Source organism: Pseudomonas sp. 14A (genome assembly GCF_018132745.1).
Classification (GTDB): Bacteria; Pseudomonadota; Gammaproteobacteria; order Pseudomonadales; family Pseudomonadaceae; genus Aquipseudomonas; species Aquipseudomonas mercuritolerans.
Genome location: NZ_JAGRQJ010000003.1, coordinates 57,672 through 115,342, shown reverse-complemented (window position 1 = coordinate 115,342; position 57,671 = coordinate 57,672). Strand labels below are relative to the sequence as shown.

At 57.6% G+C, this 57,671-nt stretch carries 44 protein-coding genes, 2 tRNA genes, 1 other RNA gene and 2 pseudogenes (1 of these 49 only partly in view); 18 read left to right on the top strand and 31 right to left on the bottom strand.

Features of this window, described 5'->3' with window-relative positions; all coding sequences use genetic code 11:
• Positions 1-8: 8 nt before the first annotated feature.
• The 15 genes from pnp to rlmE form a co-directional block, all read right to left on the bottom strand.
• Positions 9-2,114: a polyribonucleotide nucleotidyltransferase gene (pnp, locus tag PS14A_RS03190; RefSeq protein ID WP_024011572.1), complete on the bottom strand. Its 2,106-nt coding sequence runs from the start codon at positions 2,112-2,114 to the stop codon at positions 9-11.
• Between the two features lie 204 nt (positions 2,115-2,318).
• A complete protein-coding gene (gene rpsO, locus PS14A_RS03185; protein ID WP_016771751.1) occupies positions 2,319-2,588 on the bottom strand; it encodes a 30S ribosomal protein S15 in 270 nt (89 codons plus the stop codon).
• Positions 2,589-2,731: 143 nt separating this feature from the next.
• Complete coding sequence (gene truB / locus PS14A_RS03180; RefSeq protein WP_024011571.1) at positions 2,732-3,649, bottom strand: tRNA pseudouridine(55) synthase TruB; 918 nt, start codon at positions 3,647-3,649, stop codon at positions 2,732-2,734.
• 4 nt (positions 3,650-3,653) lie between these two features.
• Positions 3,654-4,055, bottom strand: a complete 402-nt coding sequence (gene rbfA, locus PS14A_RS03175) for a 30S ribosome-binding factor RbfA (RefSeq protein ID WP_016771753.1) — start codon at positions 4,053-4,055, stop codon at positions 3,654-3,656.
• Positions 4,056-4,214: 159 nt separating this feature from the next.
• Entirely contained in the window at positions 4,215-6,743 is a 2,529-nt protein-coding gene (infB, locus tag PS14A_RS03170) for a translation initiation factor IF-2 (RefSeq protein ID WP_024011570.1), read from the bottom strand.
• A gap of 27 nt (positions 6,744-6,770) precedes the next feature.
• The gene (nusA, locus tag PS14A_RS03165) at positions 6,771-8,252 is read right to left on the bottom strand and encodes a transcription termination factor NusA (protein ID WP_024011569.1); all 1,482 of its coding nucleotides are present in this window, start codon (positions 8,250-8,252) and stop codon (positions 6,771-6,773) included.
• Positions 8,253-8,299: 47 nt separating this feature from the next.
• A complete protein-coding gene (gene rimP / locus PS14A_RS03160; RefSeq protein ID WP_007973115.1) occupies positions 8,300-8,758 on the bottom strand; it encodes a ribosome maturation factor RimP in 459 nt (152 codons plus the stop codon).
• Positions 8,759-8,897: 139 nt separating this feature from the next.
• Positions 8,898-8,974: transfer RNA gene (locus PS14A_RS03155), tRNA-Met, on the bottom strand.
• A 97-nt stretch (positions 8,975-9,071) separates the two neighbouring features.
• A tRNA-Leu gene (locus tag PS14A_RS03150) sits at positions 9,072-9,157 on the bottom strand.
• A gap of 22 nt (positions 9,158-9,179) precedes the next feature.
• Positions 9,180-9,563 (bottom strand): preprotein translocase subunit SecG, encoded by a 384-nt coding sequence (gene secG, locus PS14A_RS03145; RefSeq protein WP_016771756.1) that lies wholly within the window; start codon positions 9,561-9,563, stop codon positions 9,180-9,182.
• Between the two features lie 4 nt (positions 9,564-9,567).
• Entirely contained in the window at positions 9,568-10,323 is a 756-nt protein-coding gene (gene tpiA / locus PS14A_RS03140) for a triose-phosphate isomerase (RefSeq protein ID WP_007915248.1), read from the bottom strand.
• Positions 10,324-10,388: 65 nt separating this feature from the next.
• On the bottom strand, positions 10,389-11,726 hold the full coding sequence (gene glmM, locus PS14A_RS03135; RefSeq protein WP_212615294.1) for a phosphoglucosamine mutase: 1,338 nt from the start codon (positions 11,724-11,726) through the stop codon (positions 10,389-10,391).
• A gap of 16 nt (positions 11,727-11,742) precedes the next feature.
• A complete protein-coding gene (gene folP, locus PS14A_RS03130; RefSeq protein WP_137215531.1) occupies positions 11,743-12,594 on the bottom strand; it encodes a dihydropteroate synthase in 852 nt (283 codons plus the stop codon).
• 8 nt (positions 12,595-12,602) lie between these two features.
• Positions 12,603-14,510, bottom strand: a complete 1,908-nt coding sequence (gene ftsH, locus PS14A_RS03125) for an ATP-dependent zinc metalloprotease FtsH (RefSeq protein WP_016771759.1) — start codon at positions 14,508-14,510, stop codon at positions 12,603-12,605.
• Between the two features lie 202 nt (positions 14,511-14,712).
• A complete protein-coding gene (rlmE, locus tag PS14A_RS03120) occupies positions 14,713-15,342 on the bottom strand; it encodes a 23S rRNA (uridine(2552)-2'-O)-methyltransferase RlmE (protein WP_016771760.1) in 630 nt (209 codons plus the stop codon).
• A gap of 101 nt (positions 15,343-15,443) precedes the next feature.
• Between rlmE and PS14A_RS03115 the strand changes: the two genes are divergently transcribed.
• The gene (locus tag PS14A_RS03115; RefSeq protein WP_003221534.1) at positions 15,444-15,752 is read left to right on the top strand and encodes a YhbY family RNA-binding protein; all 309 of its coding nucleotides are present in this window, start codon (positions 15,444-15,446) and stop codon (positions 15,750-15,752) included.
• A gap of 9 nt (positions 15,753-15,761) precedes the next feature.
• Here PS14A_RS03115 and PS14A_RS03110 read toward each other — a convergent pair whose 3' ends face one another.
• The 8 genes from PS14A_RS03110 to grpE form a co-directional block, all read right to left on the bottom strand.
• The gene (locus PS14A_RS03110; RefSeq protein ID WP_130927366.1) at positions 15,762-16,166 is read right to left on the bottom strand and encodes an MFS transporter; all 405 of its coding nucleotides are present in this window, start codon (positions 16,164-16,166) and stop codon (positions 15,762-15,764) included.
• 28 nt (positions 16,167-16,194) lie between these two features.
• On the bottom strand, positions 16,195-16,671 hold the full coding sequence (gene greA / locus PS14A_RS03105) for a transcription elongation factor GreA (protein WP_038861135.1): 477 nt from the start codon (positions 16,669-16,671) through the stop codon (positions 16,195-16,197).
• 2 nt (positions 16,672-16,673) lie between these two features.
• Complete coding sequence (gene carB / locus PS14A_RS03100) at positions 16,674-19,895, bottom strand: carbamoyl-phosphate synthase large subunit (protein ID WP_016771764.1); 3,222 nt, start codon at positions 19,893-19,895, stop codon at positions 16,674-16,676.
• Between the two features lie 124 nt (positions 19,896-20,019).
• On the bottom strand, positions 20,020-21,156 hold the full coding sequence (gene carA / locus PS14A_RS03095) for a glutamine-hydrolyzing carbamoyl-phosphate synthase small subunit (protein WP_016771765.1): 1,137 nt from the start codon (positions 21,154-21,156) through the stop codon (positions 20,020-20,022).
• 258 nt (positions 21,157-21,414) lie between these two features.
• On the bottom strand, positions 21,415-22,218 hold the full coding sequence (gene dapB / locus PS14A_RS03090) for a 4-hydroxy-tetrahydrodipicolinate reductase (protein ID WP_137215532.1): 804 nt from the start codon (positions 22,216-22,218) through the stop codon (positions 21,415-21,417).
• A 9-nt stretch (positions 22,219-22,227) separates the two neighbouring features.
• Positions 22,228-23,352 (bottom strand): molecular chaperone DnaJ, encoded by a 1,125-nt coding sequence (dnaJ, locus tag PS14A_RS03085; protein WP_016771767.1) that lies wholly within the window; start codon positions 23,350-23,352, stop codon positions 22,228-22,230.
• A gap of 297 nt (positions 23,353-23,649) precedes the next feature.
• Positions 23,650-25,566 carry a molecular chaperone DnaK gene (dnaK, locus tag PS14A_RS03080; RefSeq protein WP_024011565.1) on the bottom strand — a complete coding sequence of 639 codons (1,917 nt, stop codon included), beginning with the start codon at positions 25,564-25,566 and terminating at the stop codon, positions 23,650-23,652.
• A 102-nt stretch (positions 25,567-25,668) separates the two neighbouring features.
• A complete protein-coding gene (gene grpE / locus PS14A_RS03075; protein ID WP_016771768.1) occupies positions 25,669-26,235 on the bottom strand; it encodes a nucleotide exchange factor GrpE in 567 nt (188 codons plus the stop codon).
• 240 nt (positions 26,236-26,475) lie between these two features.
• Here grpE and recN point away from each other — a divergent pair, with 240 nt between their 5' ends.
• Positions 26,476-28,149: a DNA repair protein RecN gene (gene recN, locus PS14A_RS03070; protein WP_137215533.1), complete on the top strand. Its 1,674-nt coding sequence runs from the start codon at positions 26,476-26,478 to the stop codon at positions 28,147-28,149.
• Between the two features lie 76 nt (positions 28,150-28,225).
• Here recN and fur read toward each other — a convergent pair whose 3' ends face one another.
• On the bottom strand, positions 28,226-28,630 hold the full coding sequence (gene fur / locus PS14A_RS03065; RefSeq protein ID WP_016771770.1) for a ferric iron uptake transcriptional regulator: 405 nt from the start codon (positions 28,628-28,630) through the stop codon (positions 28,226-28,228).
• A gap of 97 nt (positions 28,631-28,727) precedes the next feature.
• Between fur and PS14A_RS03060 the strand changes: the two genes are divergently transcribed.
• Positions 28,728-29,255: an outer membrane protein assembly factor BamE gene (locus PS14A_RS03060; RefSeq protein ID WP_016771771.1), complete on the top strand. Its 528-nt coding sequence runs from the start codon at positions 28,728-28,730 to the stop codon at positions 29,253-29,255.
• 61 nt (positions 29,256-29,316) lie between these two features.
• Here the strand turns inward: PS14A_RS03060 and PS14A_RS03055 are convergent, their stop codons facing one another.
• From PS14A_RS03055 to PS14A_RS03045, 3 genes are read right to left on the bottom strand one after another with little or no spacing between them, the layout of a single operon-like run.
• Positions 29,317-29,631, bottom strand: a complete 315-nt coding sequence (locus PS14A_RS03055; RefSeq protein ID WP_212615293.1) for an RnfH family protein — start codon at positions 29,629-29,631, stop codon at positions 29,317-29,319.
• Positions 29,624-30,058, bottom strand: coding sequence for a type II toxin-antitoxin system RatA family toxin (locus tag PS14A_RS03050; protein WP_016771773.1), 435 nt, complete (start codon positions 30,056-30,058; stop codon positions 29,624-29,626). Before PS14A_RS03050 ends, PS14A_RS03055 begins: the two co-directional genes overlap by 8 nt.
• A 7-nt stretch (positions 30,059-30,065) precedes the next feature.
• Positions 30,066-31,469: a sodium-dependent transporter gene (locus tag PS14A_RS03045; protein ID WP_212615292.1), complete on the bottom strand. Its 1,404-nt coding sequence runs from the start codon at positions 31,467-31,469 to the stop codon at positions 30,066-30,068.
• 119 nt (positions 31,470-31,588) lie between these two features.
• On the opposite strand from PS14A_RS03045, the gene smpB reads away from it, so the two are divergent.
• Positions 31,589-32,071 (top strand): SsrA-binding protein SmpB, encoded by a 483-nt coding sequence (gene smpB / locus PS14A_RS03040; protein ID WP_007953781.1) that lies wholly within the window; start codon positions 31,589-31,591, stop codon positions 32,069-32,071.
• A 117-nt stretch (positions 32,072-32,188) separates the two neighbouring features.
• Here smpB and PS14A_RS03035 read toward each other — a convergent pair whose 3' ends face one another.
• Positions 32,189-32,956 (bottom strand): FCD domain-containing protein, encoded by a 768-nt coding sequence (locus tag PS14A_RS03035; protein WP_212615291.1) that lies wholly within the window; start codon positions 32,954-32,956, stop codon positions 32,189-32,191.
• 263 nt (positions 32,957-33,219) lie between these two features.
• Between PS14A_RS03035 and PS14A_RS03030 the strand changes: the two genes are divergently transcribed.
• The 13 genes and pseudogenes from PS14A_RS03030 to PS14A_RS26560 form a co-directional block, all read left to right on the top strand.
• Positions 33,220-34,914 (top strand): lactate permease LctP family transporter, encoded by a 1,695-nt coding sequence (locus PS14A_RS03030; protein WP_016771776.1) that lies wholly within the window; start codon positions 33,220-33,222, stop codon positions 34,912-34,914.
• A gap of 160 nt (positions 34,915-35,074) precedes the next feature.
• On the top strand, positions 35,075-35,899 hold the full coding sequence (locus tag PS14A_RS03025; RefSeq protein ID WP_212615290.1) for a (Fe-S)-binding protein: 825 nt from the start codon (positions 35,075-35,077) through the stop codon (positions 35,897-35,899).
• Positions 35,896-37,353, top strand: a complete 1,458-nt coding sequence (locus tag PS14A_RS03020; RefSeq protein ID WP_212615289.1) for a LutB/LldF family L-lactate oxidation iron-sulfur protein — start codon at positions 35,896-35,898, stop codon at positions 37,351-37,353. Before PS14A_RS03025 ends, PS14A_RS03020 begins: the two co-directional genes overlap by 4 nt.
• A complete protein-coding gene (locus tag PS14A_RS03015) occupies positions 37,350-38,021 on the top strand; it encodes a lactate utilization protein (RefSeq protein ID WP_212615288.1) in 672 nt (223 codons plus the stop codon). Before PS14A_RS03020 ends, PS14A_RS03015 begins: the two co-directional genes overlap by 4 nt.
• Complete coding sequence (locus PS14A_RS03010; protein ID WP_212615287.1) at positions 38,018-40,828, top strand: FAD-binding and (Fe-S)-binding domain-containing protein; 2,811 nt, start codon at positions 38,018-38,020, stop codon at positions 40,826-40,828. Before PS14A_RS03015 ends, PS14A_RS03010 begins: the two co-directional genes overlap by 4 nt.
• Positions 40,829-40,957: 129 nt before the next feature.
• A complete protein-coding gene (locus tag PS14A_RS03005) occupies positions 40,958-41,236 on the top strand; it encodes a hypothetical protein (protein WP_130910771.1) in 279 nt (92 codons plus the stop codon).
• Between the two features lie 98 nt (positions 41,237-41,334).
• Positions 41,335-41,723, top strand: a transfer-messenger RNA (tmRNA) gene (ssrA, locus tag PS14A_RS03000).
• A gap of 187 nt (positions 41,724-41,910) precedes the next feature.
• A complete protein-coding gene (locus PS14A_RS02995; protein ID WP_212615286.1) occupies positions 41,911-43,143 on the top strand; it encodes an integrase domain-containing protein in 1,233 nt (410 codons plus the stop codon).
• A gap of 208 nt (positions 43,144-43,351) precedes the next feature.
• On the top strand, positions 43,352-44,536 hold the full coding sequence (locus tag PS14A_RS02990) for a hypothetical protein (protein ID WP_212615285.1): 1,185 nt from the start codon (positions 43,352-43,354) through the stop codon (positions 44,534-44,536).
• A complete protein-coding gene (locus PS14A_RS02985; RefSeq protein ID WP_212615284.1) occupies positions 44,533-45,024 on the top strand; it encodes a hypothetical protein in 492 nt (163 codons plus the stop codon). Before PS14A_RS02990 ends, PS14A_RS02985 begins: the two co-directional genes overlap by 4 nt.
• A 1,000-nt stretch (positions 45,025-46,024) precedes the next feature.
• The gene (locus PS14A_RS02980) at positions 46,025-47,005 is read left to right on the top strand and encodes an integrase domain-containing protein (RefSeq protein ID WP_212615283.1); all 981 of its coding nucleotides are present in this window, start codon (positions 46,025-46,027) and stop codon (positions 47,003-47,005) included.
• The gene (locus PS14A_RS02975; RefSeq protein WP_212615282.1) at positions 47,002-47,277 is read left to right on the top strand and encodes a hypothetical protein; all 276 of its coding nucleotides are present in this window, start codon (positions 47,002-47,004) and stop codon (positions 47,275-47,277) included. The genes PS14A_RS02980 and PS14A_RS02975 overlap by 4 nt, the downstream gene beginning before the upstream one ends.
• Positions 47,268-47,653: pseudogene (locus tag PS14A_RS26560) on the top strand (integrase); the annotation flags it as partial. The gene PS14A_RS02975 and the pseudogene PS14A_RS26560, both read left to right, overlap by 10 nt.
• A gap of 75 nt (positions 47,654-47,728) precedes the next feature.
• On the opposite strand, the gene PS14A_RS02970 reads toward PS14A_RS26560, so the two are convergent.
• Both PS14A_RS02970 and PS14A_RS02965 read right to left on the bottom strand, forming a co-directional pair.
• Positions 47,729-50,866: a hypothetical protein gene (locus tag PS14A_RS02970; RefSeq protein WP_212615281.1), complete on the bottom strand. Its 3,138-nt coding sequence runs from the start codon at positions 50,864-50,866 to the stop codon at positions 47,729-47,731.
• A complete protein-coding gene (locus PS14A_RS02965; protein WP_212615280.1) occupies positions 50,863-54,441 on the bottom strand; it encodes a helicase-related protein in 3,579 nt (1,192 codons plus the stop codon). Before PS14A_RS02965 ends, PS14A_RS02970 begins: the two co-directional genes overlap by 4 nt.
• A gap of 475 nt (positions 54,442-54,916) precedes the next feature.
• On the opposite strand from PS14A_RS02965, the pseudogene PS14A_RS26555 reads away from it, so the two are divergent.
• Positions 54,917-55,433 (top strand): annotated as a pseudogene (locus tag PS14A_RS26555) (IS21 family transposase); the annotation flags it as partial.
• A gap of 208 nt (positions 55,434-55,641) precedes the next feature.
• Here PS14A_RS26555 and PS14A_RS02950 read toward each other — a convergent pair.
• A protein-coding gene (locus PS14A_RS02950; protein ID WP_212615277.1) for a type I restriction endonuclease subunit R crosses the window boundary here: on the bottom strand, positions 55,642-57,671 show its 3' portion. The gene runs 1,009 nt beyond the window's last position; 2,030 of the gene's 3,039 nt are visible here — the last part of the coding sequence; its start codon lies beyond the right edge, outside the window — the gene reads right to left on this strand; it ends in the stop codon at positions 55,642-55,644.

Sequence of the window (57,671 nt, the reverse complement as noted above, 5' to 3'; positions counted from 1 at the left end):
TGGGCTGATTAAACGCCCGAAGCCTTGGCAGCTGCCACGTCTTTGATGGACAGCTTGATACGGCCGCGGTTGTCCACGTCCAGTACCAGCACTTCCACTTCCTGGCCTTCTTTCAGGATGTCGGTGACTTTCTCTACGCGAGCGTCGCTCAGCATCGAGATGTGCACCAGACCGTCCTTGCCCGGCAGGATGTTGACGAACGCGCCGAAGTCGACGATGCGCTCAACCTTGCCGACGTAGATCTTGCCGATCTCGGCTTCTGCAGTGATGCTCAGAACGCGCTGACGAGCTGCTTCTGCGGCATCCTTGGTTTCGCCGAAGATCTTGATCGAACCGTCGTCTTCGATGTCGATCGAAGCCTTGGTTTCCTCGCAGATCGCACGGATGGTCGCACCACCCTTACCGATAACGTCACGGATCTTGTCGGTGTCGATCTTCATCGCGATCATGGTCGGAGCGTTGGCCGACAGTTCGGTACGCGACTGGCCAATGATCTGGTTCATCTGGCCGAGGATGTTCAGGCGCGCTTCAAGGGCCTGGCCCAGAGCGATTTCCATGATCTCTTCGGTGATGCCCTTGATCTTGATGTCCATCTGCAGCGCAGTCACGCCTTTGGCGGTACCGGCTACCTTGAAGTCCATGTCGCCCAGGTGATCTTCGTCGCCGAGGATGTCGGTCAGAACGGCGAACTTCTCGCCTTCTTTAACCAGACCCATAGCGATACCGGCCACCGGTGCCTTCATCGGTACACCAGCGTCCATCAGTGCCAGGGAAGCACCGCACACGGAAGCCATCGAGCTCGAACCGTTGGATTCGGTGATTTCCGACACCACGCGGATGGTGTACGGGAACACGTCAGCGGCTGGCAGCATGGCCGAAACCGAACGACGGGCCAGACGGCCGTGACCGATTTCGCGACGACCGGCACCACCCATGCGACCACACTCGCCTACCGAGAACGGCGGGAAGTTGTAGTGCAGCATGAACGGGTCTTTCTTTTCGCCTTCCAGGGTGTCCAGCAGTTGCGCGTCACGGGCGGTGCCCAGTGTTGCAACAACCAGTGCCTGGGTTTCGCCACGGGTGAACAGTGCCGAACCGTGAGTCTTCGGCAGAACGCCGACTTCGATGTTCAGCGGACGTACAGTCTTGGTGTCGCGACCGTCGATACGTGGCTTGCCGTTAACGATGTTTTCGCGAACGGTGCGGTATTCGATTTCGCCGAAGGCTGCCTTGACTTCAGCAGCGCTTGGCTGGCCTTCTTCACCGGACAGCTTGGCGACCACTTGGTCCTTCAGCTCACCCAGGCGAGCGTAACGGTCGGCCTTGATGGTGATGGTGTAAGCCTGGGAGATCGCTTCGCCGAACTCGGCACGGATCGCGCCCAGCAGCTCGGTGGCTTCTGGCGCAGGAGCCCAGTTCCAGGTTGGCTTGGCGGCTTCGGCAGCCAGTTCTTTAACAGCGTTGATCACAACCTGGAATTCGTCGTGAGCGAACAGTACCGCGCCCAGCATCTGGTCTTCGGTCAGTTCTTTGGCTTCCGATTCAACCATGAGCACGGCGTCGGAAGTACCGGCAACGACCATGTCCAGGCTCGAAGCGGCCTGCTGCTCGTAAGTCGGGTTCAGCAGGTAGCCGGTGCTTTCGTGGAAAGCCACGCGAGCGGCGCCGATTGGGCCGTCGAACGGAATGCCGGAAATGGCCAGGGCAGCCGAGGTACCGATCATCGCAGCGATGTCCGGATCGGTCTTCTTGCTGGTGGAAACGACGGTGCAGACAACCTGCACTTCGTTCATGAAGCCTTCTGGGAACAGCGGACGGATCGGACGGTCGATCAGTCGGGAAGTCAGGGTTTCTTTCTCGGAAGGACGGCCTTCACGCTTGAAGAAACCGCCAGGGATCTTACCGGCAGCGTAAGTCTTTTCCTGGTAATGAACGGACAGAGGGAAGAAGCCCTTGCCCGGATCGGCTTGCTTTGCACCGACAACAGTCACCAACACGCTGACGTCGTCGTCAACGGTGACCAATACTGCGCCGGAGGCCTGACGGGCGATACGGCCTGTCTCGAGGGTAACGGTCGATTGACCGAACTGGAATTTTTTGATTACCGGGTTCACGGTGTCCTACCTTCTTTGTGGCTCTTGGGGGAAACGGTTTCTTGCGAATTCTTGGGCAATCTCGGGAATCGGCCCGATGGCAATTGTCCGGGTGCTACAGGTAAAGCCATGCTGCAGATAAAACTTGAGGCTGGGAGCCTGCAAGGCGCCAGCGGAAAACCGCTGACGCCCGACAGACCACCAACCTCATAGCGCAATCGCTGATTAGCGACGCAGACCCAGGCGAGCGATCAGCGCGGCGTACCGGCTTACGTCCTTGCCTTTCAGGTAGTCCAGCAGCTTGCGACGCTGGTTAACCATGCGGATCAGACCACGACGGGAGTGGTGATCTTTACCGTTGGCCTTGAAGTGACCTTGCAGTTTGTTGATGTTGGCGGTCAGCAGTGCAACCTGCACTTCTGGCGAACCAGTGTCACCAACAGCTTGCTGGTAGTCAGCAACGATTTGAGCTTTTTCTTGAACGTCGAGAGCCATGAGGCAATCCTTCCTTATCAGGAAACTGTTTCAGGGAAACAGCTTCAACAGGCCAGGGACAAATCCCTGTATCTATAAATGAGTAGTGACCATGCCTGTTAACAGCCACACTCGCCGGCCCGCTTAACGCAGACCGGTTCCGGTCATTCTGACCGAATCAAGCGACGCGGCGCGATGCGCCCGTCTTCGCTCACTTCACCGATACCGATGAAGCGACCATTGTGATCCTGTACTCGTACCATGCCGAACTTCGGCGCATCCGGGGCACGTACCGGCTGGCCGTTGAGCCAGTAGAACGCGCTCGCTTCGGAAAAGTGCAGCAACGGCCAATCCTGCAGGCCGCTGTCCGATGGCATCAGGAAGCGATCGACCGCTTCGTTGCCGCCTTCGGCATGTACCGCTTCCAGCTCTTCGAGGGTCACGGTCTGCGCCAGGGTGAAAGGCCCGGCCTGGGTCCGGCGCAATTCTGCGACGTACGCACCACAACCGAGTTGCTCACCGATATCCTCCACCAGGGTGCGAATATAGGTACCCTTGCTGCAGTCCACCGCAAGCCGCGCAGTATCGCCTTCGAAGGCCAGCAATTCCAAGCGCGCAATAGTAACAGAACGCGGTTCGCGCTCCACTACTTCGCCTGCACGTGCCAGTTTGTACAGCGGCTGGCCATCACGCTTGAGTGCCGAGTACATCGGCGGTATCTGACTGATTTGCCCACGAAATTTCGGCAGGACCGCTTCGACATCGGCGCGACCAACGGTCACCGGACGCTCCTGCAAAACCTCGCCTTCGGCATCGGCCGTGGTGGTGGTCTTGCCCAGTTGCGCCAGGGTCTCGTAGCCCTTGTCGGAATCGAGCAGGTATTGCGAGAACTTGGTCGCCTCGCCGAAGCACAGCGGCAACACGCCGGTGGCCAACGGATCGAGGCTGCCGGTGTGCCCGGCCTTCTCGGCATTGAGCAGCCAGCGCACCTTCTGCAACGCGGCGTTGGAGGTGAACCCCAACGGTTTGTCGAGCAGGATGATGCCGCTGACGTTACGACGGATACGTTTGACCTGAGCCACCGAATTACTCCTTGGTGTCTTCAGGTGCAGGAGCGGCAACGTGCTGATTGTCTTCAGCCACGGCGCGCTCGATCAGCGCCGACAGATGCGCGCCACGCACGACGGATTCGTCGTAGTGGAAGTGCAATTGCGGCACGCTGCGCAGCTTCATTTCGCGAGCCAGCTGCATACGCAGGAAGCCTGCGGCGGCATTGAGCACCTTGATGCTTTGCGCGATGTCTTCAGCGTTGTCCTGGCCCATCACGGTGATGAAAATCTTCGCGTGACCAACGTCACGGGACACTTCCACAGCAGTGATGGTGACCAGGCCGACGCGCGGGTCTTTGACTTCGCGACGGATCAGTTGCGCCAGCTCGCGCTGCATCTGATCGCCGATACGTTGGGTACGGCTGTATTCTTTTGCCATGATTTGTTACCTGTTACTGCCCAGCGGTGAAACCCGCAAGGTCTGAAAGCGGCAAACGCCCGGCCTGACAAAAGCCAGACCGGGCGTTGCGTTTAGAGTCCGGACGCTGTGCCGTGCATTTGCATGCTACGGCCCATCGTGGCCCTTGAAGTGCGCGAGTCAGAGGCTGCGAGCAACCTGAACCTTCTCGAAGACTTCGATCTTGTCACCGACTTTGACGTCGTTATAGCTCTTCACGCCGATACCGCATTCCATGCCGGCACGTACTTCGGAAGCGTCATCCTTGAAGCGGCGCAGGGATTCCAGCTCGCCTTCGAAGATAACGATGTCTTCACGCAGTACACGGATCGGACGGTTACGGTGCACGACACCTTCGATCACCATGCAACCGGCGATCGCGCCAAACTTCGGCGAACGGAACACATCACGCACTTCGGCCACCCCCAGGATGTTCTCGCGAACATCGCTGCCGAGCATGCCGGTCAGGGCTTTCTTGACGTCTTCGATGATGTCGTAGATCACGTTGTAGTAACGCATATCCAGACCTTCCTGCTCGACGATCTTGCGAGCGCCGGCATCGGCACGCACGTTGAAGCCGAACAGTACAGCGTTGGAAGCCAGTGCCAGGTTGGCGTCGGATTCGGTGATACCACCGACACCGCCACCCACGACGCGCACTTGTACTTCGTCGTTGCCCAGGCCATTCAAGGCACCGTTCAACGCTTCCAGCGAACCACGGACGTCGGATTTGAGGACGATGTTGAGCGTCTTCTTCTCGGCCTGACCCATGTTTTCGAAGATGTTTTCCAGCTTGCCGGCGTGAGCGCGAGCCAGTTTGACTTCGCGGAACTTGCCTTGACGGAACAGAGCCACTTCACGGGCTTTCTTCTCGTCGGCAACCACGCTCATCTCGTCGCCAGCGTCCGGGGTACCGTCCAGGCCGAGGATCTCGACAGGGATGGATGGACCGGCTTCCTTGATTGGCTTGCCGTTCTCGTCGAGCATGGCACGTACACGGCCGTAGTTCGAACCGACCAGGACCATGTCGCCTTGACGCAGCGTACCGTCCTGAACCAGCACGGTTGCCACCGGGCCACGACCCTTGTCGAGACGCGATTCAACCACCACACCACGGCCAGGAGCCGACGGAGTAGCTTTCAGTTCGAGAACTTCGGCCTGCAGCAGAACGGCTTCAAGCAGCTCGTCCACGCCAGTACCCATCTTCGCCGAAACCGGAACGAATGGTGTGTCGCCACCCCAGTCTTCGGAAGTCACGCCGTGAACCGACAGCTCGCTGCGGATGCGATCGAGATCGGCGCCCGGCTTGTCGATCTTGTTCACTGCAACCACCAGCGGCACGCCAGCTGCCTGAGCATGCTGAACCGCTTCGATGGTTTGCGGCATCACGCCGTCGTCCGCTGCAACCACGAGGATCACGATGTCGGTCGCCTTGGCACCACGGGCACGCATTGCGGTAAACGCAGCGTGACCCGGGGTGTCGAGGAAAGTGACCATGCCGCGATCAGTCTCAACGTGGTATGCACCGATGTGCTGGGTGATACCGCCGGCTTCGCCAGCAGCTACCTTGGCACGACGGATGTAGTCGAGCAGGGAAGTCTTACCGTGGTCAACGTGGCCCATTACGGTCACGACTGGTGCACGGGAGAACGACTCACCTTCAAACTTCAGGGACTCGGCCAGGGAATCTTCCAGAGCGGTGTCGCTGACCAGGGTCACTTTGTGGCCCAGTTCTTCGGCTACCAGTTGAGCAGTTTCCTGATCAAGCACCTGGTTGATGGTCGCTGGGGTACCCAGTTTGAACATGAACTTGATGATTTCAGCCGCTTTGACCGACATCTGGTTGGCCAGATCGCCAACAGTGATGGTCTCGCCGATCTGCACATCACGCACGACAGGGCCGGTCGGGCTCTGGAAACCGTGGGCGTTGCGCTTCTTCAGCTTGGCCTTGCCGCGACCACCACGACGGAAGCCATCGCTTTCTTCGTCGGTAGTGCGTGGCGCCACACGTGGCGCCGGGGCTTTTTCTTTGACCGATGCGCGATGCGGAGCGTTTTTGCGCTCGCCATCACCACCACCGCTGCGACGATTGTTGTCGTCGGCACGTGGCTTGTCCGGACGGCGCTGTTCGTTCTGCTTGTTGCGAACGTCAGCCGATGGAGCAGGAGCAGCAGCCACCGGTGCGCTTTCGCGAACAGGTTCGGCAGCGGCAGCCGGCGCCGCAACGGCGTCGCTGGCAGCGGTTTGCGCAGCAGCAGGCTGGCGACGCGCTTCTTCTTCGGCGCGCTGCTTGGCTTCTTCTTCAGCCTTCTGACGGGCAGCATTCTCTACTGCGCGACGCTCATCCAGTTCACGCTTGCGCTCGGCTTCGATTTCTTCCGGGCTGCGCTGTACGAAAACTTTCTTCTTGCGAACTTCAACGCTGATGCTCTTGCTACCAGCCACACGCAGGGTGCTGGTGGTTTTACGCTGCAGCGTGATCTTGCGTGGTTCTTCCACTTTCGCCTTGTGACTGCTCTTCAAGTGAGTCAGCAGGGATTGCTTCTCACTGTCAGTCACATTTTCGTCGGCGGCGGTGTGCGGCAGACCTGCCTCACGCATCTGCTGCAACAGGCGCTCTACCGGTGTTTTGACCTCATCGGCCAGTTGTTTCACCGTGACTTGCGTCATGCACTTCTCTCCTCAGGCCGCGCCTAATTACTCGAACCAGTGGGCTCGGGCGGCCATGATCAACTTGCCGGCACGATCATCGTCAATGCCGTCGATGTCGAGCAGGTCGTCAATAGACTGCTCGGCCAGGTCTTCGCGGGTAATTACGCCGCGCACCGCCAGTTCCATCGCCAAATCCTTGTCCATACCCTCAAGCGAGAGCAGGTCTTCGGCCGGATGGGCGTCTGCCAGCTTTTCCTCAGTAGCGATGGCTTTGGTCAACAAGCGATCCTTGGCGCGAGCACGAAGCTCGTTGACGATGTCCTCGTCAAAGCCGTCGATGTTGAGCATTTCCTCCACCGGTACGTAGGCAATCTCTTCCAGGCTGGTGAAGCCTTCATCTACCAGCACCTGAGCCAGTTCTTCGTCGACTTCCAGCTCGTCGATGAAGTTGCGCAGGATGTCGCCGGTTTCTGCTTGCTGCTTAGCCTGGATGTCCGATTCGGTCATCACGTTCAGGGTCCAGCCAGTCAACTGGCTGGCCAGACGCACGTTCTGACCACCGCGACCGATGGCCTGAGCCAGATTGTCTGCGCCAACGGCGATGTCCATGGCATGGGCATCTTCGTCAACGATAATTGCCGCAACCTCGGCCGGGGACATGGCGTTGATCACGAACTGGGCCGGGTTGTCGTCCCACAGCACGATATCAACACGCTCACCGCCCAACTCACCCGATACCGCCTGGACGCGCGAACCGCGCATACCGATGCAGGCACCTTGCGGGTCGATGCGCTTGTCCTTGGAGCGGACGGCGATCTTGGCACGCGAACCCGGATCACGGGAGGCGGCCATGACCTCGATGAGGCCTTCGGCGATTTCCGGCACTTCGATACGGAACAGCTCGATCAGCATTTCCGGCGCGGTACGCGACAGGATCAGCTGCGGGCCGCGGTTCTCGGTGCGGATTTCCTTGAGCAGCGCACGCAGACGCACGCCGACACGGAAGGTTTCGCGAGAAATGATGTCTTCACGGGCCAGCAATGCTTCGGCATTGTTGCCCAGATCGACGATCACGTTGTCGCGGGTAACTTTTTTCACGGTGCCTGAGATGATTTCTCCCAGGCGCTCGCGATAGGCGTCGACCACTTGAGCACGCTCGGCTTCGCGAACTTTCTGCACGATGACCTGCTTGGCAGTCTGTGCAGCGATGCGGCCGAACTCGATGGATTCGATTTTCTCTTCGACGACGTCACCGACCTTGGCACCAGGATGCGTTTCGGCAACCTTGCTTGGCCAGGTCTCGATGGCCGGATCGTCGAGATCATTCTCTTCGACGACCGTCCAGCGACGGAAGGTTTCGTAGGAACCGGTGTGGCGGTTGATTTCCACACGCAGGTCCACTTCGTCTTCAAAACGCTTTTTGGTAGCAGTGGCCAGAGCCAGCTCCAGCGCTTCAAAAATTACGCTTGCCGGTACACCCTTTTCATTGGATACCGACTCAACAACCAGCAGTACTTCTTTGCTCATCGTACGCCTCGCCTTTCGCAAGCCATTGGATCCGCGGGATCCGCGTCTCAGTCAAAACTGGGAATAATGTTGGCCTTGTCGATCATATCGATCGGCAACAGGAACTCGTGATCTTCTACCTGCACCACGACGTCCTGCTCTTCTACACCGCGCAGAAGGCCCTGAAAGTTGCGTCGACCTTCGAAAGGCGAGCGCAGCTTGATCTTCACTTGTTCACCGGCAAATTTGGCAAACTGCTCAAGAGTGAACAGCGGGCGCTCCATGCCAGGCGAGGAAACTTCAAGGGTGTACTCAACGGAGATAGGATCTTCAACATCCAGAACACCGCTGATCTGACGGCTGACAATGGCGCAATCGTCCACCAGCACGCCACCCTCTTTATCGATATAAACGCGCAACATCGAGTGACGACCCTGAGCCGAAAACTCGATACCCCAGCATTCATAGCCCAGGGCCACGACCACCGGGGCCAGCAAGGCCTGCAACTCTTCTAGCTTGCTCGACACCTGAACCCCCTAGTGCATGATATGTGCATGCTTTGCAAAATAAAAAAATGGGCATAACGCCCATCCTTGAAACGCCGTCGAACAGCGGCGTTGAAAGTATCCAGCTAACAAAAAGCCCCTTAAAAGGGGCTCCTTAAACTGGTTGCGGGGGCCGGATTTGAACCGACGACCTTCGGGTTATGAGCCCGACGAGCTACCAGACTGCTCCACCCCGCGACAAAGCTGGGGCGGAAGTATACGACCGATCCCTTTTAGGGTCAATGTAACCTTCCACCTGCAAGAAAGCCCGCAACAGCGGGCTCTCCTGACTAATTGGTACCGAGAAGGGGACTCGAACCCCTACACCCTATGGGCACAACCACCTCAAGGTTGCGTGTCTACCAATTCCACCACCTCGGCAATACTACGTTTGAAACTCTTCTTACTTCTGCTCTTGAGCTGGAGGCACGTCAGTCGCTGGAGTAGCCGACTTTTGCTCTTGAAGCACCGGGACATCATCAGAAGCCGGTTGTTGCTTAGGTACTTCCAACACTGCTGGATCTGGAAGACCTGCTTGAGTCAGCTGATGAGCTTTCTCTTTAGCAAAGTAACCTAACCCCAAGCTGGTTATGAAGAAACCGGCGGCAAGTATAGCAGTAAACTTACTAAGAAAGGTAGAGGAACCTTGGCTTCCGAACACAGTATTTGAAGCACCTGCTCCGAAAGACGCGCCAGCATCCGCACCCTTACCCTGCTGCAGCAAAACCAGAGCAACTACGCCCAATGCACCCAGCAGATGAAAAACGACTACGACTGTTTCCAGCATTTTTTCAGTTTCCCGCGGCGCGACAGATCGCACCGAACTCATCTGCATTCAGGGAAGCTCCACCAATGAGCCCCCCATCGATATCCGGCATGCCGAACAGTTCGACCGCATTGGCCGCCTTCACGCTGCCGCCGTATAGAAGCCGCACACCTCGTGCGACTTCAGAATTCTCTGCCGCCAACTGCTCGCGAATAGCCTTATGCACATCCTGAGCCTGTTGCGGCGTTGCAGTCAGCCCGGTACCAATGGCCCAGACCGGCTCGTATGCAATCACTGCCTTGGCAAAGGCACCGACACCAAGCTCCTCGATGATGCTGCCCAGCTGACGCCCGACAACTTCAAGAGTTTTTCCGGCTTCGCGCTGCTCGAGGGTTTCCCCTACACACAACACCGGAATCAAGCCACATGCCTGTGCCGCTGCGAACTTGCGATTCAGCATCCCGTCTCGCTCGCCCATAATCTGGCGGCGTTCGGAGTGCCCGACAAGCACCAGGGAACAACCTGCATCCACCAGTTGGCTGGGAGCAATCTCACCAGTCAACGCACCTTGCATGGCTTCCACCGCAGAATTCTGTGCGCCGACCGAAATCGACTTGCCTTTCAAGCCATCAATCACTTGATTGATATACAGGCAAGGCGGGAACACCGCGACATCAACACCGCTTGGCAAGGCCAGATGACGAAGGCCGTTGATCAGCTCAGCGACGCTGGCGCGGGTACCGTGCATCTTCCAGTTACCAGCTACCATAGGGCGACGCATGCTGTACCTCGTCGGTCAAAGTGGGCGCAGATGTTACCCAACACAATCATGGCTTGCAAGCCGTATCAGGCAGAAACTTCGGTTACCAGTTTTGCCAGCTCTTCGGCATAGCCGCGAACCTGGTTTTCGTCCTCGCCTTCGACCATGACGCGCACCAAAGGCTCTGTGCCGGACTTGCGCAGAAGCACCCGACCGCGCCCCGCCATCGCCTGGGTGACACGGGCACTGGCTTCCTTGACAGCCGGATGCTCCAGCGGGCTTTCACCGCCGCCAAAGCGAACGTTGATCAGCACCTGAGGGCACTTGCGCAAAGCCTGCCGCGTTTGCGCCAGACCTTCGTTGCGGGATTTCAGAGCCATCAACACCTGCAAGGCTGCGATGATCGCGTCGCCCGTGGTGGTGTGATTGAAGCAGACGACATGCCCGGAGTTTTCCCCACCTACCAGCCAATTGCGCTCTTGCAGTTCGGCGATCACGTAGCGGTCACCGACATTGGCGCGAACGAACGGGATCGACAGATCCGCCAGTGCCAGCTCGAGACCAAGATTGCTCATCAATGTACCGACGACGCCACCCTGCAACTTGCCACGCTCATGCAGATCGCGGGCAATGACGAACAGCAGGTCATCACCATCGACGATGGCGCCGGTGTGATCGACCATCAATACCCGATCACCATCACCATCGAAGGCGATACCCAGGTCCGCATGCTCGGCCAGAACGGCGGCCTGCAACGGCCCCATATGCGTGGAACCGCAGTTATCGTTGATGTTCAGCCCGTTCGGCTGAGCGGAAAGCACGACGACTTCGGCACCCAATTCACGGAAGACGCTCGGCGCTACCTTATAGGTCGCACCATGCGCGCAGTCGATAACGATCTTCAGACCGGCGAAATTGGTCCCGGTAGGCACGCTGCTCTTGCAGAACTCGATGTAGCGGCCCGATGCATCATTGATTCGCGACACTTTACCGATCTTGCTCGACTCGACGACGGTCATTGGCGTATCCAGCAACTCTTCGATCATCAGCTCCAATTCATCGGGCAGCTTGGTACCTTTGCCGGAGAAGAACTTGATGCCGTTGTCATCATGCGGGTTGTGCGAAGCACTGATCACGATGCCGGCTTCAGCCTGGAACGTACGCGACAGATAAGCGATGGCAGGCGTCGGCATCGGGCCGAGCAGCATCACATCGGCACCCGCCGAGGTCAGCCCCGCCTCGAGTGCCGATTCGAACATATAGCCGGAAATCCGCGTGTCCTTGCCGACCAGCACCTTGCAGGCACCCATCTTGCGGAATGCCATGCCAGCCGCCCAACCGAGCTTGAGCATGAAGTCAGGCGTGATCGGGTATTCACCAACGCGACCGCGAATGCCGTCGGTACCAAAATATTTCTTGCTCATAAGTGCTCCATCATTCTTATTCGGCTGATTCCACGGCCGCGATCATCCGCACCACATCAACGGTTTCCGCCACATCGTGAACGCGCAATATACGCGCGCCTTTAACTGACGCCAGCGCCGCCAGCGCCAAGCCCCCATGCAGGCGCTCGCCCACGGGACGGTTCAAAGCGTGGCCAATCATACTCTTGCGCGAAACACCTACCAGCAGGGGGCGACCCAGCGCATGCAGGGCCTCCATGTGCTTGAACAAGCTTAGATTGTGCTGCAGGGTTTTGGCGAAGCCGAAGCCTGGATCGAGAATGATCCGCTCGGCAGGAATGCCCGCCTGCACACATTGATCCATGCGCTCGGCGAGAAACTCAGCGACCTCGCGGGTGACATCCTGATACTGCGGATTATCCTGCATATCGCCCGGCTCGCCGAGCATATGCATGAGGCAGACGGGCAAGCCGGTTGCCGCTGCCGCATCCAGCGCACCATCGCGACGGAGCGAACGCACGTCGTTGATCAATCCGGCACCGAGCCGCGCAGTTTCGCGCATGACAGCCGGCGTTGAGGTATCGACCGAGATGATGACATCCAGCTCGCGATTGATCAGCTCGACAATGGGGGCGACGCGTTCAAGTTCTTCCAGAGGAGAAACAGCCCGCGCACCCGGCCGGGTCGATTCGCCGCCGACATCAATCAGCGTCGCACCTGCCAGCACCATGGCTTCGGCGTGGCGCAGGGCCGCATCGAGCTGGCTGAAGCGGCCGCCGTCGGAGAAGGAATCAGGAGTGACATTGAGAATGCCCATGACATGCGTCTGGGCCAAATCAAGAACCCGGTTGCCGCAAGGCAACCGGGTCAGGGACTGAACAGAAGTCATTTCAAGCCTTAAACGTCAGCAGCCGGACCGCCAATCGGTTTTTCCGGACGCTCGTCCTGCACGACAGGCGGCGGAGGCGTACCGGTGCCACCCGACCAGTCGCGAGGTTCGCGAGGTGTGCGGCCGGCCATGATGTCGTCGATCTGCTCGGCATCGATGGTTTCGTACTTCATCAGCGCATCAGCCATGGCATCCAGCTTGTCACGGTTATCCGTGAGGATCTGCTTGGCGGTGCCGTAGCACTGATCGATGATGCTGCGTACTTCGGAGTCGATCAGCTTGGCGGTCTCACCGGAGAAGCTGGCAGCCTGGCCGCCACCGCCGCGACCGAGGAACACTTCGCCCTCTTCTTCGGCGTACATCAGCGGACCGAGTTTTTCCGACAGGCCCCATTTCGTCACCATGTTCCGGGCAATCTGACTTGCACGCATGATGTCGTTGGACGCACCGGTGGTTACACCGTCAAAGCCCAGGGTCATTTCTTCTGCGATACGGCCACCGTACAACGAGCAGATCTGGCTGATCAGCGCACGCTTGGACAGGCTGTAACGATCTTCTTCCGGGAGGAACATGGTCACACCCAGCGCACGACCGCGCGGAATGATCGAGACCTTGTACACCGGATCATGCTCAGGCACGACGCGACCGACAATGGCGTGGCCAGCTTCGTGATAAGCCGTGTTCTGCTTTTCTTTCTCGGACATGACCATGGATTTGCGCTCGGCGCCCATCATGATCTTGTCTTTGGCCAGTTCGAACTCTTTCATCTCGACGATACGCTTGCCGCTGCGGGCAGCGAACAGCGAAGCCTCGTTGACCAGGTTGGCCAGGTCAGCACCGGAGAAGCCCGGAGTACCCCGTGCGATCACTGCCGGAGCAACGTCGTCGCCCATTGGCACTTTGCGCATGTGAACTTTAAGAATCTGCTCGCGACCACGAATATCCGGCAAGCCGACGACCACCTGACGGTCGAAACGGCCCGGACGCAGCAGCGCAGGGTCGAGTACGTCCGGACGGTTGGTCGCAGCAATCACGATGATGCCGTCATTCATTTCGAAGCCGTCCATCTCCACCAGCAACTGGTTGAGAGTCTGCTCACGCTCGTCGTGACCGCCACCCATGCCGGCGCCACGATGGCGACCCACGGCATCGATTTCGTCGATGAAGATGATGCAAGGGGCGTGCTTCTTGGCCTGCTCGAACATGTCGCGGACGCGGCTGGCGCCGACACCGACGAACATTTCGACAAAGTCAGAACCGGAAATGGTGAAGAATGGCACTTTCGCTTCGCCGGCAATCGCCTTGGCCAGCAAGGTTTTACCGGTACCCGGCGGACCGACCATCAGCACGCCGCGCGGGATACGACCGCCCAGACGCTGGAACTTGCCCGGATCACGCAGGAACTCGACCAGCTCGCCAACTTCTTCCTTGGCTTCGTCGCAACCGGCAACGTCAGCCAAAGTGGTTTTCACCTGATCTTCGGAGAGCAGGCGTGCCTTGCTCTTGCCGAAGCTCATCGGCCCGCCCTTGCCGCCTGCGCCGCCCTGCATCTGGCGCATGAAGAACATGAACACCGCGATGATCACCAGGATCGGGAAGCTGGCCACCAGGAGCTGAGTCCAGATGCTTTGCTGTTCAGGCTGCTTGCCTTCAACCACAACGTGATTGTCGACCAGATCGCCGATCAGGCCATTGTCCTGAATTGCCGGACGAATGGTCTTGAAGCTGTCGCCATCGGTGCGCTTGCCGGTAATCACATAGCCATCAACGGCTACGCGCTCGACCTTGCCATCCTTGACCTGCTGGATGAAGTCGGAATAGTTGAGGGTCTGCGGCTCGTTAGGGCTGGAGAAGTTGTTCATCACCGTCACCAGGACTGCCGCGATGATCAACCACAGGATCAGATTCTTTGCCATATCGTTCAATTAACTACCCTCTGAAGCAAGCTCCGCTACTGGCGCGCGCTTCGCATGATATTCACCGGCCTAACTTACTACATTACCTACAACTCTGGCAGGCGCCGTCTGTAACCCTTTGTGAAACACTTTCTACACAATATTCGCTTATGCCTGCAGAGCGAAATATGAAAAACCTATCGCCCTGCCGAAAAACCTTGTTTTACGCATCACCGCCGCGATAACCCCAAGCCAGCATGTACTGCTCACGGGAGCTGCCACGGGAAGAGTCTGGCTTGATCATCTGGATCTTGTCGAATTTCTTCCGAGCATCCTTCAGATAAACGTCGAACCCTTCGCCCTGGAAAATCTTGATGACGAAGTTGCCACCGGGCTTGAGGATCCGTTCCGCCAGGTCCAGCGCCAGCTCACAGAGGAACATGGCCTTGGGCATATCCACTTCGGGCGTACCACTCATATTGGGGGCCATATCGGAAATCACAAGGTCGACCTGCGAATTACCCACGGCCTCCAGGATTTCAGCGAGCACCGAGTCCTCCGTGAAGTCGCCCTGGATGAAATGCACGTCCGGAATGCTGTCCATTTCCAGGATGTCCGAAGCGATCAGACGCCCCTGGCCACCAATCAGCCGGCTGGTGACCTGCGACCAGCCACCCGGCGCGGCGCCGAGGTCGACGACGCTCATGCCCGGGCGAATGAGTTTGTATTTTTCCTGGATCTCCAGAAGCTTGTAACTTGCACGCGAACGGTAGCCATCCTTCTGCGCCTGCTTCACATAGGGATCGTTGACATGTCTTTTCAGCCAACCAAGGCTTGTCTTGGAACGCGCCATTGGGCACCTCGATGATTAGGGTCGTGATTAGTTGGGCGGATCCACGAACCCTCGGGTAAAATGGCCGCCATTTTACAGAATCCAGACGAAAGGGTCAGATTATGCCGCTCACTCCAGAGCAGAAGAAACAGTACAAATCCATCGGCCACCACCTCAAACCAGTGTTGACGGTGGCGGACAACGGTTTGACTGAAGGTGTCTTAGCCGAACTTGAACGCGCCTTGGCCGATCACGAGCTGATCAAGATCAAGCTCAATATCCTCGATCGCGAGTCGCGCCTGGCGCACATCGCCGAACTGTGCAAGGTCGGCAAAGCGGACCTGGTTCAGGTCATCGGCAAGATGGCTCTGGTCTACCGGAAGAATTTCAGCGTCAACAAGCAGCTGTCGAACGTTCATCGCTTCAAGTGATGCGCAGGGTCAAGGGTGTGCTTCGCGCACCCTGCCACTCCATCCCGGCACCGGCTGCATGACCAGCACCAGCCCGGAAAATCCCAGCACCAGATAACTGAATACCTGCCAGCGCTGCGCATCCGGCCAGCCGACACGCACGGCAACATACATCGCGCACGCGTACAACGCCATCAACAGCACCTGCCCGCGAAAATCCCGCCATAGACTGGCGAGGCCCTCGGCCTGTACCAGCACCAAAGCCTGAAAAATCACGCACAGAGCGGCGAACCCCACCACCAGCACTTCGAATGCACTGGCGACTTCGTCGATCAACAGCGGCGCCAGGCCGATCTGGCCCAACGCCGGCTGCAAACCGATATGAATCAACCATAGGCCACCGACCCAAAGCATCTGGGTCAACTGCCAAAGCATGGCGCCCGCATGCAGCGGGCGCCTTCTTTCAGATGTGACGAACTTCGACAATCTCGTACTCGATCACGCCGCTTGGCGTTTTGACGGCGACGACGTCACCCTCTTCCTTGCCAATCAAGGCGCGGGCCAGCGGCGAACCGACGGAGATCTTGCCGAGTTTGAAGTCAGCCTCATCCTCACCCACGATGTGGTAAGTGACGCTTTCATCAGTCTCGACGTTGGCGATCTCGACGGTGGTACCGAAAATCACTTTGCCGGTATGAGGAATGGTCGTGACATCGATGATGACCTGATTCTGAATCCGGCCCTCGATGTCACGAATACGCGCTTCGACCATGCCTTGCTGTTCGCGGGCAGCGTGGTATTCAGCGTTTTCCTTCAAGTCACCCAACTCGCGGGCCGTACCGATGTCCTGGCTGAGCTTCGGACGGACGACCTTGGTCAGGTGAGCATGCTCCTCTTCCAGGGCGCGAGCGCCCTGAACAGTCATTGGGTACTTGGTTATGCTCATGCCTTCAATCCTGCGTGTAGATCCTGCAAGCGGCGCACGGTCTTTTCCGGACCGAACTTCAGCGCTTCGCAGATCGCTTCGCCCGCAGCGATAGTGGTGGTGCAGTAAATCTTGTGCTGCAGGGCATTGCGACGAATGGAGTACGAATCGGCGATCGATTGACGACCTTCGGTGGTGTTGATGATCAGCGTGACTTCGTCATTCTTGATCATGTCGACCACGTGTGGACGACCCTCGGTCACCTTGTTCACGCGGCGCACTTTCAGGCCTGCGGCTTCGATCAGCTTGGCAGTGCCGGCAGTGGCGACCACTTCGAAGCCCAAGTTGATCAGATCACGGGCCACGCCTGCAACCAGCGGCTTGTCGTCATCGCGCACGCTGATGAACGCGGTACCGCCGGTCGGCAGCACTTCGCTGGCGCCCATCTGAGCCTTGGCGAATGCTTCACCGAAGGTGTCGCCGACGCCCATTACTTCACCGGTCGACTTCATCTCTGGGCCGAGGATCGGGTCAACGCCAGGGAACTTGGCGAACGGGAACACCGCTTCTTTAACGCTGTAGAAGTTCGGGATGATTTCTTTGGTGAAGCCGATTTCCTTCAGTGTCTTACCGGCCATCACGCGCGCAGCGATCATGGCCAGGGAAACACCGATGCACTTGGAAACGAACGGTACGGTACGCGAGGCGCGCGGGTTGACTTCGATTACGTAGATGTCTTCGCCCTGCAACGCCAACTGCACGTTCATCAGGCCGACAACGCCCAGTTCCAGGGCCATTTTCTTGACCTGTTCGCGCATTTCGTCCTGGATGTGCGCCGGCAGCGAGTACGGCGGCAGCGAGCAAGCGGAGTCACCGGAGTGAACGCCCGCCTGTTCGATGTGCTGCATGATCGCGCCGATCACTACATCTTTGCCGTCGCAGACAGCATCCACGTCCATTTCGATGGCGCAGTTGAGGAAGTGGTCGAGCAGCACCGGGCTGTCGTTGGACACTTGCACCGCGTCACGCAGGTAACGCTTGAGCTCGTCTTCCTTGTAAACGATTTCCATCGCACGGCCGCCCAACACGTAGGACGGGCGCACCACCAGCGGATAACCGATCTTCGCCGCAGCGCGAACAGCTTCATCTTCGCTACGCACAGTGGCGTTTGGCGGCTGACGCAGGTTCAGGCGCTCGACCATTTGCTGGAAGCGCTCGCGGTCTTCCGCGCGGTCGATGGCGTCAGGGCTGGTGCCGATGATCGGCACGCCAGCGGCTTCCAGAGCACGAGCCAGTTTCAGCGGAGTCTGGCCGCCGTACTGGACGATCACGCCTTTCGGCTTCTCGACGCGGCAGATTTCCAGTACGTCTTCCAGGGTTACCGGCTCGAAGTACAGACGGTCGGAAGTGTCGTAGTCGGTGGAAACGGTTTCCGGGTTGCAGTTGACCATGATGGTTTCGTAGCCGTCTTCGCGCAGGGCGAGCGCAGCGTGAACGCAGCAGTAGTCGAACTCGATGCCCTGGCCGATGCGGTTAGGGCCGCCACCCAGAATCATGATCTTGTCGCGACCCGACGGCGCTGCCTCGCACTCTTCCTCGTAGGTCGAGTAGAGGTAAGCGGTGTCGGTGGCAAATTCGGCGGCGCAGGTGTCAACGCGCTTGTAGACCGGGAACACTTCCAGCTTCTGACGGTGCGTACGCAGGTTTTTCTCAGTGACACCCAGCAGTTTCGCCAAGCGCTGATCGGAAAAGCCTTTGCGCTTGAGCTTGAACATCAGGTCGCGGTCGATCGAGGACAGACCGAGGGTCTTGACCTTCTCTTCGTCCTTGATCAGGTCTTCGATCTGCACCAGGAACCACGGGTCGATCATGTTCATGCCAAAGATGTCTTCGACCGACAGACCAGCGCGGAAGGCGTCAGCCACGTACCAGATACGCTCAGCGCCCGGCACGGTCAGTTCGCGCTTGAGCACGCTCATGCTGTCCGGGTTGCTCAGATCGAGCTTCTCGTCCAGACCGCAAACGCCGACTTCCAGACCGCGCAGGGCTTTCTGCAGGGATTCCTGGAAGGTCCGGCCGATGGCCATGACTTCGCCGACCGACTTCATTTGCGTGGTCAGGCGTGCGTCAGCCTTGGCGAATTTCTCGAAGGCGAAGCGTGGCAGCTTGGTAACGACGTAGTCGATCGACGGTTCGAAGGACGCCGGGGTCTTGCCGCCGGTGATGTCGTTCGACAGCTCGTCGAGGGTGTAACCCACAGCCAGTTTGGCCGCGACCTTGGCAATCGGGAAACCGGTGGCTTTCGAAGCCAGGGCCGAGGAGCGCGAAACACGCGGGTTCATTTCGATCACGACCATGCGGCCAGTGTTCGGGCAGATACCGAACTGCACGTTCGAACCGCCGGTCTCGACGCCGATCTCGCGCAATACCGCCAGAGAGGCGTTACGCAGGATCTGGTATTCCTTGTCGGTCAGGGTTTGCGCAGGAGCTACGGTGATCGAGTCACCGGTGTGCACGCCCATCGGGTCGAAGTTTTCGATCGAGCAGACGATGATGCAGTTGTCCTTTTTGTCGCGGACAACTTCCATTTCATATTCTTTCCAGCCGATCAGCGATTCGTCGATCAGCAGCTCTTTGGTCGGCGACAGGTCCAGACCACGGGCGCAGATTTCTTCGAACTCTTCACGGTTGTAAGCGATACCGCCACCGGTGCCGCCCATGGTGAAGGACGGACGGATGATGCACGGGAAACCGAGGGTTTCGAGAACCGCGTTGGCCTCTTCCATGCTGTGGGCAATGCCGGAACGCGGGCAGGCCAAACCGATGGATTTCATCGCCTTGTCGAAACGCGAACGGTCTTCAGCCTTGTCGATGGTGTCGGCGTTGGCACCGATCATCTCTACGCCGAACTTCTCCAGAACGCCTTCGCGCTCCAGGTCCAGGGCACAGTTCAGTGCAGTCTGGCCGCCCATGGTCGGCAGTACGGCGTCCGGACGCTCTTTTTCGATGATCTTGGCCACGGTTTGCCATTTGATCGGTTCGATGTAGGTAGCGTCGGCCATGTCCGGGTCGGTCATGATGGTGGCCGGGTTGGAGTTCACCAGGATGACGCGGTAACCCTCTTCGCGCAGGGCTTTGCAGGCCTGGGCGCCGGAGTAGTCGAATTCGCAGGCCTGGCCGATCACGATCGGGCCAGCGCCGAGAATCAGGATGCTTTTAATGTCTGTACGTTTTGGCATGGTTTGTCACTCAAATCCGCAGGTCAGTCGGCAAGCCGTCTTGATCGATTTCTGAAGTCCCGAAGGGGCCGCCGGAACCGGGGCCGCCCTCGGGGGCTTCTCTCTACAGTCTCAAGGCGAACGCTTAGCGTCGCTTGGCCATCTCGTTGATGAAGCGGTCGAACAGTGGCGCGACATCGTTCGGGCCCGGGCTCGCTTCAGGGTGACCCTGGAAGCTGAACGCGCTCTTGTCGGTGCGCTCGATGCCTTGCAGGGTGCCGTCGAACAGCGATTTGTGGATCGCGCGCACGTTGGCTGGCAGGGTGGCTTCGTCTACCGCAAAACCGTGGTTCTGGCTGGTGATCATCACCACGCCTGTGTCCAGATCCTGCACCGGGTGGTTGGCACCGTGGTGGCCGTGGCCCATTTTCAGGGTCTTGGCGCCGGAGGCCAGAGCCAGCAGTTGGTGGCCGAGGCAGATGCCGAATACCGGCGTCTCGGTTTCCAGCACTTCCTTGATCGCCTGGATCGCGTAGTCGCATGGCTCCGGGTCACCAGGGCCGTTGGACAGGAACACGCCGTCCGGCTTCAGCGCCAGCACATCGGCGGCTGGTGTCTGCGCAGGCACTACGGTGACGCGGCAGCCGCGCTCGACCAGCATGCGCAGGATGTTGACCTTGACGCCGTAGTCGTAGGCGACCACGTGATATGGCAGCTCGGAAGCTTCGATGGTCGCGTGGCTGTCGGTTTTCAGATCCCAGACAGTCGAGCGCCATTCGTATTGGGTCTTGGTGCTGACGACTTTCGCCAGATCCATGCCCTTCAGGCCCGGGAAGCCTTGCGCAGCGGCGATGGCCGCTTCTTCGGAGATGTTGTCGCCGGCCATGATGCAGCCGTTCTGAGCGCCTTTTTCACGCAGGATGCGGGTCAGGCGACGGGTGTCGATACCGGCGATTGCCACAACATTGTTGGCTTTCAGGTAATCGGACAGGGACATCGTGTTACGCCAGTTGCTCGCTACCAGCGGCAGGTCACGGATGACCAAGCCAGCGGACCAGACGCGGTCGGACTCGGCGTCTTCCGGCGTGGTGCCGGTGTTGCCGATGTGCGGATAAGTCAGGGTAACGATCTGTTGGGCGTAGGAAGGATCGGTAAGGATTTCCTGATAGCCGGTCATTGCGGTGTTGAACACCACCTCACCAACGGTCTGACCGTCGGCTCCAATGGCTTCGCCGCGAAAAATGCTGCCATCAGCAAGGGCGAGTATGGCTGGCTTAGTCAAGAAGACCTCCCGTAAATAACGCATGAAAGGGCAATCGCAGGTTGTAAAAAAGCGGAGTGACGTATGGACACGTCACCCCGCTTCTTCACTGAAATTATTCTGCGCGCTTTTAGTGGACACACTAAAGCTGTAGCTTACAGAAAAGGGCGTTTTTGGTCCACCGCTAAAGAGCCTTAAAGGCCGGAGAATGCGACAGGTCGTCGCCAAGCGGTAAAAACCGGCGCAAAACGGGACGTTTGCGCCGGGTTCAGCAACGACTCAACGCAGGTCGAGCACGTCTTGCATGTCGTACAGGCCAGGCTCGCGGCCATCCAGCCACAGCGCCGCACGCACCGCGCCCTTGGCGAAGGTCATGCGGCTAGAAGCCTTGTGAGTAATCTCGACGCGCTCGCCATCGGCAGCGAACAGAACGGTGTGATCACCAACGATATCGCCAGCACGCACGGTGGCGAAACCAATGGTTTCACGCTCACGCGCCCCGGTCTGGCCTTCACGACCGTAGACCGCGACCTTCTTCAGATCACGCCCCAGGGCATCGGCAATCACTTCACCCATGCGCACCGCCGTACCTGACGGAGCATCGACCTTGTGGCGGTGATGGGCTTCCATGATCTCGATATCGACATCGTCGCCCAGCACGCGCGCAGCGGTGTCGAGCAACTTAAGACACAGGTTGACGCCGACGCTGAAGTTGGCGGCGAAGACGATCGGAATGTCCTTGCCCGCCTCGGCCAGCAATTGCTTCTCTTCAACACTGAAACCGGTGGTGCCGATGATCATCGCTTTGCCGTGCTTGCGGCAGAACGCGAGGTTCTTCAGAGTCACGGTCGGGTGAGTGAAGTCGATCAACACATCGAACTCTTCAGCCACACGATCCAGATCACCGGACAGTGGAACGCCGATACGACCCAGCGCTGCCAGCTCACCGGCATCCGCACCGACCAGCGTGCTGTCGGGACGATCGACCGCCGCCGTCAGACCGGCACCCGGCGTCTGCTGCACGGCTTCAATCAGGGTCTTGCCCATGCGCCCGGCGGCGCCCATCACTGCAATACGTCGCATGCCGACTCCTTACAAATCGCCGAAGAAACGCTTCACACCGTCGAACCAACCGGTGGTTTTCGGCGAGTGGCTGTTGTCGTCGGCCAGGGAGCTGCGGAATTCTTCCAGCAGTTCACGCTGACGACGGTTGAGGTTGACCGGCGTTTCCACAGCGACACGGCACATCAGGTCGCCGGCACCGCCGCCACGCACTGGCGCAACGCCTTTGCCGCGCACGCGGAACTGCTTGCCGGTCTGCGTGCCTTCGGGAATTTTCAGTTTGACGCGACCGTCGAGGGTCGGAATTTCCAGCTCGCCGCCCAGTGCAGCGTCGACGAAGCTGATCGGCACTTCGCAGAACAGATGCTTGCCGTCACGCTGGAAGATGTCGTGTTCGCGCACGTTGATCACAACGTACAAGTCGCCAGTCGGCCCGCCCTGGGTACCCGCCTCGCCTTCGCCAGACAGACGAATGCGGTCGCCCGTATCGACACCGGCCGGTACTTTGACCGACAGGGTTTTGTACTCTTCGACGCGACCGTCGCCGTGGCAGGAATCGCACGGATCGGAAATGATCTTGCCCTGGCCATGGCAGCGCGGGCAGGTCTGCTGCACCGAGAAGAAGCCCTGCTGCATGCGCACCTGGCCGATGCCGCCGCAGGTCGGGCACGTCGTCGGCGACGAGCCTTTCTTGGCGCCGGAACCATCGCACGGTTTGCAGTTGACCAGTGTCGGAACGCGGATATTCACCGACGTACCGCGCACCGCTTCTTCCAGATTCAGCTCCAGGGTGTAGCGCAGATCGCTGCCACGCTGAGCGCCGCCACGGGCACCGCCGCGACCGCCACCGAAGAAATCACTGAAGACATCACCGAAGATGTCCGAGAAGTTCTGACCACCGAAACCGGCACCGCCGCCGCCCATGCTCGGATCGACGCCGGCATGACCGTACTGGTCGTATGCCGCGCGCTTGCTGGCGTCGGACAACACTTCATAGGCCTCGTTGGCCTCTTTGAATGCTTCTTCCGAAGCTTTGTCGCCGGGATTACGGTCGGGGTGGTGCTTCATGGCCAGGCGGCGATAGGCCTTCTTCAGGTCCGCTTCGCTCGTGCCCCGCTCGACACCCAATACTTCGTAATAGTCACGCTTTGCCATAAGTTCTTTGCACTCTTAAGGACGTTCGGCAAACCCCTCCTGAGCCTCGCCAAACTCGTTGAGCCCCCATTAAGGCCCGGACCCAACTCACGTCAATTCAACGATCCTGGACTTGATTGATGCGGTATCTGCGGCGCGAAAAGCAGGAGCATTCCCGGCCATACCACCAACACGCGAGCGTTGTCGCATGCTGTAAAAATTCACGTATTCCAGATACGCCAACGCGGGAGGCAAGCTCCCGCGCGGCGACATCCTACCAGTCACCGCCGCAAGGCAGTCAACCGGGCGACCAACAACTTACTTGTGGTCTTTGACTTCTTCGAACTCGGCGTCGACAACGTCGTCAGCCTTCTCAGCCGACTCGCCTTGCGGGGCCGCGCCATCAGCTGGCTGAGCCTGTTCGGCGTACATCTTTTGAGCAACCGGAGCGGAGACTTTCGACAGCTCTTCAACCTTGGCTTCGATGGCAGCCTTGTCGTCGCCTTTGACGGCGGCTTCCAGAGCAACCACTGCAGCTTCGATTGCAGTCTTCTCTTCGGCGGTGACCTTGTCGCCCGCGTCAGCGACCATCTTGCGAGTCGAGTGCACCAGTGCATCACCCTGGTTACGGGCAGCGGCCAGCTCTTCGAACTTGCGGTCTTCCTCGGCATTCGCCTCGGCGTCACGCACCATGCGCTCGATTTCTTCGTCGGACAGACCGGAGTTGGCCTTGATCACGATCGACTGGGTCTTGCCGGTAGCCTTGTCTTTCGCGCCGACGTGCAGGATGCCGTTGGCGTCGATGTCGAAGGTCACTTCGATCTGCGGCACGCCACGTGGAGCTGGTGGAATGTCGGCCAGGTCGAACTTGCCCAGCGATTTGTTCTGTGCGGCTTGCTTGCGCTCACCTTGCAGAACGTGAATGGTCACAGCGCCCTGGTTGTCGTCAGCAGTCGAGAACACTTGCGATTTCTTGGTAGGAATCGTGGTGTTTTTCTCGATCAGCGCAGTCATCACGCCACCCATGGTTTCGATACCCAGGGTCAGCGGACTGACGTCGAGCAGCAGCACGTCTTTCACGTCACCGGCCAGAACAGCGCCCTGGATCGCAGCACCCATGGCAACGGCTTCGTCCGGGTTGACGTCTTTACGCGCTTCTTTACCGAAGAAATCGGTCACCAGCTTCTGCACCAGCGGCATGCGAGTCTGACCACCGACCAGAATCACGTCGTTGATCGCGCTGACGTCGATACCGGCGTCTTTCATGGCAATGCGGCAAGGTTCGATGGTGCGCTGAACCAGGTCTTCAACCAGTGCTTCGAGCTTGGCACGCGAGATCTTCACGTTCAGGTGCTTAGGACCGGTCGCGTCTGCAGTGATGTACGGCAGGTTGACGTCGGTCGACTGAGCGGACGACAGCTCGATCTTGGCTTTCTCAGCGGCTTCTTTCAGACGCTGCATCGCCAGCGGGTCACCTTTGAGGTTCATGCCGCTTTCTTTCTTGAATTCGTCAACGAGGTAGTCGATCAGACGAATGTCGAAGTCTTCACCGCCGAGGAAGGTGTCACCGTTGGTGGCCAACACTTCGAACTGGTGCTCACCGTCAACTTCAGCGATTTCGATAACGGATACGTCGAAGGTACCGCCACCCAGGTCATAAACGATCACGGTGTGATCGCCCTTGGCCTTGTCCATACCGTAAGCCAGAGCAGCTGCGGTTGGCTCGTTGATGATACGTTTTACGTCCAGACCCGCGATGCGGCCCGCGTCTTTGGTAGCCTGACGCTGGCTGTCGTTGAAGTAGGCCGGAACGGTGATCACCGCTTCGGTCACTGCCTCGCCAAGGTAGTCTTCGGCGGTCTTCTTCATCTTCTTCAGAATTTCAGCCGAGATTTGTGGCGGTGCCATTTTCTGGCCGTTCACTTCTACCCAGGCATCGTTGTTGTCAGCCTTGACGATCTTGTAAGGGACCATCTGGATGTCTTTCTGCACAACTTCTTCGTCGAAACGACGACCGATCAGACGCTTTACCGCGTACAGGGTGTTGTGCGGGTTGGTTACAGCCTGACGCTTGGCCGACTGACCTACCAGAATTTCGCCATCGTTGGCGTAAGCGATGATCGACGGCGTGGTACGCGCGCCTTCAGCGTTTTCAATAACTTTGGCTTTGCCGTTTTCCAGCACGGAGACGCAGGAGTTGGTAGTCCCCAGGTCGATACCGATAATTTTGCCCATGTTCACTCTCCCGAAACTTTGGATTTTGTTGCCGCAGCAGTGGTGGCTGACTGCGGTAGCACTTAAACGCTTGACTTCTAAATGGGGGCCTTGCGGCTAATTTCAAGCCTGCTCGTCAATCGAAGGCGAAACCGGTGCCGGCGCCTTGCTGACCACGACCATCGCCGGGCGCAGCAGGCGACCATTGAGCTGGTAGCCCTTCTGGAAAACCTTCAACACGCTGTTCGGCTCGACGTCGGCGCTTTCCTGCATGGCCATTGCCTGATGGTGAACGGCGTTGAACGGTTCGCCATGCGGATCGATCGCTTCAAGCTGGTAGCGCTTGAGGGTGTCGTGGAACATTTTGAGGGTCAGCTCGATGCCTTCGCGCATCGGACGGATGCTTTCGTCGTCCGGGCTCGACAGCTCGAGGCCGCGCTCCAGGCTGTCGACAATCGGCAGCAGGTCGCTGGCGAATTTTTCCAAGGCAAACTTGTGCGCCTTCTCGACGTCCTGCTCGGCACGGCGGCGAACGTTCTGCAGATCGGCAGCAACACGCAGAGACTGATCCTGCGCGGCGGCCAATTGCTCTTCGAGCACTTGCACACGGGTCGCCAGGTCGTCACCCGAACCTTCGGGCGCCTGATTGGCTTCTGGGTTTTGCGTATCTACTGTCTGTTCGTCAGCCATAGAATTCTCCTTTCAATTTCGTCCGCGAGCCTGACTCGCGCTTCTGCCCCGATATATGGGGCCGCAAAATCAGGCTTCAAGGGCTGGAATCGATTGTCCTTACAAAAAAGTGCTGATTAATCATTCTGGAACGCGCTAGGAAAACATTTTGATCAATCAAATCGAGCTAAGCGAGGGCATTGTCAGGCCTGAACAAAACACTGTATAAATAACCAGACCTCAAGCCTGGGAGCGGCCTTTATGCTGGTGCACCTGTCCGTACACAACTACGCCATCGTTGAACATCTCGATCTTGAACTCGATCGCGGGATGAGCGTGATCACAGGGGAAACCGGCGCCGGCAAGTCGATCATGCTCGACGCCCTGGGCCTCACCCTCGGCGATCGCGCCGACAGCGGCGTGGTTCGCCCGGGCGCTGATAAAGCCGACATTCTTGCCACTTTCGATCTGGCTGATATCCCCGAAGCCAGCGCCTGGCTGGCCGAGCGCGATCTGGAAAATGACGGGCCGTGCATCCTGCGCCGGGTCATCACCTCGGAAGGTCGTTCGCGCGGCTATATCAACGGCACACCCTGCCCGCTTGGCGACCTTAAAGCCTTGGGCGAGCTGCTGATCGATATCCACAGCCAGCACGAACATCAGTCGCTGCTGAAGACCGACACCCATCGCCGCCTGCTTGACGAATACGCCGGCGCGACCGATCTGGCGCGTCAGGTGCAACTGGCCGCACAGCGCTGGCGTCAGACTCGCCAGGAACTGGAGCGGCTCTCCAACTCCGGCGACGAACAACGCGCACGTCATCAATTGCTCAGCTATCAGCTCGAAGAATTGGAAAACCTCGGTCTCGGCGAAAATGAACTGGAACAGCTGGAGCAGGAACACAAGAACCTGACCAACGCCGAAACCTTGCTGGGCATTTGCCGGCAAGTGGTCGAGCAATGCAGCGAAAGCGACTCCGGGAATGTGCTGAATGCGCTGACCGCCAGCCTCAATCGACTTTCCAGCGTAAACAGTTCGGTGGGTGCGCTGGGTGAAGCCAGCAGTCTGCTGACCAGCGCACAGATTCAGGTGGAAGAAGCGGTCGGCGAGCTCAACCGCTTTCTCGATAACTTCGATGCCGACCCTGCTCGCCTGCAATACCTCGAAGAACGCCTCGACGCGATCTACACCCTGGCGCGCAAACACCGGATTCAACCGACCGAAGTCGGCGAGATGCAGCAGAAGCTGCTGGATGAAATCGAAACCCTCAACGCCAACGATGAATCCATCGAGCGCCTGGGTGAGGAACTGGCGTCCTATGCCCGCCACTATCAAGAGAAAGCACGCGAGCTGAGCGACCTTCGTCATCAAGCCGCCGGCAGCCTCGCCAGTGCGGTGGAGCAGGAAATCCAGCGCCTGGGCATGCCCGGCGGCCGATTCACCATCGAACTGAAAGCCAACAGCAGCGACGAGTTGCTGCCAAACGGGCTGGAACAGGTCGAACTGCTGGTCAGCGCCAATCCCGGCCAACCGCTCAAGGCGCTGGCAAAAGTCGCCTCCGGTGGTGAGCTGTCGCGGATCAGTCTGGCAATTCAGGTCATTACCGCCCAGACCTCCCGCGTGCCGACGCTGGTATTCGACGAAGTGGACGTAGGTATCGGCGGCCCGACTGCGGAGATCGTCGGCCAGTTACTGCGCCGTCTCGGTGATCGCGGCCAGGTCCTGACCGTGACGCACTTGCCGCAAGTGGCGGCGCAAGGGCATCAGCATCTGTTCGTGCATAAGGTCCGTGACGAGAAGGCGACTCACACCGCCGTCGCAAAGCTGAGCAAGAACGAGCGCATCGAAGAAGTCGCGCGCATGCTCGGCGGCATCGATCTGACCAAGGAGTCTCTGGCCCACGCGAAAAAAATGGTGGTGACCGCCAAGGCCTGACAAACGGTAGAAAGCACGAAGGCGACCCTTGGGTCGCCTTCGTTCGTTTCGCGAATGTGAAATTCGCGCGACATGCTTACTTTTTCTTGCGTACGTACAGCACCAGGTTGTGATCAACCATTTCGAAGCCATGCTTCTCGACGATCGATTTCTGAAGTTTTTCGATTTCTTCGTCGAAGAATTCGATCACTTCACCCGATTCCACGTTGACCATATGGTCGTGGTGGCCACCGTCAGCCAGTTCGAAGACCGCGTGGCCGCCGTCGAAGTTGTGGCGGACCACGAGGCCGGCCGCTTCGAACTGGGTCAGTACACGGTAAACCGTGGCCAGACCGACGTCCTCACCAGCTTCCATCAACGCCTTGTAGACGTCCTCGGCACTCATGTGGCGCTGCTCGGTAGAGTCGAGCATTTGCAGGATCTTGACCCGTGGCAGGGTCACTTTGAGGCCGGCTTTGCGTAGTTCGCTATTTTCAACCATGGTCAGCTTTCTCGCGATGCTGCTTCGCAGCTTCTCTTAATGCGGGTATGATCGGCGTTTACGTTGTCCCAGCCAAGATAGTGGAAGTCGCCCACCGATGCAAAACACCAAGCTCTTGCTAACCAGTTTCACCTTTGTGGGACTGCTCGCACTCGCCGGTTGTTCATTCCCCGGGGTTTACAAAATCGACATCCAGCAGGGCAATGTCGTCACGCAGGACATGATAGACCAGTTACGCCCGGGAATGACCCGGCCGCAAGTACGGTTTATCATGGGCAACCCTCTGCTTGCCGACACGTTCCATGCCGATCGCTGGGATTATCTGTACAGCCTGCAACCGGGTGGCGGTGAACGCCAGCAGGAACGAATCAGCGTTATCTTCAATTCCAACGACCAGCTTGTCAGCCTGTCCGGTGACTTCATGCCCGGCGTGAGCCGTGACGAAGCCATTCTCGGCAAGGACAGCGGTACTACCGTGACCGCGCCTGCTGAAAACGCCGACAAGCCAGAAGCTGAAAAGCCAGCCAAACCAGGCTCCTTGCTGGATCAGATCCAGAAGGACGTCGATGGTGTGGAAACCGTACCGGTTCCGACACCAGAGCCGCTGGACACCTCGCCGCAGTAAATGGCGAGGCAATAAAAAACCCGGAGATTCCGGGTTTTTTATTGCCGGCCGTTTGGCCTGATCAAATATTCCGCGCTTTTGCCTCAGCAGCCTTGGCCGCACGCAAACGTCGAACTTCTTTGGGATCAGCCAGCAGCGGTCGATAAATTTCGATGCGATCGCCCGCCTGAACAGGGCGAGAATCCGCGTCAGTCACGACCTTGCCAAAAATCCCTAGTGGGCACTCCGCCAGATTCAGCTCAGGAAACTCAGCCGCGATGCCCGATGCGTGCACCGCCGCCCGAACGCTAGCGCCTTCAGCTACGCTGATCGCACGCAGAACCTGCCGATCAACCGCCGCGTACACGACTTCTATCTCGATCACCGGCTTAACCATGCATCTGCTTGGCGCGCTGGCAGAAAGCATCAACCAGCTGGTTAGCCGCCTGATTGAACAGCGGGCCCAACGTAGCGCGCACCAGCGGCCCGGCATAATCGAACGACAGATCCAGACTGATCTTGCAGGCCTTTTCGTTCAGTGCCTTGAATACCCAGATGCCGTGCAACTGAGTGAACGGGCCCTCCTCAAGATTCATCTCGATCGACTGCCCCGGCACCAGCGTATTGCGCGTGACGAAATGCTGACTGAGGCCGCCCTTGGCCACGCCGACACTGGCGCGCATGTGTTCCGGGGAGCTTTCCAGCACTTCGGCCTCCGAGCACCACGGCAGAAACTCCGGGTACCGCGCGACATCGTTGACCAGGTCGTAGAGAAACTGCGCCGGGTACGGCAGAAGCGCGGATCGTTGGATATGTGTCGTCATGTAAGCGTTACTTCCAGAGCTGAGCGGCAAAGACTACAAGAATGCCGATAGGCGCCACGTAGCGCATCAAGAACAGGGACAGGGCAAACAGAACCGGGCTACGGATGGACAATTCATCCCGCACCGCTTCACGCCCCATCACCCATCCCGCGAACAGCACGAAACACAAGCCACCGAGGGGCAACATGATCCGCGAGGTGAAGAAATCGATCACGCCGAAGAAGTCGAGACCGCTCTGCGCACCCCATTGATAGAGGCTGAACGCTCCGCCTTCGTTCACGAAAAACTTGGCTTCCTTCCAGATATTGAAAGAAAACACCGTGCCCAGACCAACGAACCAGCAGGTGAACGCAAGCCAGAACGTCACCCAGATGCGGCTGATTTTAGTGCGCTCTACCAGGTAAGCCACCATTGGTTCGAGCAGGGAAATTGCCGAACTCCAGGCAGCCACCGCGACCAGCACGAAGAACACAACGCCCATCAACTGGCCGAAAAATACATTACCAAAAGCAAATGGCAGGCTGACGAACATCAGCCCCGGGCCTTCGCTTGGGTTCAGGCCAGCGGCGAACACAATCGGAAACAAAGCCAGACCGGCGACCAGCGATACAAAAGTATCCAGCAGCGCTACACCGACCACCGTGCCCGACAGCGAGGTGTTCTTCGGCATGTAGGCGCCGTAGATCATGATCGAACCGACGCCGACGCTCAGCGAGAAGAACGCGTGCCCCATCGCTGGCAGCAGGCCGTCGAGGACTTTTTCCGGGTGAAAGTCGAACATGAAATGTACGCCTTCCATGAAATGCCCGGTGGTCATGCTGTAGCCCAGCAGGACCAGAATCATCACGAACAGCAGCGGCATCATGATGCGCAGGCTGCGCTCAAGCCCGGCGACCACGCCTTTGGCGATCACGAAGGCCGACGCCAGCATGAAAATCGTGTGCCAAAGTGTCAGGCGCCATGGGTTGGAGATGACATTGCCGAAATAGGCGCCGACCTGATCAGCCGTCGCGCCCTGGAAATCGCCACGACCCATGTCGACGATGTAATCCAGCGACCAGCCGCCGACCACACTGTAGAAAGACAGAATCAGCAGGGCCGTGATCATCCCGGCAAACGCGCCCCACGACCATTTCGCCGAGTGTCCCGCTTCCAGCGCCAGCACCTTCAGGGCATTCGCCGGACTTTGCCGGGCGCGCCGGCCGATCAGGGTTTCCGCGAGCATGACCGGGACACCGATGAGCGCGATGCACGCCAGGAACATCAGCACAAAGGCGCCGCCGCCGTAGACCCCGACCATGTAGGGGAACTTCCAGATACTACCCAGTCCCACGGCCGAACCGGTCGCGGCGAGTATGAATACCCAGCGGCTAGCCCAACTGCCGTGGACAGAAACCTTGTCTGTCGACATCGTTTATCACGCCCAAGCGTTAGAAAAAGAGGCCGCATTGTCCGGGATTCACTCAACCTGCTCAAGCACGCAGCAACACCGTAGCCGACAGCCGAACAACTCCATATAATGCCGCCCCTATGGCTAAACAGAAGAAACACCCAACAGGGACCATCGCGCAGAACAAAAAGGCGCGACACGATTACTTCATCGAGCACAAGTTCGAGGCTGGTCTGGTCCTGGCCGGCTGGGAAGTAAAAAGTCTGCGGGCGAGCAAGTTGCAGCTGGTCGATAGCTATGTGCTGCTCAAGGATGGCGAAGCATGGTTGCTCGGCAGCCACATCACGCCGTTGATGACCGCAAGCACTCACGTCATCGCCGACCCGGTGCGCACTCGCAAACTGCTGCTCAACCGCCGCGAGCTGGACAAGCTTGCCGCCGCCGTGCAGCAAAAGGGTTACGCCTGCGTCTGCCTGTCCTGGTACTGGAGCAAGCACATGGTCAAGTGCGAAATCGCTCTGGGCAAGGGCAAGAAGGAATACGACAAGCGTGACACCGAGCGCGAGCGCGATGCCGGTCGTGAATTGCAGCGTGCGGTGCGCAACAAGGGCAAGGAAGACTGATCTTCCACCTTTAGCGCCAATTCGCGAGCAGGCTCGCTCCCACCTTGGAATGCATTTCAAAGGTGGGAGCGAGCCTGCTCGCGAAAGCTATTTCAGCATCAACCCAACCACATCTGATCACATCCCCTTGCGCCGCTCCGCCCGAGCCATGCGCTGCACCTCCTGACGCACCTCTTCCAGCACTTCCTGCACATACAGAATATGTCGGCTGGACACTTCCCGCGCCTGCTCGGCACGCCCTTCGATAATCGCCAGATACAATTCCCGATGCTGCGAGATCAGCATGTCGCGGGTTTCCGTGCGCTGCTTGTACATGCCGCCGATGTTGGTCACGACATTGCGCTTGAGCAGATCGAACAAGCCGCGAATCGTATGCAGCAACACCGCGTTATGGCTGGCCTCGGCAATCGCCAGATGAAATTTCGCATCCGCCGCGCCCTCTTCCGCGCGACTGACTTCGTCGTGGCGTGAGTAGCAGTCCTGCAGCTCTTCGAATGCAGCCGTCAGGCGCTCGCGATCGACATCGGTGGCGCGCAATGCGGCGTAATAGGCGCACGATGCCTCCAGGGTATGCCGGAATTCGAGCAAATCACGTTGCGCTTCGGGATTGCTTTCAAGCAATTGCAGCAGTGGATCGCTGAACGTCGATCCGAGACCCTCCACCACATAATTGCCGCCGCCCTGGCGACTGACCAGCAAGCCTTTGGCCGCCAGTTTCTGAATCGCCTCGCGCAATGACGGGCGTGATACGCCAAATTGTTCGGCCAGCGTGCGCTCGGCCGGCAACCGCTCGCCCGACTTCAGCGTGCCCTCAAGGATCATCCCTTCGAGGCGCTCGACAATATCGTCAGACAAACGGCGCTGACGTATCTGATCAAAGCCCATAACTCATTTCTCCACGATCCCGACCGCTCGCCGGGGTGTCTATTCTGGCCTATCCGCGCGCCGCCGACACCTGCCAGACGCCACTTCGCCAAAGCGGATCAGTTGCCCTCTGCACCGCATCTTCGACGAAAGTTTCAGAGCGGCAAATTGACACACCGCTACCAAGGCTTTTACCCTAGCCGACAGCGCTTGTAAATTGGTATTACCAATTATCCAAGATTGCTCACAGTGCCTGACCAACAACAATTAGGGGCCACCCCACCATGCAAACCTGGCAACAGCTCTACAGTCCGCTCGGCAGTCTTGGCGTCTCCGCTCTCGCGGCCGTCATTCCCATCGTGTTCTTCTTTCTCGCATTGGCGGTGTTCCGCCTCAAAGGCCATGTGGCCGGCAGCATCACCCTCGCACTTTCGATTGCCGTGGCGATTTTCGCCTTCCAGATGCCAGTGGACATGGCGTTCGCCGCCGCTGGTTACGGTTTCGCTTATGGTCTGTGGCCGATTGCCTGGATCATTGTCGCGGCAGTGTTCCTCTACAAGCTGACGGTGAAGAGCGGTCAGTTCGAGGTCATCCGTAGCTCGGTCCTGTCGATCACCGATGACCAGCGTTTGCAGGTGTTGCTGATCGGTTTCTGCTTCGGCGCATTTCTGGAAGGTGCCGCCGGTTTCGGTGCGCCGGTCGCGATTACTGCCGCACTCCTTGTAGGGCTGGGCTTCAACCCGCTGTACGCCGCCGGCTTGTGCCTGATTGCCAACACCGCGCCGGTGGCGTTCGGCGCGCTGGGGATTCCGATCATCGTGGCGGGCCAGGTCACTGGCATCGACGCCTTCAAGATCGGCGCCATGACCGGTCGCCAGCTGCCACTGCTGTCGCTGTTCGTGCCGTTCTGGCTGGTGTTCATGATGGACGGCCTGCGCGGTGTGCGCGAAACCTGGCCAGCCGCGCTGGTGGCAGGCTTGAGTTTCGCCATCACCCAATACTTCACTTCCAACTTCATCGGCCCGGAACTGCCGGACATCACCTCGGCACTGGCCAGCCTGATTTCCCTGACCCTGTTCCTCAAGGTCTGGCAACCACGCCGCGCCGCCGGCCAGCACATCGTTGGCGCCGTATCCGCTTCAGTGGTCAGCGCCAGCGTCGGCGGTTTCGGCCAGAAGCGCACCACCGTCGCTTCGCCCTACAGCCTCGGGGAAATTTTCAAGGCGTGGTCGCCGTTCCTGATCCTCACTGTGCTGGTGACGATCTGGACGCTGAAGCCTTTCAAAGCCATGTTCGCTGCCGGCGGTTCGATGTACAGCTGGGTGTTCAACTTCGCGATTCCGCACCTTGATCAACTGGTGATCAAGACTGCGCCGATCGTGGCCAACCCGACCGCGATTCCAGCGGTATTCAAACTCGATCCGATTTCCGCCACCGGCACGGCGATTTTCTTCTCCGCGCTGATTTCGATGCTGGTACTGAAGATCAATTTCAAAACTGGTCTGACCACTTTGAAAGAGACCTTCTACGAACTGCGCTGGCCAATCCTGTCGATCGGCATGGTGCTGGCGTTCGCCTTCGTCACCAACTACTCCGGCATGTCCTCGACCATGGCCCTGGTGCTGGCGGGTACTGGCGCCGCGTTCCCGTTCTTTTCGCCATTCCTCGGTTGGCTGGGCGTATTCCTCACCGGTTCGGATACTTCGTCGAACGCGCTGTTCAGTTCGTTGCAAGCGACCACCGCCCACCAGATCGGCGTCAACGACACTTTGCTGGTGGCGGCCAATACCAGCGGCGGCGTGACCGGCAAGATGATCTCGCCGCAATCGATCGCCGTGGCCTGCGCCGCGACCGGTCTGGTCGGCAAGGAATCGGATCTGTTCCGCTTCACCCTCAAGCACAGCCTATTCTTTGCAACGATTGTCGGTTTGATCACCCTGGCTCAGGCCTACTGGTTCACCGGCATGCTGGTGCACTAAACCTACAAGACGCCTACAAGAAAGACGGAAATAACCGACGCCGGCCCGTGATCCGGCGTCAGCAATTCACCACCGGGTCTGTAAGGCTGCTGAAAGCAATGCGCTTTATATTCGGCAGCCGCAGCAGACGGATAACCGGGCCCACCCGGAGACACGCCTGATGAGCGAGCTTTTTTACAACGCTGTGCCGAACGCGACCCGCGTGGCACCGCCACTGCCCGAACCTCGGCAATACCCCAGCGAGAAACCGTCGCGGGTCTACCTGTTCGGCACGTGTGTGGTCGACCTGTTCTACCCCGAAGCCGGGATGGACGCGATCCATCTGCTGGAGCGCGAAGGGATCCGGGTCGAGTATCCGCAAGGGCAGAGCTGCTGCGGCCAACCGGCCTACACCTCGGGTTACACCGAGCAGGCGCGGACGGTGGCGCGCTCGCAACTGGCGCTGTTTGCCGGGGATTATCCGGTGGTGGTTCCCTCGGGTTCCTGCGCCGGCATGCTGCGCGAGCATTACGCCGACTTGTTCAAGGATGAGCCGGAAACGTTGAAACAGGTGCGGGCCCTTGCGGCTCGCACTTATGAACTGGCCGAGTTTCTGCTGTTCGTCTGCAAGGTGCAGCTCAAGGACAGCGGCGAACCGGTGAAAGTCGCGCTGCACACCTCGTGTTCGGCACGCCGCGAAATGAATACCCACCTGCACGGCCGCGAGTTGTTGGCGCAGTTGAGCAATGTGGAGCGGGTCAATCACGACCACGAAAGCGAATGCTGTGGCTTCGGTGGGACATTCAGCGTCCGTATGCCAGACATTTCCGGCGCGATGGTGGCTGACAAGACCCGCGCATTGAAGGAGTCCGGCGCGCACAAGGTACTGAGTGCCGACTGCGGCTGTTTGATGAACATCAACGGCGCGCTGGAGAAACAGCAGCAAGCGTTGCGCGGGCAACATCTGGCGAGCTTCCTCTGGCAGCGAACCGGAGGTGCGCAATGAGCACCTCGACGATTATTCCTACGGTCGCCGTAGAAGAAGATTTCCGCACCCGGGCACACAATGCCTTGGGTGATCAGCAGCTGCGGAACAACTTCCGCACTGCCATGGATTCACTGATGACCAAGCGGGCAGCGGCTTTCAGCGATGCCCACGAAAGAGAACATTTGCGCGCACTGGGCAATTCGATCAAGGCCCGCGCGCTGTCCAAGTTGCCCGACCTGCTCGAGCAACTGGAACAGAACCTGACCCGCAACGGTGTGACAGTGCACTGGGCGGAAACGGTGGACGAGGCCAATGGCATCGTCCTGTCGATCATCCGCGCTCACGAGGCGCGGCAAGTGATCAAGGGCAAATCGATGGTCAGCGAAGAGATGGAGATGAACCATTTCCTCGAGGCTCGGGACATTGAATGTCTGGAGTCCGACATGGGGGAGTACATCGTCCAGCTCGACCACGAGAAGCCTTCACACATCATTATGCCGGCGATCCACAAGAATGCCGGTCAGGTCGCGTCCTTGTTCCACGACAAACTTGGCGTGGAATACACCAAGGACGTTGACCAACTCATTCAGATCGGTCGCAGGGTCCTGCGGCAGAAATTCTTCGAAGCCGACATCGGCGTCTCCGGCGTCAACTTCGCCGTGGCCGAAACCGGCACCCTGCTGCTGGTGGAAAACGAAGGCAACGGGCGCATGACCACCACCGTGCCACCGGTGCATATCGCCGTCACCGGCATCGAAAAAGTCGTGGAGAACCTGCGCGACGTGGTGCCGCTGCTGTCACTGCTGACGCGCTCGGCGCTGGGCATTCCGATCACCACTTACGTCAACATGATCTCCGGCCCGCGCAAGGAACACGAACTCGACGGCCCGCAGGAAGTGCATCTGGTGCTGCTCGACAACGGTCGCAGCCAGGCCTTCGCCGACAGTGAATTGCGCCAGACCCTGAACTGCATCCGCTGCGGCGCCTGCATGAATCATTGCCCGGTTTACACCCGAGTCGGCGGCCACACATATGGCGAGGTGTACCCGGGGCCGATCGGCAAAATCATCACCCCGCACATGGTCGGCCTGGCCAAGGTCCCGGATCACCCGAGCGCATCGTCATTGTGCGGCGCCTGCGGTGAAGTCTGCCCGGTGAAGATTCCGATCCCGGCGATCCTGCGCCGTCTGCGCGAGGAAAACGTCAAAGCCCCGGACGCACCGAATCAGGTGATGCGCGGCCAGGGCAGCAAATATTCGCGCAAGGAGCGCTTCATCTGGAACGCCTGGGCCAGACTCAACAGCTCGCCGACGCTGTACCGCTTGTTCGCTTTTTTCGCCACGCGCCTGCGCGCCCTTGCGCCGAGCAATGTCGGCCCATGGACGCAAAACCACAGCGCGCCAAAACCGGCCGCGCGTTCGTTGCATGACATGGCCCGCGAGCATCTGGGCAAACAGGGAGAGCGTCGATGAGCGCCAAGCAAAATATCCTCGGCAAGCTGCGGAAAAGTCTGACCGGCACCACGCCAATTGCCGACAACTTCGACGTCGATCTGGTCACTCAGCCCTACACCTACAGCGCCGAGCAACGCATCCCGCAACTGCGCAAACTGATGGAAGCGGTGCACACCGAAATCCACCTGACCTCGGGCGCCGAGTGGCCGGCATTACTGGCGCAACTGCTGCGCGACCGCCAATTGCCGAGCCTGCTGATCGCTCCGACAACAACCCACGGGCAACGCATCACACAGCACTGGGCGAATAATCCCGAGCTGCCTGCACTGAAATCCTACGACCGGCCAATGGAAGAGTGGAAAGCCGAACTGTTCAACGACACCCCGGCCAGCCTCACCGGCACCCTCGGTGCCATCGCCGCGACCGGCAGCCTGATTATCTGGCCAACCCGTGAGGAACCGCGCTTGATGAGCCTGGTGCCGCCGGTGCATTTCGCCCTGCTCAAGGCCAGCGAAATCCGCGACAACTTCTATCAGGTGCAAGAGGAATTCGAATGGGCGCAAGGCATGCCGACCAACGCGCTGCTGGTCTCCGGCCCGTCGAAAACCGCCGATATTGAACAGGTCCTGGCGTATGGCGCGCATGGCCCGAAAGATCTGGTCGTGCTGATTCTGGAGGATCAATGAGTCTTCCTGCCGCTTTCTTGCGTGATGCCGAGCAACTGATTCCAGCAGACCGGCGCTTCGACGATCCGCTGTCGACCCTGGCCTTTGGCACCGACGCCAGTTTCTATCGACTGATCCCGAAACTGGTGATCCGCGTTGAGTCCGAAGATGAGGTAGTGGCGCTGCTGCAACTGGCTCAGCGCGACAACGTGCCGGTGACCTTCCGCGCCGCCGGCACCAGCCTGTCCGGGCAGGCGATCAGCGACTCCGTGCTGATCGTGCTTGGGGATAACTGGAACGCCCGCGAGATTCGCGGCCAGGGCACGCAAATCCGCCTGCAACCGGGAGTGATCGGCGCGCAGGCCAACGCCTGGCTGGCACCGTTCGGACGCAAGATCGGCCCGGACCCGGCGTCGATCAATGCTTGCAAGATCGGCGGCATCGTCGCCAACAACGCCAGCGGCATGTGCTGTGGCACCGCGCAGAATACCTATCACACCCTGGCCGGGATTCGCTTGGTGCTGGCCGACGGCACGCGCCTCGACAGCGAAGACCCTGCCAGCGTCGCGGCATTTCGCTCAAGCCACGGAGAACTGCTCGAACGCTTGGCGACATTGGGTCGCGAGACCCGCGCCAACGCCGAACTGGCCGCAAGAATCCGCCACAAATACCGTCTGAAAAATACCACCGGCCTGTCGCTCAACGCCTTGGTGGATTTCGACGAGCCTGTGGATATCCTGAGCCACCTGCTGGTCGGCTCCGAAGGCACGCTCGGTTTCATCAGCGCGGTGACTTACGACACCGTCATCGATCACCCGAACAAGGCCTCGGCGCTGATCGTGTTCCCTGATGTCGAAACCTGCTGCAACGCGGTGACCGTGCTGAAAAGCCAACCGGTATCCGCCGTGGAACTGCTCGACCGACGCAGTCTGCGCTCGGTGCAGGACAAAAAAGGCATGCCCGCTTTCGTACAACTGTTGTCGGAAAATGCCTGCGCGCTGCTCATCGAATCCCGCGCCGCTTCGTCGACATTGCTACAGGAGCAACTGGCGCAAATCATGGCGTCCCTGCGCGATTTCCCCGTAGAGAAGCAGGTCGACTTCACCGAAGACCCGGTGGAAAACGCCCGACTCTGGGCCATCCGCAAAGACACCTTCCCCGCCGTCGGTGCCGTGCGCAAAACCGGCACCACGGTGATCATCGAAGACGTGACCTTCCCGGTCGAACAACTGGCCATCGGCGTCAATCGCCTGATCGAGCTGTTCGACAAACATGCCTACGACGAAGCGATCCTTTTCGGACACGCACTGGAAGGCAATCTGCACTTCGTCTTCACCCAAGGCTTCAACAGCCCGGAAGAAATCGCACGCTACCAAGCGTTCATGGACGACGTCGCGCAACTGGTCGCGGTGGAATTCGGCGGCTCGCTGAAAGCCGAACACGGCACCGGCCGCAACATGGCGCCGTTCGTGGAACTGGAATGGGGCAGCGACGCCTATCAACTGATGTGGCAGCTCAAACGCCTGCTCGACCCCAACGGCATTCTCAATCCGGACGTGGTGCTCAGCGAAGATCCGCAGATCCACCTCAAGCACCTGAAACCGCTGCCAGCGGCGGACGAGATTGTGGATAAGTGCATCGAGTGCGGTTTTTGCGAACCGGTCTGCCCATCGAAAGGCCTGACCCTGAGCCCGCGCCAGCGCATCGTGATCTGGCGTGATATCCAGGCGAAAAAGCGCGCCGGCGTCGACACTACAGAACTGGAAAAAGCCTACGAGTACCAAGGCATCGACACCTGCGCCGCGACCGGTCTGTGCGCGCAACGCTGCCCTGTAGGCATCAACACCGGCGAACTGGTGAAAAAGCTCCGTGGCCGACACGCCACGCATCAGAAAACCGCTGACTGGATCGAAGGAAATTTCGCCAAAACCCTGCAAGGCGCACGCTTCACCCTGCACGTCGCCAACGGCGCGCGAATGATGCTCGGCGCACCGCGTCTGGCAAAGTTGTCGGCGACGCTGACGCGCTTGTCCAAAGGCCAGGTGCCGCTGTGGACCAACGCCATGCCACAACCGGAAAAAGCCATTCGCTTCAGCCCGAGCGTGGCCGACGAGCGCCCGCGCGTGGTTTATCTGGCAGCTTGCGTCTCGCGGGTCATGGGCCCGGCGGCGGGCGACAAAGAACAGATGTCGCTATACGACAAAACCCGTGGCCTGCTGGAAAAGGCCGGTTACCAGGTAGTCTTTCCCGACAATCAGGACAACCTCTGTTGCGGCCAGCCATTCGCCTCCAAAGGTTACGCCGAACAGGCCGAGCACAAACGCCAGGAACTGATCAGCGCCCTGCTCCACGCCAGTCGCGGCGGCCTTGACCCGATCTATTGCGACACCAGCCCGTGTACGTTGCGACTGGTGCAGGACATCGGCGAAACGCGACTGGATCTGTACGATCCGGTGCGCTTCATCCGTACGCATCTGCTGGATCGCCTGGACTTCACACCCCAGGAAGCGCCGATTGCCGTCCACGTGACCTGCAGCACTCAGCACTTGGGCGAAAGCCAGGCGCTGATCGATCTGGCGCGCAAATGCAGCAAGACAGTGGTAATTCCCGAAGGCATACATTGCTGCGGATTTGCCGGCGACAAAGGCTTCACCACGCCGGAGCTGAACAGCCATTCGCTGCGTACGCTCAAGGACGCCGTGCAGCACTGCAGCGAGGGCATTTCCACCAGCCGCACCTGCGAAATCGGCCTGACCCAGCACGGTGGCATCGACTACCACGGACTGGTTTATCTGGTGGATCGGGTGACACGCGCAAAGGCCGTCTGAAAAAAAATAGAACTCTTGAGCGAGACGGCAATCCACAGAACAGGCCCTGACAAATCGGGGCTTTTCCTCCATTCGATGGCTCGCCCAGCGGTCAGCGAAGCCTGGATCCCTCAGTTCAAGGAGATACACATGAAGCGTTCTGTACTGTTAGGTCTGTTCGTTACTGCCTCGATGATGGCGTCCACTTCGTTCGCCGCAGACAAGCCTGCCGATCTGTGCGATGCCAATATTCAGACCATTCAAAGTGGCAAGGCGCAGTTGTCGTCGAACCCAGAATTGAGCCAGCGCGCTGAAGCCAGTGTGACTAGAGCTCAGTCGCTGAAGGCCGAAGGCAAAATCGACGACTGCGTTGCCGAAACCTCGCAAACCATCGTCGAACTGCGCAAAGCCACCGGCACCAACAACTGATCCATATTGACGGGCCAACCTGCGGGTTGGCTTCGTCGGCAGATTGACGTACACTGTGCACGCTTGTTGCCCGATCAGATTCACCGGGCAATGAGTTCGGGGCCGTTTAGGATTCGACGCCGGTTGCGAAACTCTAGGTGCATGCCGACTTGGTAACAGAAGTCGTAAATCCACTGTTGCAACTACTTATAGTTGCCAATGACGACCAATACGGTGTTGCTCTCGCTGCTTAATTGCAGCTGACAATGCTCCTGGTACCTTCGGGTCCAGCAATCATCAGGGGATGTCTGTAAACCCGAAATGATTGTCATATAGAACAGAATCGCCGTGCAGTACGTTGTGGACGAAGCGGCTAAAACTTACACAACTCGCCCAAAGCACCCTGCCCGTCGGGTCGCTGAGGGTTAACTTAATAGACACGGCTACGCATGTAGTACCGACAGCGGAGTACTGGCGGACGGGGGTTCAAATCCCCCCGGCTCCACCAAATGATCAAAAAAAGACGTCCACGGACGTCTTTTTTTGTGCCTGCGATCCAGTAAATACGTGGCTTCCAGCGCTTTTGCGGTCTTTTGAGAGTTTTTGAGTTCCAGCCATTCGGGTATTCCAGGCGGTATTCCAGCTCACCCGGTGCTAATCTTTGGAATACCGAATCAGTGCTTGAGGACAATCTCATGCCTGCTCAAAACCTCCGCCTCTCCGATCGACAGCTCAAGGGAGTCAAACCCGCGTCCAAGGATTACGTCCTTACAGACGGTGACGGTTTACAGCTCCGCGTACGCAGCAACGGCTCGTTGCTGTGGAATTTCAACTACCGCGAACCGGTGACCAAGAAGCGCATCAACATCGGCTTCGGGACCTATCCTGAACTGTCACTGGCCAACGCACGAAAGATGGCAGTCGATGCACGCGAGCTGCTCGCCCAAGGGATCGATCCTAAGGTACAGCGCAATACGTTGAATGAAGCCAAACGCGCAGAAACGGAACACACCTTCGAGAACGTGGCCACCGCCTGGTTCGAGCTCAAGAAAGACTCGGTCACCCCGGCCTACGCCGAGGACATCTGGCGGTCGCTCACACTGCACGTGTTCCCCGATTTGAAGACGACACCACTGACGAAAATCACCGCGCCGATGGTGATCGGATTGCTTCGTCCAATCGAAGCGAAAGGCAGCTTGGAGACGGTGAAGCGCCTTAGCCAGCGACTAAACGAGATCATGACCTACGGCGTAAATTCCGGCCTGATCTTCGCCAACCCGCTCACCGGCATCAGGGCAGTATTCAAGAAACCCAAAAAAGAGAACATGGCTGCGCTTCCGCCCGAAGAGCTTCCCGAGCTCATGATGGAGATCGCGAACGCCAGCATCAAACGCACGACCCGCTGCCTGATCGAATGGCAGTTGCACACGATGACTCGCCCCGCCGAGGCGGCAACTACTCGCTGGGCAGACATCGACTTTGAAAGGCGTGTCTGGACTATCCCTCCAGAGCGGATGAAGAAGCGCCGTCCGCATAGCATCCCGTTGAGTGATCACGCTTTCGCCCTGTTGGAGTCACTCAAGCCTCACAGCGGCCATCGCGAATATGTCTTCCCGGCAGACAGAAATCCGAGCACACACGCCAATAGCCAGACCGCCAACATGGCGTTGAAACGTATGGGCTTCCAGGATCGGTTGGTCAGCCACGGCATGCGCTCGATGGCCAGCACCATCTTGAATGAACATGGGTGGGATCCGGAGCTCATCGAAGTGGCACTGGCGCATGTCGACAAGGATGAGGTACGCAGCGCCTACAACCGAGCCGATTACATTGAGCGTCGGCGACCGATGATGGCTTGGTGGAGTGAGTACATCCAGAAAGCCGCGACCGGTAGCCTTCTCGCGTCTGCTTACGGCCGAGTCCGCTAGAACCAGGGAGATGCAATTGCGGTACGCCCTCCCTGAAAATGCACTGAAACGCAATCAGGAGAATCTGCTGGGCGGTTAGCAACTAGGCTTTATAGCTGCGCCGACTCAGCCTACAATCCGCTTCCCAGGCAGGATGGCAATCAGCCATATCCTGAGCGCCTGATCACCTCTCGCATTTCTCACTCTAGCTCAAGGAAGTAGGCTGTCGATGTCAAAATTCAAACGCGAACATAACTACGGCTATCTGAATTTTTTCGAGATTGAGAAGAGTGGGCTTTATCGAGTCCAGAGAAAGTCAACAGGTGAGGAGATAATCTCCAAGAATTTTGGACTAGGGACCACCGAGGTGTTTCGCGCCCTTGCAGCCTGGGTCAAAGGAAGAGGATTTAAGGAAACAGCGCCCTGGCCAAGTCAAGGTGACTCTGGAAACGATCCAGTGATGTGTTACTGCCGAGAGATCAAAGAGTTTCCGAACGGCGATTTCATGGTAGTACTGTGGAAGCACGATCCTACCGACACAAAAGGGTTCAGAGGATTAGAATTAGGCAGCGATGGTAATCCGACAGGGAATTACATTACCAATGGCGCATCAAGCACCGGCGAGAACTATGTATGGGGCCACCCATGCTATTACTGGATCGTGCCTAGCAAGAACTCAGTAGTTTCTATCAAGTTCGATGACTCTAAATGCGATTCCGAGCTCATGCAAAAATGGGTTAATTACTGCGTCAGGTACCGCCTAAAATTCCCTGGGTACAATTCACGCCAACCGGGCGAATCAGAAACCCGAATTACCTTTAGCACTCCTCAGAACCCGGAAACATACAACCTTCTATACCGCTTCAACACCAACATCAAAATATTTAAAACCAGCGAAGAATACCTCGAACAAATATGCGAGTCCACTAGATACATGCTGTTGCGTAACGAAGTAGTAGTTAGCGACGGCGCGAAAAATCTAGAAATGAATACTGCAATTTCCACACGAGACGGACTTGACAAAGCGAACATTGAAATGTTTGGCTTTTTCCAAGCGTTTATGGAAAAGTTCTTCCCTAGCCAAAAGGGATCAGACGACAACGTCAGGAAAGTGGAAATCAAGCTTGAGGCCACACCAACGTTATCTCAAATTAAAGAGCTGATGACATATTCGTCAAGCTTCAGCGAAGGAAGTTGGGCTGATATAATTTTTATTGACGAAAATGAAAATAGCACATCTATTAAACATCACCGTATCGTGGAACGCGTTATCCTACCACCGACCATCGATGCTTACAGCTGCGACCAGCTCTACAAAGTAGTCTCTGAGGCGCGGGCCTCCTATTTACCTTTAGCAGACATACCCGCAACTGCAGTTGAACCTCAAGAGCTAGCTTTCGGTACTAACGGATGAAAGCCATTGCCGCTTGCTTCATAATTCCGATAATTTTGCTTATCTTCGGAATTGATATTGACAAAGAACTTAGCCCCACCATACTCGGCCTACTTGTAGGAATTGCAGGCGCAATTTTCACAATCATGAGTATCTGGGTGGCCTTTTTATACCCCAATGTCTTGAAAACGCTTAAAGGTGAAAATTTAGTCAATGTAGACTTCTCTGCTGGCGGGGAGGAGACGTTACGGCTAAAGGAAATAATAAGTGTTATCGTGCAATCAGCAACCACAATGATATTGTCGATTATCATTATGGTAGTGATGTCAATACATCAAAAGTTTGGTTTCACATCCCAATTAGCAATACTAAAGGCCTGCCAGTTTGGGCTTGTATTTATTTCCGGACTGCAAATCTGCGCGTTGATCAGCACAATACGTATCAATCTTTCATTTATGGACGCCCTGGAAAATCAACGAAGCAAAAGAGCCAAAGACTGGGACGTATAGTGCAATCAATTTAAACTTCGAAGCAGTGGCCAACAACGAGATTCTGCAAGACATTTCGGCTTCAATATTTTTTATTGAATCAGAGCATCACAAACCCTACGAATGGCCTAATTTGAATTTTCGTAGCCTCATGCGTACCCGCGGGTCCATCCAAACAGGGCTGCAAAGCCGCCCTGTTTGGATGGACCTCACCTAAAAAGATCAAAAGCACCACATCTGCCACTGGGTGCTACGGGGTCCCGTACACGCCCAATGCCATTTTCAACCACAAAATCCAGCGGGCGAGTCGCTTGACCCCCTCTGATTGCGGGCGTAGAAAAGACAGTGCAAAGGCTGTCGTTGACAGCACCCTAGGTGACCCGAGCCTTCAAGGTCACGCCGCTCTCGCGGTGGTTCTCCCCAAAGGCGATTCGCATCCGGCAGCTCGCCCGGTCACTACCCATGTGATGGATGCTCTTACACATATAGCGCTCGTGCGCCAGATACACCGTACCTCGCTGCCCTGCAGCAACCTATCCGCTTGGCCGAGTATTGCGCCAACCTGTGCCCGTCTCTTTCTTCTGGAAAGAGACGGGCACTTCTACCACTGCTGCAGCCCTGATCGCACATGGCTTTGCGGCATTCCCCCTCGTGACAATCGGCGTGACAAACGCCGATGTCACCAGCAACAGCGCTGTAGATGATGGTGCCGCAGACCAAGGAATGGACTGCACCTGACTGACAGTCAGGCATGCCCCGGTCATCGCATTGCTGCGTTCACTCGGCTCAGGATCTTCAGGCGCTGGTTTAGTCAGCCAGCGCTGCCTCCACCCGCCCACCGGTAACGGTGCTCAGGAGGCCAGATCATGAGATGCCCTTGCTCCCGGTTGTAAGGAGCCGCCAGTCCCGCGTAGAGGACATTCCCCACAGGTCGCAGGGGCCTTGATCCCTGATAACACTCAGCATTCTTGGCGGGATGACGTGGGGCGAGAATCGGAGAGCGGCTGATGAGGTGACTGACATGGCATTGGTGGGTAGACGCGATGGCCGCAATTTCGGCTATGGCAGGCAATTGAGCTATGCAGGGCCGCAGGCGCTGAAAGACATGTTCAGCGGTGGCCACTACGGTACGGTCAAGGCGCACAGTGATCGATGGCTGGCATTCGTGAGGTGGTGCCGCTCCGAACAGGGGCCCGGTATCAATGATGCCCGGCAGATTGATCGGAAAGTGTTGGCCGACTATGCGGCGTATCTGCGTGAAGTGGTTGGGCGCGGTGACCTCGCCGTCAGCACCGCACAAAATCGACTATCCAGCGTTAACAGGACCATGGCAGCGCTTCGCGGTGATCAGTACGTGAAATTGCCCAGCCCAAGCAAGGCGCTGGGAATGCAGCGCACCGGAGTTCGACAGTTGGTACCACAAGGCCAAGACCGAAATCAGGTTAAGCAGATCGTCGATGCGCTGTGCAGCCATCATTATCTACGCGCTGCCGCGATAGTTCTCTTGGCGCGAGCCACCGGCATGCGCTTGCGTGAGGCCATCTTGGCTGACCTTCCACGGCTAATCCGTGAGGCTAACAACCAGGCCAAGATTAACATTCAAGATGGCACTAAAGGTGGCCGCTTCGGCGCCTCAGCGCCACGTTGGATTGCGGTGGACGATAATGTTCGAAATGCGCTTGAGTTTGCACGGCTAGTGTCGCCTGCAGGTAGCCGCAACCTGATTGCGCCACACGAAAGCTACCTGAATCTTCTGCAAGAAAGCATCCGCCCGGCGCGGGACATCCTGCATACACACAACCTCAAAGGCTTCCATGAGCTACGAGCGGCGTACGCGTGCGAGCGTTATGAACAGATCACCCAACACCGCGCGCCAATCAACGCCAGCCAATCTTGCCAGGTAGATAGGCATCTTGATCGTGAGGCCCGAAGGCAGATCAGCTACGAGCTTGGGCACGGCCGGATCGACGTAGTTGCTGCCTACATTGGTGGACGGACATGAGCAAGCCATTCGATATGGAGTTATTCATGGCCGGCGTGCTGACCGGATCGCACACCACGCAGCGACGCCATTTGCGGCAGGCGAGAATCATCCAAGCTGAAATCTCAGAGCGCTGGCAGCGACAGACGCCTTGGGCTTGGCAGAAAAAGCATGTCACTTGGTTTCTTGAGCATCGCCTAAATCGACGCAGCGAGGCAACGCGATATCACTATTTGCTGACCGTTCGGCTTCTTGCTCGTCGTTTACAAAAAACATGGGGGTTCAATCTCTGAATACACTTGTAGGGGGCATCAAGCCCTTCAGTGAACATCGGGATTACTTCTTCCTGCTGACAGCCCCCAAACTCGCAGCAACAGCCAGAGCGCCAATATAGAATGGAACGCATGGAAGTCGAAGGACGCCTTGTAAGCCTGGGATGCGCTCTATGGATAACACCATCCTCAACGATCACGTCTGGGATCCTGAGTTGGTTGAAGTGGTGCTGGCCATGTGGACAAGGACGAAGTCCGTAGCCGGTACAACTGAGCCGGCTACATCAAACGTAGACGCCCCATGATGACCTGGTAGAGCGAGCAGATCCTACAGGCCGCTACCAGAAATCTTTCGGTAGCGGATATCACGAAATGTCAGGACAAAAAAGCCGTGTAAATACGTTGAGCAGATAGTTGAATGCATAGGCGATTTGTAGAGCACTACGATTCAACCATGGGGATAGAAAAGCAGCTACTCCTCGCTCCTACCCGAACTCAAGCATGCCTTGACATCGGCCAAATGCACCTGCGTGAAATAGAGGGTCGTCACATCACCACCCAGCGCTATCTCGATCTCATTGCGTACAGCCGCGTCGACGAGATCGCACATAGAGTCTCGCTGTCCATTGGCGTACAAGTATGCGGCTGCGTGATTTGGGCAAAGAGCAAGGTAGGCCTCTCGGTAGCGCTTGGGCGCGTTAACCACTATCTCCACAGCCTCGAAGTAGTAAGCCCCTGTAGGTAACTTGAATGGGAGTTCGTCCTTGCAGGCCTGGCAAATCATTTGTCCGTTTGAGTTGGTGTACTGATCAGCGAGATAAACCTTCGCCGCTGCCTTTGCCTCTGCAACTCCCAATTGCACAGATCGCTGCCGCTGCTCGGAAGTCTTTTCCGGAGTCTTCGCTGCCTCATCCCCTATACGCTGCTGGCGAAGCTCAGAATTACGAACCAGCCGCTCCGGAAGCTCGACTGACTCAGGATGGCCCTTTTCCAACTCAGCCAAGATGCGCACTCTCTCATCCTTTGGAAGCTTGGCAAACTCAAGGGCGTCTTGCAGGTCCTCCTCTGACTTGAACCCGAGCTCAGCTCGGTGGGTCGCACGAATAGCATTATCAGCGACGCGTCTTTTGCCTTCTGCCCCAAACTCGACAAGTTCAAGCCATTTGAACCCGGCATCGACCGGGAAGCCCTCCGGTAATTGGGAGGAGTTTGCAGCACTTGGCTTGACGAAGTTACCGTCTTTCTGCGGAACCCACGCCAGGTCTCGAAGCCAACAGATAAGCTGCGAATTAGAAAAACGCGCACCACTGCTCTCATTCTTTCTATAGCAAGCTTGCAGCACACGAGAGTTCGCGCGACACATTGCCGTCCACACCAACCTTGCCCCTTCGACCGTGTTTATTTTCAACATGTCGTAGGCACGCTGAGTTAGCGTGAAGTCACGATTTATGGGCGACGTATATCTCTCGCCGGCGACTTGAATAAGGTAAGAGTACTTTTCATTTTCCTTACATTTTGTCTCGACGTAGAGCCCTTGAAACTCTCGTTCAACACCTGCAAAATCAAAGAATCTGACCAGCTTGTCGAGCTCGATTGATTGATCCTTGTACCACGCACTAAGTGGCCATCTCCTAAAGCCGTCGTCCTTGATCGATTCATAGAAAGTGCGAAGCCCAGTATTTACGAATGGTGCGTCCAAATATGCACGCTTTGCCTGGCCCCATTCAAATTCGGGATCGTCAATCCGGAATAGATATGCTTCGGCCATCTTCTCTCGGCTTTGCGGATTCTTATCAGCAAATGTCATCAGCCGTTTAAGGTCTGCTAGGTAGACCTTGTCGGAAGGTATCTCTCCTTCCTGGCCGTACCGAGACTGGAGAAGAAGCGTGATCTCCTCAAATTCACCGGGCACTCTCACTCCTATGTTGGTGAGGAACTTTCGCGCCTCTGACTGCTGCCCTCTCCTTGCTCCTACAGTGAACACACCCTCATCGACGCGCGGCAAAGGATCCTTCGCACTGGCTGGGCCAGTCTGAAAATATGACTCACCCGGCAGACGGTAAGTACCGTCCACCATACGAACTATCTTAGTTTCGTCCAGCGAGAAGTAGTCGTCTTCTTCCTCGCAGTACTTGTTCAGAATGGCATATAGCGCTTGATGCCACTCGAGTGACTTGGAACCCAGCCACTTCATTGCCGCTGGATCCACCCGCGCATCGAGCCAGGTGTACTGGGTAACGCGCGCACGGGCCTCAAAGAAATCCTTTAGATCCTCGGCATCCCAAATAGGAATGCTCAAACTGCTCAGAAACTTGTCCTGGTTCTGATTTCTCTGGGTTGCACCGATGACCCATGTTGGTTTGTCTTGCCGCTGGGTCACAAAGGTAAGGTCTTCATCCGAAAGTAATGATTTGATCGATGCTCGTGACTGCAATAGCCGTAAACCGGGTGCAAAGCCTCCGGCGTAAGTAGGCACGAGGGCTTCAGACTTCATTTCGTCTACAACGGCCGTGCGAATCACCTTGTATCGGTCTGCCAACGAGTCATCGTTGTTCGGAAGCACGGCAAGTAGGTCACCAGTTAGAAGTCCCATGTCCTTTATCGCATGGAGGGTCCGCGCAGTAAGCTTCGCAAGCTGCTCGATTAGCGGGGTGTTCTCCGGAGAGTTTTTGATGCTTGCCCGGCTTAGCTCCGGGATGAAGGGGGCATGGAGGTGAAAACGAAGGCCCGAGGTCTCCTTATCCGCAGGGAAGAAGACTGCAACCTTTCCCTTGACCGCGGGAACGATACGCAACTGCTCTGCTAGCGGCCTAGCAGGGTCAAAGGAGCGTTGCTCACCACGGAAAGCCAACTCGAATGCGACAGCGACCTTCTGGTGCTCAACACCATCAACCGGGGCGGTGAACTGATGGACGTTCTCCACAGAAGCAGCGAATCGAAGCCAGTGCGAGCTGAAAACGTCACGACCATCAAGTTGCTTAAGTACCTCAATGTGCGATTCTGAGTGCTCATGCCGTATTACGGCACCGTCCTGATTTCCAATTTCCCACCGAATGAGCTGCAGATTGCTCAGGAAAAGGAGTGTTGTATCTGAGAGCTGTTCAAGACCGGACTTGACCTCTTCATAGGCCTCACTGACGTTCTTCTTAGGGTTGTTGAATGGAAATTCGAATCGCGTTTTTGCGCCTAGGTCGGGACACTGATGCACTGCCTGGGGCATCACCAGTTTCAAGATTTTGAAGCTGTAGTCCCTCGAATAGATAATGGGTGTCTCGGTGTAAACAAACACCGACTTGAACCCGACGCCGAACTTGCCTATCCGATCAGGGTTGTTCTTCTTGCTACTGTTGTGGATGCCGGTGATCGCTCGAATGTCGACCTCATTAAAATGTCGGCCACCGTTGTGCTCGAAATAGCATGCGTGGGGCTCTAGCTCAAACCGGACCTCGGTAGCCCCAGCGTCTTCTGCGTTCTGAAGGAGTTCGTAAATGAAATGAGCTTCGTCTGGGTAGAAGTCTTCGAAGATGCTTAGGTTGATGTCCCCCTGATTGGCCTCAATTCCGTCAAGGAAGCGCTGACGCTGCTCGGCAAGCTCCTTCAGAAAGTTCATGCTGGCCTCCGGACTTCCAGAATACCGAATACAGCGGGTGTAGCTCTAATGTCGCCACTTTCAGCTGCCTGACGTAAGGCGGCGATGCGCATGTCAAAGTTGACTTGCCCGCGCTCTAGCTCGGCCTGCTTCATCACACGAATTTTGTCATTCGTGGCACGCCCTATCTGCTCTTCCAACAAGGCCTTACGAGCTGTAAAACTGGCTGTTAGGCTCTGAATTCGCACGCCAACAAGCTGACGGTTGTCCTCGGAATGCTGTGTCGACTTTGCCAGCCATAGCTGGTGATGGACGCCGTCGAGTTCATCCCAGACTTGCTGCGAGGGCACCTCAACGTCGGGTTCGTCAGTTGCCCCTTGCAATAGCTCCAGAAGTGCCTCTGCGACGGATGCTTCGGCAGCTACAGGCACCAACTCTTCATCTCGTTTCACTCCCTGCCGATGCCAGCGGTACAGCGCAAACGGATGCCTTCCGGCAGGCAAAGTCTCATGCATGGTTGAAACCTTGACAATAACTGCCTCGGATTCTTCGAGGAAGACCGCCGCCTGGCGGAGCAACGGGTGTCCTAGGGAAAGGAGCACAGCTGAAGGATTCTCGACAGCACACTCTTGCTCAAATGTGACCTGCAGCGTTGGCACAGTCCCTTTAAGCCACCTGTCCCATCCTCGATGCATCGGGTCTGTTGAACGAGGAAGCTTGCGGAAGTCCTCCAGCAGTCTGACGCGGGCCTCCTGACTAAGACGCAAGGTCTTCAGAGACTTGTCCCCTAGCAAAAAGTCCTGTTCCTTGCCAAGAAGTCGACTCAGGTAGGAAGCCACTGCACGGCTGAGCGCGTGAGGTTCAAGCCAGTGGTTTCGAGCCTGCGCCAGGCGCTGCTCCCAGCTCGCGGCGGCAATGTTAAGTCCGAATAGCTCACCCTGACGCTCTTCAAGGCGCTGCTCTTCCTCGATTTGTCGGATCTTGTTGTCCGACAGCTGCTGAAGTTGCTGGGCACGCTCCTCTTCGCTCAGGCTGAAGGTCTCGGCAATGCTGTGAAGCTCTCGCGTAATGTCGCCCAGAATTTCCTCGTTGCCGCCAATGGCGTGCTGGAACACTCCGATGCGAGACAGGCAGCGGTCATAGATTTCCGCGTCAATCGTCCCAGGAGTGACCAGGTTGAAGATGCCCACCGCTTCGCTTTGCTGCCCGTAGCGGTCTATACGCCCGATGCGCTGCTCGATTCGCATCGGGTTCCAAGGCAGATCGAAGTTAATTAGGCAGTCGCAGAACTGGAAGTCTAAACCTTCACATCCGACCTCCGAGGACAAAAGCACATCGATTGCGTCTTCGTCTGCCTTCGGCAAGGAGAAACGGCGGCGCAACATCGCGCGGTCCTCATCGGAGACTCCACCATGTACCAGGCCAAAGCGGATGTCGGCCGCTTTCAGCTTGCCAACAAGGTAGTGAAGGGTGTGCCTGAAGGTACTAAAGACCAGGACCTTGTTGCGAGGCATGGCCAGCTTGTCGGTGACCACCTGCATGAAAGCTTCTGCCTTCGGATCCTTCGGGTCCAGGCGCCTGGCCCGCTCAACAAGCGATTCGATGTCACCGCGAATTTGATCCACGAAGTCGAAGGAGCGCTCTTCAACATCTTCGCCGTCATCCTCAGCTTCGAGACGGGCCAGCTTGCCCTGGAGAATGTCCTCAAGAGCGGGAGCCAAACCGTAGAGGCTGCTCGCAGCCTGCCGACTGACCGTGCTCATCATGAACTTGACGTTCTGATTGCCATGCAACCGGGCGAAAATGCGGGCGATGACGGAGAGTAGATCGTCGTGAAGAGACTTTTGGCTTGGGGTGAAGTCAGTGGTGACCGACTCGGCCTTACGGATAGTGAACTCACCAATGTCGCGGCGCCTGGTGCGATTGATGAGCGAGCTGAAGGTGTAGAGGTCTTCCAAGGCCTGGATGGTTTTAATGCGGGCCGCGCCGTCCTCGGCCCCTTCGGCCAGTCCATCATAGATGTGCTGAAAGCCTGGGTTCACTGCGAGCACCTCGCGCCCCCAGGTAGTGCTGACAACACCACGAAGTTGCTCTCGCACTTCCTCTGTCCATCCTGAACTTCCCCGGCGGCAAGCCTGAATGCCGCTGTTGATAAACTGATTAGGCTCAGCCATCTGGTTAAAACTGGCCGGGTCGATGATGACGTCGGGTCGCAGGACATTGAGCAGTGTGTAGAGATCTTCTCGGCCGAGCTGCACCGGGGTGGCCGAAAGGAACACCACCGCATCCGCATTATCGGCAAAGTAGCGCACTGCTTGGTGGAGAAACGTGTCCGCGTTGCGGATGTGATGCGCCTCGTCGACGATGACCAAGTCGAACTTCGGTGGGGGATCCAATTCCAGCAGTCCAAGGTCTCGCGACTTCCCTTTTCCAGATTTGCCAAAGAGCAGGTCGCTGTCGAACAGCGAAGTCGGCAGAATGACCTTCTCGTACTGGGCGGGCCACTCGCCACTGAGGTGTGTTTCCTTGATACAGTGGCGAAGCAGTGAGCCGTTGAACGGAACGAAGTGTTCATCGAAGCGCTTCATCTCCAGTTCCCACTTGCGCTCGGCTACCAGGGCCTTCGGGCATATGACGAGAACGGACTTGATGTCGCTACGGGCCTGCAACTCCTTGAGGATGAGCCCAGCCTCAATGGTCTTACCCACGCCAACCTCGTCTGCAACGAGCAGGCGGGGTTGGTCGGCTCGAATGAGCTTGAAAATCGGTCGATACTGGTACGGGACAAACCGAACGCGGCCGGAGTTCAGCGAGTAAAGCGTGGAGGCTGAAGGCGAAGACAGTTGCACTGCAGTGAGCATTGCCGAGAGCTCAATCGCGGTCAGAACCTTATGACTATCGGCTGGTTCATCCAATGCTTGGAGCTGGCTTTCGTAGTAGATCTGCCTCGCCCCACCCTCGAAGACACGATAGCGGGTCTCTGCTCCTACGCTGGAAAGTACCTCCAGAACGGGGAACACAGCGCCAGGATTCGAGCGTAAGCAGAGGAGCTGTCCAACTGAAAATTTGTGCGTCGGTACAGATGTGGATGCGGCACTACTTGCAGGCAGGGCGGCCTGACCTGGCCCTGATGAGGGTGCGACTGCTGACGCTTGAGATGGCGGTGTCATTCTGGACAGTGTGGCCTGCTTAAACTCTTCGATCCGGCTCAGGAGCGCGTCACCAGCTTTGATGACGTAGAGGAACCGCTGCAGGGTGTCTGCGTCTCTATAGGAATCAGAGACACTCAAGCCCCCTGCTGGTGAATGAGCCCACCGGTTGCGAACACTCTGCAGCTCTTTGATCCAGTTTCGCGCTTCTCTCGGGAGAGATTCGACCCCGGCCAATTCACTCCAATTCTGATCAAGCACGCGAAGGACGGCGGCCAGGTCAAGCCCCAAGAGAGACTGGATTCGCTTTTCCGCAACGAGTCGTTGCTGTTGAAAGGTCAAACGGTTGACGACATTGTCGATCCACCAATTTGAACCTAGCGCTGGAAGCTTTGCCTCCAACCAACGCGCTATCACTCCTCCCGACGCATGTAGCAGCTCGTTCATCCCTGCCCCTCAGAAAACGTTGTCATTGATATCCACAGTCAGCCAACTGGCTTGCTGTCGCGAATTCATCTGGAGCCGTGGCTCATATAATCCAGCTATCCTCAAGCATGTTAGCTGAGTTAACCGGAGCAAATGAATCTATCGGGAAAGCGTCCATTCGCAACGTATCCGTTCAACCCATCACCTCGTAAACGGATACGCTTGGTGCATCTTCAATATTTCTGCGCACCCACGAGCTATGCACGATTACATCATTGCAACACGTTTCAACTTAAAAACATTTCAACCTACATAACTGTCACCACCACTGTAAAACTGCCCCCTGACGCCAAGCAAATTTGCCCCTTGGGCGATCATGATGGCTTTGAGATGCCGAGATGTTGACCAAGAGCAGTTAGTAGAAACCAAGGTACTGACCTCTCAAGGCCTCGGCATCAAAACCTTCATGCGCCCCCTTGGCGTGTCGATACGCAATCCAGTGATTCACTTCGAGATACTAGTAGGGCAGCAGATGCAGGTCGATTTCACCACCATTCGTAGAGGCCGCACCCCTATGAAAGCGTTTGTCGCGACACTGAGTTACAGCCGCGCGGCCTTCGCTCGTTTCGACGGGGTGCCCAAGGAGACGCTGTTCGACAACGCCAGCGCGATATCTTCATGGCGCGCGATACCTACGATAACGGCCTGCATCGCCGGGATTCTCGTCTCCTGACGTTGGCCAATGCGTACGGCTTTAGCCCGCGTGTCTGTCGACCCTACCGGGCCGAGACAAAGGACGAGATCAAACGTTTCAACAGCTACCGCAAGAGCAACTTCATAACGCCATTGGCCTCTCCCTCAAGAGCGCGGGCTTGGCGCTAGACTTGGGCACCGCCAATGCGCACATCGGGCGCTGGCTCGACGAAGTCGCCTACCCGCAGATTCACAGCACCACCGGTGTGGAGCTTGTGGTGCATCTGGCCGAAGAGCGTAACAACCTTCTGCCGTTGCCGGCAGTGACCAATTCACCATCACTTCTCAGGTGTAAGGCAACGAAGGCTGGCTTCCACCACTGCTGATCGCAATGGTGGTGGAGTGTTGGATCTTCGCCCGATTGCAAAGCACCGGAACAAAAACCCCAGAATGAGCACAGAAAAAGCAGCATGGGCAGCCTTAGCCGCTCATGATGCGGGTTCGCATTTCTTTTTTGTGCCTGCCGTATCAGGCCAAGCCGAAATAACGCTCAAAGAATACCGTCAATTTTCCTAGCACTGTTTGCTTCTTAGCCGCATGCCCATTGCCATGAGAGAACCGCGATACCGGCGGCAGAATCTTGGTGATAGCCGTACCGGCCGTCGGGACAGCGCCATTACGGAATGCATGTTCAACGAACTCACGTGCGGCCTCGGCGTTGAGGTTTTCCTCCGTGATGATGCCTTCCAGCTCTTCGGTCTTCTTGGCCGCCATGAAGCTCTGCCACTGAACGTCCACCTTGGCCTTAGTATTGACCGACTCCACGAACTGAACGATGAGGTCCTTCTTGTTGCGCAGGCTGGGGCTGGAGTTGATGGCGCGTTCGATGGTGGCGCGAATTTCCTTGTCTTCCCCCGTGCCCTTTTTCTTCAGGTACTGCTCGACCAGCAGCAGGATGTAATCGACGTTAACTTCGACCTGCTTGATCAACTCGATCTCGAACACCACATCGTCGTTAATCGACTCCTTATCCGCTTCGGACGTGATGCGGAACTCGGCATACAGGTTCAGATAGACGCTCTGGTAATCCTGATACTGCCGCTCGCTGAGAATCTTGTTCCCAGCAAAGTCGTCGAAGGCCGTCAGGATATTTTTCAGCCGCAGGATCGAGCCAAACAGCTTGATGAACGCTTTCTGCACCGCCTCGCCGACGATGGCCTCCCCCAGGGGGAATTTGTCGAGCAGCTCGCCGACTCGGGCTTGGTATTCAGCATAGTACTCGGCGTAAGGCTTCAGCAGCACGATCCCTTTGGCGTCTTTGTTACCAAACAGGGCAAGCGCATCGTTAGTTTCCTGCTCCAGATTGCGGAAAGAAACGATGTTGCCGTAGGTCTTCACCGAATTAAGGATGCGGTTGGTGCGCGAATATGCCTGGATCAGACCATGCGCCTTGAGGTTTTTGTCCACCCACAACGTGTTCAGCGTGGTGGCGTCGAAGCCCGTCAGGAACATGTTGACCACGATGACCAGGTCCAGCTCGCGCTTTTTCAGGCGCTGCGACAGATCTTTGTAGTAATTCTGGAACTTGTCCGCAGAGGTATCGAAGCTGGTGGCGAACAGCCCGTTGTAATCCTTGATCGCGGCGTCCAGAAAGTCCCGCGATGTCTGATCCAGCCCCTCTGCCTCAAACTCTTCCTCACCAAGCAAGCCGTCTTCGTCGTCCTCATTGGCAGCAAAACTGTAAATCAACCCGACCTTGAGCCGTTGGGCCTCAGGCAGCCCCTGCTGCTGCGCGGCTAATTCAGCGTAGTAACGCTTGGCCGCATCAATCGAGGTACATGCAAGCAGCGAATTGAAGCCCGCCACTCGCTTGCCGTCATGACGATAGGTGCTGTCACGCTTGGTCTTCTGATCAAAATGCTCGCGGATATAACCGACAATCTGGCTGATGCGCTCTGGCGCCAGCAGGGCGCGCTCGGTGTCGATGGCCGATACCTGCTTGTCCTTAATCCGCGCCTGCATCTTGAGAGTATTTATGTAGTCGATGCGAAACGGCAGGACGTTCTTGTCGTTGATGGCATCGACGATGGTGTAAGTGTGCAGCTTGGCGCCAAAGGCCTGCTCGGTAGTGCGGCGCAACGGGTTGCCGCCGGTTCCCGAATTCTTCGCAAAGATTGGCGTGCCGGTAAAACCGAACAGGTGGTAGCGCTTAAACACGCGGGTGATTTCGCTGTGCATGTCGCCGAACTGGCTGCGGTGGCACTCGTCGAAAATCACCACCACATGCGCGTCGTACACCGGATGCTTCTTGTTCTTGCCCACGAAGCGCGATAGCTTCTGGATAGTGGTGATGATGATCCGCGCGTTCGGGTCTTCCAGTTGCTTCTGCAGCACTGAGGTCGAGGTATTGGAGTTAGCCGCGCCTTTCTCGAAGCGCTCGTATTCGCGCATGGTCTGGTAGTCCAGATCCTTGCGATCGACCACGAACAGCACCTTGTCGATGTCCGGAAGACAACGAGCGAGCTGGGCAGCCTTGAAGCTGGTCAGCGTCTTGCCCG

Coding starts and splice junctions, on each gene's coding strand:
- rpsO (WP_016771751.1), bottom strand. CDS start 2,588: ATGGCTCTCGACGTTCAAGAAAAAGCTCAAATCGTTGCTGACTACCAG.
- rbfA (WP_016771753.1), bottom strand. CDS start 4,055: ATGGCAAAAGAATACAGCCGTACCCAACGTATCGGCGATCAGATGCAG.
- infB (WP_024011570.1), bottom strand. CDS start 6,743: ATGACGCAAGTCACGGTGAAACAACTGGCCGATGAGGTCAAAACACCG.
- nusA (WP_024011569.1), bottom strand. CDS start 8,252: ATGAGCAAAGAAGTACTGCTGGTTGTTGAGTCGGTATCCAATGAAAAG.
- secG (WP_016771756.1), bottom strand. CDS start 9,563: ATGCTGGAAACAGTCGTAGTCGTTTTTCATCTGCTGGGTGCATTGGGC.
- tpiA (WP_007915248.1), bottom strand. CDS start 10,323: ATGCGTCGCCCTATGGTAGCTGGTAACTGGAAGATGCACGGTACCCGC.
- glmM (WP_212615294.1), bottom strand. CDS start 11,726: ATGAGCAAGAAATATTTTGGTACCGACGGCATTCGCGGTCGCGTTGGT.
- folP (WP_137215531.1), bottom strand. CDS start 12,594: ATGACTTCTGTTCAGTCCCTGACCCGGTTGCCTTGCGGCAACCGGGTT.
- ftsH (WP_016771759.1), bottom strand. CDS start 14,510: ATGGCAAAGAATCTGATCCTGTGGTTGATCATCGCGGCAGTCCTGGTG.
- rlmE (WP_016771760.1), bottom strand. CDS start 15,342: ATGGCGCGTTCCAAGACAAGCCTTGGTTGGCTGAAAAGACATGTCAAC.
- PS14A_RS03115 (WP_003221534.1), top strand. CDS start 15,444: ATGCCGCTCACTCCAGAGCAGAAGAAACAGTACAAATCCATCGGCCAC.
- PS14A_RS03110 (WP_130927366.1), bottom strand. CDS start 16,166: ATGCTTTGGCAGTTGACCCAGATGCTTTGGGTCGGTGGCCTATGGTTG.
- carB (WP_016771764.1), bottom strand. CDS start 19,895: ATGCCAAAACGTACAGACATTAAAAGCATCCTGATTCTCGGCGCTGGC.
- dapB (WP_137215532.1), bottom strand. CDS start 22,218: ATGCGACGTATTGCAGTGATGGGCGCCGCCGGGCGCATGGGCAAGACC.
- dnaJ (WP_016771767.1), bottom strand. CDS start 23,352: ATGGCAAAGCGTGACTATTACGAAGTATTGGGTGTCGAGCGGGGCACG.
- dnaK (WP_024011565.1), bottom strand. CDS start 25,566: ATGGGCAAAATTATCGGTATCGACCTGGGGACTACCAACTCCTGCGTC.
- grpE (WP_016771768.1), bottom strand. CDS start 26,235: ATGGCTGACGAACAGACAGTAGATACGCAAAACCCAGAAGCCAATCAG.
- recN (WP_137215533.1), top strand. CDS start 26,476: ATGCTGGTGCACCTGTCCGTACACAACTACGCCATCGTTGAACATCTC.
- fur (WP_016771770.1), bottom strand. CDS start 28,630: ATGGTTGAAAATAGCGAACTACGCAAAGCCGGCCTCAAAGTGACCCTG.
- PS14A_RS03060 (WP_016771771.1), top strand. CDS start 28,728: ATGCAAAACACCAAGCTCTTGCTAACCAGTTTCACCTTTGTGGGACTG.
- PS14A_RS03055 (WP_212615293.1), bottom strand. CDS start 29,631: ATGGTTAAGCCGGTGATCGAGATAGAAGTCGTGTACGCGGCGGTTGAT.
- PS14A_RS03050 (WP_016771773.1), bottom strand. CDS start 30,058: ATGACGACACATATCCAACGATCCGCGCTTCTGCCGTACCCGGCGCAG.
- PS14A_RS03045 (WP_212615292.1), bottom strand. CDS start 31,469: ATGTCGACAGACAAGGTTTCTGTCCACGGCAGTTGGGCTAGCCGCTGG.
- smpB (WP_007953781.1), top strand. CDS start 31,589: ATGGCTAAACAGAAGAAACACCCAACAGGGACCATCGCGCAGAACAAA.
- PS14A_RS03035 (WP_212615291.1), bottom strand. CDS start 32,956: ATGGGCTTTGATCAGATACGTCAGCGCCGTTTGTCTGACGATATTGTC.
- PS14A_RS03030 (WP_016771776.1), top strand. CDS start 33,220: ATGCAAACCTGGCAACAGCTCTACAGTCCGCTCGGCAGTCTTGGCGTC.
- PS14A_RS03025 (WP_212615290.1), top strand. CDS start 35,075: ATGAGCGAGCTTTTTTACAACGCTGTGCCGAACGCGACCCGCGTGGCA.
- PS14A_RS03020 (WP_212615289.1), top strand. CDS start 35,896: ATGAGCACCTCGACGATTATTCCTACGGTCGCCGTAGAAGAAGATTTC.
- PS14A_RS03015 (WP_212615288.1), top strand. CDS start 37,350: ATGAGCGCCAAGCAAAATATCCTCGGCAAGCTGCGGAAAAGTCTGACC.
- PS14A_RS03010 (WP_212615287.1), top strand. CDS start 38,018: ATGAGTCTTCCTGCCGCTTTCTTGCGTGATGCCGAGCAACTGATTCCA.
- PS14A_RS03005 (WP_130910771.1), top strand. CDS start 40,958: ATGAAGCGTTCTGTACTGTTAGGTCTGTTCGTTACTGCCTCGATGATG.
- PS14A_RS02995 (WP_212615286.1), top strand. CDS start 41,911: ATGCCTGCTCAAAACCTCCGCCTCTCCGATCGACAGCTCAAGGGAGTC.
- PS14A_RS02990 (WP_212615285.1), top strand. CDS start 43,352: ATGTCAAAATTCAAACGCGAACATAACTACGGCTATCTGAATTTTTTC.
- PS14A_RS02985 (WP_212615284.1), top strand. CDS start 44,533: ATGAAAGCCATTGCCGCTTGCTTCATAATTCCGATAATTTTGCTTATC.
- PS14A_RS02980 (WP_212615283.1), top strand. CDS start 46,025: ATGGCATTGGTGGGTAGACGCGATGGCCGCAATTTCGGCTATGGCAGG.
- PS14A_RS02975 (WP_212615282.1), top strand. CDS start 47,002: ATGAGCAAGCCATTCGATATGGAGTTATTCATGGCCGGCGTGCTGACC.
- PS14A_RS02970 (WP_212615281.1), bottom strand. CDS start 50,866: ATGAACTTTCTGAAGGAGCTTGCCGAGCAGCGTCAGCGCTTCCTTGAC.
- PS14A_RS02965 (WP_212615280.1), bottom strand. CDS start 54,441: ATGAACGAGCTGCTACATGCGTCGGGAGGAGTGATAGCGCGTTGGTTG.